Origin of the sequence: Arthrobacter sp. NPDC056886 (genome assembly GCF_042788715.1) — a bacterium.
In the GTDB taxonomy this organism is placed as follows: Bacteria; Actinomycetota; Actinomycetes; order Actinomycetales; family Micrococcaceae; genus Arthrobacter.
In genome coordinates this window covers 573,434-630,535 of the sequence record NZ_JBHUBT010000001.1, presented here as the reverse complement: position 1 = coordinate 630,535, position 57,102 = coordinate 573,434, and the positions used below count along the sequence as shown (strand labels likewise).

The following is a 57,102-nucleotide window of genomic DNA, read 5'->3' as shown; positions in this document are numbered from 1 at the left end:
TGTTGAAAGTTCATCGAAACACTGCTGTTCATCGAAACTGCTGCCCGGCTCCCCGTGACCGGGAGCCGGGCAGCAAGCCCTTGCGCGGAAGCCGTTACGGGGAGACAGCCCGCTCCCCGAACGTTCCGCTCAAGCTTTCAACCAGGCCCGCGACGGAACCGTCTGCGGCCAGGGCCGGATCCACCAGGTCCAGCAGGGCGCGGATCCGCCTGGCGCCCGCCAGCCGGTTGGCTGCGGCCACCTCGGCGGCCAGCGGGTCCTGGAACGCGGCGGAGGCGGCGCTGTAGTCCATCCAGGCGGCAATCATGAGCGCCGCGGCCGCGCCGGACCTCCCCGCGGCGCGCTCGGCCCGCAGTACCGGAACGGCGCGCATCCGCAGCTTCGTGCTGCCGTCCATCGCGATCTGTGCGAGGTGGTGGGCAATCCGGGCGTTGCCGAATCGCTGCAGCAGGGCGGCGCGGTAGGCCGGGATCTGCAGTTCCGCGGCGTTTCCCGCCGGTCCGGACAGGTTCGCTTCCGCCTCGTCCCAGAACTTTTCAACGGCCTGCAGGCACAGCGGATCCGCCAGGGCCTGGGCCACGGTGGTGTGGCCGCGAAGCTGGCCGGCGTACGCCAGCAGGGAGTGCGCGCCGTTCAGGAGCCACAGCTTGCGGTTCTCGTACGGCTCGATTTCAGCCACGAACACGGCGCCGGCGTCTTCCCAGAGCGGCCGTCCGGCGGGAAAGTCCCCGCTGAGCACCCAGTTGGAGAAGGGCTCGGCCACCACGGGCGAATTGTCGCGGTAGCCGCAGGCGGCCTGGACGGCGGCAACGTCCGCGGCAGTGGTCCGCGGAGTGATGCGGTCAACCGAGGTGCTGACAAAGCTGACGTTGGCGTCGATCCATCCGGCCAGCCCGGCGTCCCAGGCCCCGGCCAGGCCTGCCACGGCGTTGTGCGCCACGGTGCCGTTATGGGAGAGGTTGTCGCAGCAGACGACGGCGAGCGGCCCGGCCCCGGCAGCCCGGCGGGCGGCGAGGGCCAGAACCAGCCGGCCCAGCGGCGTCGTCGGGTTTGAGCTGCCGGACGCCAGCAGCTCAAGGTCGGCGGCGACGTCGGGCGCGGTGCGGTCAAGCTGCCCGTCGGCCCGGAGCCGGTAGGCCGCTTCGGTGACGGTCAGGGTGATCACCGCGGTGGCAGGAGCGGCAACCAGCTCCGCCAGCCGCTGCACATCCGCCCCGTCCACGGCTTCGACAATGCTGCTGACCACGGCGAAGGAGTCGCCGTCGTCGGCCCGGTTCACGACTGTGTAGAGCCCGTCCTGTCCGGCCAGCGCCAGCGCGGCGTCAGGGCGGCGGCCGGTAAAGGCCGCGATGCCCCAGTCCGCGGCGTCGGACGCCTGGTGGGTGTACCACGCCTGGTGTGAGCGGTGGAAGGCACCCAGGCCCAGGTGGATGATCCGGACGGGCGCCTTGGCACCGGGGCGCAGGCGGCGGTTCAGTTGCGGAAGATCGACGGCGGATGCCGCCACATCGGTTTCACGTTCGGAGTGCTGGTCGATGCTCACAATTTGAAGACCCTTCGGGGCGAGCCGTCCACGATGTCGACGATCAGTTCATGGGCCCGGTCCTCGCTGACGCGGTGCTCCGCCACCAGGCGGGCCAGGAATGAGGCCTCGATCCGGCGGGAGGCATCGTGGCGCGCGGGGATGGAGCAGAACGCGCGGGTGTCGTCGATGAAGCCGGATGAGCGGGAGAACCCTGCGGTTTCGGTCACGGCCGAGCGGAAGCGCAGCATGGCGTCCGGCGCGTCCAGGAACCACCACGGGGCACCGAGGTAGACGGAGGGGTAGAAGCCTGCCAGCGGCGCGAGTTCGCGGGAGAACACCGTCTCGTCGAGGGTGAAGAGCACCAGGTGGAAGTCCTTGGCGGTGCCGAAGTCCTGCAGCAGCGGGCGGATCGCCTCGGTGTAGTTGACGGCGAACGGGATGTCGTGGCCGGTGTCGGCGCCGTGGGCGTTGAAGGTTGGTTCGTGGTGGTTGCGGTAGGACCCCGGGTGGATGGTCATGACCAGGCCGTCTTCCACGGACATGCGCCCCATTTGGTACATCATGTGGGCTTCGAAGTCGTCGCGGTCCTGCGCCGTGGCCTGGCCGGACCGGGCGCGGTCGAACAGCCTGGCCGCGTCGCCGGCGTCGAGCTTGAGAGTTGCCGGTGTGCGGACGCCGTGGTCGGCCGAGACTGCGCCGTGGTCCACGAAGTAACGACGCCGGTTTTCCAGGGCGGTGACGTAGCCGGCATAGCCGGTGGCGCCGTCGCCCGCTGCCGCGATGAGCCGGTCCACGTTCGCGGACCAGGTGGGGTGCGCGATGTTGAGGTAGGCGTCCGGGCGGAAGGTGGGCAGGACGCGGCCGTGGAACGTGGGGTCCTCGGCGATCGCCTTGTGGCTGGCCAGGCTGTCCAGGGGGTCGTCCGTGGTGGCTAGGACCTCTATGTTGAAGTCCTTGAAAAGCTGGCGGGGCCGGAAGCCGGGCTCCAGCAGCCTGGCCGAGATCGCATCGTAGCTGGCGTCGGCGCTCGCGGCGGTGATCTCCTGCCGCAGGCCGAAGACACTCTCGAACTGGGTGCGGAGCCAGTAGCCGGAGGCCGTCCCTTCGAACAGCGGCCAGGCCTTGCAGAACTCGTGCCAGACCGCGCGGGAGTCCGGTGCCGCGGTGGCGGTGCCGCGCAGCCGCTCCAGCGGGACGCCGCTGGCGTGGATCAGCCGGGTGACGTAGTGGTCCGGGCTGACCAGCAACGCCGCCGGGTCCGGGAAGGGGGTGTTGTGCTCGATGACCGCGGCGTCAACGTGCCCGTGCGGGGAAATGATGGGGAGGTCCTGGACGCGCTGCAGGAGTTCGCGCGCAATGCTGCGCGTTCCGGGATCCGCGGGCAGGAGCCGGTCTGGGTTGGCGGCAATCGACTGTGACATAGATCAATGGTCCGGCTTGCCCGGCGCATTTGTCAACCGGTTGCCATAAATTGCCAAACAGGTTGCGGTTGGCTTCGCCGGCAAGGCTAGCCCGCGGGCAGCAGCCGTCCGCTCGAGCCCCGCAGCACCAGCTCCGTCTCGACGCGCAGGGTGGCAGCAGGCTCCCCCGCGCTGTGCAGGAGATCGCCGTGCAGGAGATCCAGCAGCAGCGTGGCGGCGCCTGCGCCGCACTCCCCCAGCGGCGAGCGCACCGTGGTGAGTGGAGGGGTGGTGAAATCCGCCCCGAAGATGTCGTCGAAGCCCACGATGCTGATCTGGTCCGGAATGACCATGCCGGCGGCCTGGAGTTCCTGCATGAGCCCGATTGCCAGGAGGTCGTTGTAGGTCAGCACTGCCGTGGCACCGCTGGCCCGGACGTCGCGCGCCACCTGGCGGCCGCCGTCGACGGTGGGCTTAGTGGATTCCAGCCGCACGGCTTCGAGCCGGGACCATTCGCAGGCAGCCTGTACGCCTTCCCAGCGGCGCGCGGACATCCAGGACTGCGGCGGACCGGCAACAAAGGCAACCTTGTGGTGCCCGTTGGCGGCCAGGCTGCGGACTGCCTCGCTGATGCCCTTGTTCACGTCGGGAACCACGCACGGCACGCCGTCCACCTCGCGGTTGATCACCACCACGGGCTTGTCCCGGGCGATCGTGCGGATGTCGTCGTCGTCCATGCGGGGGCTGGCCAGGATGAGGCCGTCCACCGTGGCCATCATGCGGCGGGCTGCCGTCAGCTCGGTGACGCCGGACTCGGCGGACTCGGCCAGGACCAGGGTGTAATCCCGTTGCGTGGCCGTGGTTTCCGCCCCCCTGATGATGTCGAAAAATGTGGGGTTGGTGATGTCCGCGACGATCAGGCCGAAGGTGTTGGTGCGGCCGGTAGGCAGCGCACGGGCGAACGGGTTGACCTGGTAGTTCAGCTCGGCGGCGGCGTCCTCGATCAGTTTCTGCGTCTTGGCGCTGACGCGGCCCGGCTTGCTAAGCGCCCGTGAGACGGTGGACGGGTTGACGCCGGCAACCTTGGCAATGTCGTAGATGGTGGCGCTGGACTTTCCGGCCCGGGAATGCTTCTTGACCGGGCCTGTTGTTGCGGCAGCGTCCGGCGTCTTGGGTTCAGTCACCGCCCCATCCTAACGAGGAAACAACCCAACCAGCTCGCAGTTGTGGCTGTTTGAGCGCTCAAAACGGCCGCAACTGCGAGCCAGTTGGGCTGGGGTTGCGGCCCGGGTTAGGAGCGCTCGGGGAACTTGCCTTCGTCCGCGATGCGCTTGTTCAGCTCGGCGAGGAACTCGTCCTCGTCGAAGTCCAGCCCCACCTCCGTGCCCCTCCAGCTGGAGAGGTGGATGGCATTGGCCAGGCGGACCCCCTTGATGCCATCCGATCCCGGGGCCAGCAGCGGTGTACCGTCCAGGATGTTGGCGGCGAAGTTCGCCAGGACGCCGGAGTGCTGCGCGCCCCAGGCAGACTCGAACTCGATGACCTCGGTGGTGTAGTACTCCTCGGGGTTCAGCTCGCCCATGAAGAGCTTGCGGACATCGTCCATGTCCATGCCTTCGCTGAGTTCACGCTCGGGCTTCTTCAGGCGGGTCACGGTGGCGGTCTTGCTGTTTTCCACCACGATCTTGCCCTGGTCGCCCAGGATCTCGAAGCGGTCTGTCCCTACGAGGTCGTGCGTCGCGGTGACGAAGACGCCCGTGGCGCCGTTGCCGTAGTCCACAACCGCAGTGACTTCGTCCTCCACCGCGATGTCGCGGCGGAAGCCGTAAGCAACCTTGGAGTAGACGGACTTCGGCACGCCGCAGATCCACTGCCACAGGTCCAGCTGGTGCGGGGCCTGGTTGACCAGCACGCCGCCGCCCTCGCCGCCCCAAGTGGCGCGCCATTCGCTGGAGTTGTAGTAACCCTGCGGGCGCCACCAGTTGGTGATGATCCAGTTGGTGCGGCGGATGCTGCCGATCTCGCCGTTGTCGACGATCTCTTTCAGCTTCTGGTACAGCGGGTTGTTGCGCTGGTTGAACATGATGGCGAAGGACAGCTCCGGCTTGCCCGCGGCAAAGTCGTTGAGTTCCTTGACCTGCTTGGTGTACACGCCGGCCGGCTTCTCCACGAGGGCGTGGAGGTTGCGTTTGAGGGTCTCGATGCCCATCTCGGGGTGCAGGAAGTGCGGCACGCACGTCACGACGGCGTCGACGTCGCCGCTTTCGAGCATGGCGATGTAGTCGTCGTAGAACGGCGCGTCCGGATACTGGGCAGCGGCAAGTTCCTTCTTGGCGGGGTCGGTGTCGCAGATGGCGCCAATCACCATGTTGGGGACCGCGCCGTCGGCGATGAACTTCGCGTACATGCCGCCCTGCTGGCCCAGACCGATGATGCCGAGGCGTACGTTCTTACTCATGTAGTGATTCTCCCTAGTCATTGCGTGTGGTCTAGAAAAGGTTCGAGTGGCCCATGGCCACGAGGTTGTCGTAGGAGGTCTGCAGCGCGTCCCACACGGTGCGCCCGTACAGTTCGTCCTGCTCAACCAGCAGGTAGCGGGCGCCGGCGGCCTGGGCGGCCGGGATGATGGCCGGGAAGTCCAGGTTGCCTTCGCCCACCTCGGCGAACTGGACTACGTTCTTGAACTCGGCCATGAAGCCCTTGAAGTCCCCGGTTTCCAGCAGCCCGAAGGCGGGCTCGGGGAGCTGGCCGATCCGGTAGTCCTTCAGGTGCACCATGGCCGTGCGGCCGGCGTACTTCTGCAGCGTCCGGACCGGGTCCAGGCCGCCGCGCTGCACCCAGTGGACATCGATTTCCAGGCCCATGGCCGGGGAGTTCGCGGCGATGATGTCCAGCATGTAGGTGCCGTCAAACTTCGCGAACTCGATGTGGTGGTTGTGGTAGTACAGGCCGATCCCGTGCTCGGCCAGGCGCCCGGCGTAGTCGTTGGCCTGCTTGGCAAAGTCCACCATGGCGTCGATCGATTTCATGGCGGGGAACGGCAGCATGCCGATCCGCAGGAGCGTCGTGTCCAGGCGCTTGGCGTCCTCAACGATCTTGTCGAAGTGGTCCTTCAGGGAATCGCCGGGCATGCCCTTGGGGGTTTCCATGGCGACGGAGAGGGCGGCCACGTCCATGCCGAGTTCGGTCTGCGCGCGGTCCAGTTCCGCCACGTTCTCCGCGGTCATGGGGATCTGGGAGACTTCGACGGCGTTGTAGCCGATCGCATTGACCTTCCGGAGCGTCTCGAACGCCCCGAGTTCGGCGAAGCTGTCCTTCAGCATCATCGCCTGCACGCCAATTTTGGCTGTTGTTGCCACGCTTTTCCTCCGTTGCCGCCGGATCCCAGGGGAAGCCGGCCGTTGTGTTCGGTTGCCGTTGTGTTCGGTTTGGGCGGGCGCCCTCAGGCGAGTGCGCCCGCTTGTTCGTGCTGCATCCGCTGCGATTCGAGCAGGCGGTGCCGGTCCGCCCGGCGCTGTTCCTGCCGGTCCGGGTCAGGGACCGGGGAGGCGAGCAGCAGCCGCTGGGTGTAGGGGTGGTCGGGGTCGGTGGTGACGACGCCGGCCGGGCCTTGCTCGACGATCTCCCCGTGATACATCACCGCGACGCGGTGGCTGATGTGCCGGACGACGTCGAGGTCGTGCGAGACGAAGAGGTAGGACACGCCGGTGTCCTTCTGGATCTGCAGGAACAGGTCCAGCACGCGGGCCTGGGTGGAGAGGTCCAGGGCGCTGACCGGCTCATCGCAGACGATCAGTTTGGGCGAGAGGGCCAGGGCGCGGGCAATCGCCACGCGCTGGCGCTGCCCGCCGCTGAATTCGCGCGGCAGCCGGTTGATGGCGTCGGAGGGCAGCCCCACCTGGTCCAGCAGTTCCTTCACGCGCTTTTTGGCCGCAGCGGCATCCAGGCCCTGCACGCCCAGCGGCTCGGCGAGGATGTCGCCGATCTCCAGTGCGGGGTTCAGCGAGGTGTACGGATCCTGGAAGACCACCTGCAGGTCCCGGCTCAGGACCCGCCGGTCCTTGCGGCTGGCGTGGCTGATGTCCTTGCCGTCGAAGCTGATCGTCCCGCCGGTCACCGGTGCCAGCCCCAGGATGGCGCGGCCCAGGGTGGTCTTGCCGGACCCGGACTCCCCCACCAGGCCGAGGGTTTCGCCCCGGCCGATGGTGATGTTGATGTCCGTCAGGGCGCGGAAGGCCTTGGCCCGGAACTTCTTGCTGGGGTACTCCACCACCAGCTGGTCCACTGTGAGCAGCGGCGCGCCTTCGGTGGTGCTCATGCGACTGGCTCCTTCGGCCGGGGGGAAACGAGCATGGACATGGGTTCCTTGCCTTCAAGCATCGATGCCAGAAGTGTCTGTGTGTAGGGTTCCTGCGGATTGCGGAGGATGTCGCGGACGGGTCCTTCCTCCACGAGCCGGCCGTTCTGCATGACGGCCACACGGTCGCAGAGGTCCGCCACCACCCCGAAGTTGTGCGTCACCAGGATGACGCCGATGTTCAGGCGCTGCTGGAGTTCGCGGAGCAGGTCCAGCACGTCCGCCTGCACCGTGACATCCAAGGCCGTAGTGGGCTCGTCGGCGATCACCAGGTCCGGCTCGCAGCTGATGGCTCCGGCGATCAGCACCCGCTGGGCCATGCCGCCGGAGACCTCGTGCGGGTAGGCGTGGAAGGTCCGGTCCGGGCTGACGATTCCGACGTCGGTGAGCAGCTTCAGCGCCCGTTTCGTGGCCTCGGCCTTGGAAATCCCGAGGACGCGGACCATGGGGGTGACCAGTTGGTAGCCGATGGTGAAGGCGGGATCCAGGTTGCTCATGGGCTCCTGCGGAATGTAGGAAATCCGTTTGCCGCGGAGTTTGGACAGTCGCTCCTGGCTGACGCGTTCCTCGCCCGGGGCCACGGTGTAGTTGCCGTCGAACTGGATGGAGCCGCCCACAACGCGGGCGTTCTCCGGCAGCAGCCCAAGGATGGAGAAGGCGGTCTGGGACTTGCCCGAGCCGGACTCGCCCACGATGCCCAGGAACTCGCCGCGGTCCACGTGGAAGGAGACGTCGTCAACAACCTTCTTGATGGAACCGTCCGCTTGGGGATAGCCGACGCCGAGATTGGTCACCTTGACCAGGTGGTGTTCGGTGCCGAGGTCGACGGCGGCCACGGCCTTACGCGACGGTCGCGCGGCGGCGGGCGCCGCCGTCGTCGTCGTTCCTGTAACCGGGGGTGCCTTCTTCTTGCCGTGCTTGATCTTCTCGCCGTCTTCCAGGGCATCGCGGATGGCGTTGCCCAGCAGGACCAGGGCGCCGATGGTGAGCGCCATGGCGAGCGCCGGCCAGAACAGCAGGGTGGGGGTCAGGTAGACGTTCTTGAAGCCCTCCGAGAGCATGACGCCCCAGGTGGCTTTGGTGGGATCGCCCAGGCCGAGGAACTCGAGCCCGGACTGGATGGCGATGGCCACGCCGGCAATGGCCGCGGTCTGGATGATGATGGGGGCACGGACCACGGAGAAGATGTGCCGGGAGATGATGCTGAGGTCCGAGAGCCCGGAGACCCGTGCGGCGTCAACGTACAGCTCGTTGCGCACGGACTGGACGGCCGTGCGGGTCAGCCGGAAGTAGGACGGGCTGATCAGGATGCCGAAGGCGATCATGGACATCCAGACCGAGGGGCCGAAGGCCGCCCGGATGGTCAGCAGCACGATCAGTCCGGGGAGGCTCATGAGGATGCTGACCACCCAGTTGGAGACCGCCTCGAACTTGCCGGCGTAGTAGCCGGCGATCAGGCCCGCCGGCAGCCCGATGGCAATGGCCACGCCGGCGCAGAGCAGGGCCGAAAGCAGGGTCAGCTGCGCGCCGAACAGCAGACGGCTCCAGACATCGCGCCCGGCACTGTCCGTTCCAAGGATGTTGACGGAGTCCGGAGCGGCCAGGGTCTTGGCAATATTGGCGTAGTTCTGGTCAAAGGGGGCCAAGACCGGGGCGAGGATGGCCAGCAGCGAAATCGCCAGCAGGATCGTCATGGCAACCAGGCCCAGGGGGTTCCTGAACAGGCGCCGGATGACGGTGGAGCGGACCACCGTTCCGCTCTGCCCTGTTCCGCTGTGCCCTGTTCCGGTGTGCCCTGTTCCGTTGTGCCCTGTTGGAACAGCGGGGGTGGAGGCGGCGGCTGCCGCGGTTTCTACGGAATCGCTCATGACACACGTACCTTCGGGTTGAGCCAGCCATTGAGAATGTCCACCAGCAGGTTCACCACGATGACGACCACCACGGTGTACATCACCACGCCCATCACCACCGGAAGATCCGACTGGCCCGTTGCGGCGACCGCCAGCGGCCCCATACCGGGGAGCGCGAAGATCTGTTCGATGATCACCACACCGCCAAGCATGCCGATCAGCTGCAGGCTCAGCACGGTCAGGCCGGCCGGAGCGGCGCTGCGGAGCACGTGCTTGAACAGGATCTCGCGCTCGCCGATCCCGCGGCTGCGCAGGGTGCGGACATAGTCCCGCTCCAGTTGTTTGATGACGGCGCTGCGGATCTGCTGCGCGCCTCCGGTGACGCCGTTGATCAACAAGGCAATCACCGGTAGCGACATGGAATAGACCCACGCGTCGGCCCCGGCTTCCGGGGAAATGGTGCTGGTGGCCGGGAAGAGACCGAGCTGGATGGCCAGGATGGTGACCAGGATGACGCCGATCACGAATCCCGGAATGGAGTCGCCGATGATGGCGCCAACCTGGACCACCCTGTCCACCCAGCCACGCTTGACCGCGGCAAGAACACCAATGAGGGCGGCACAAATTGCGATCAGGATCATTGCGGTGAAAACCATGGTCATGGTCACCGGGATCCGGCTGGCCAGGGAATTGGCCACCGGTTCCGAGGTGAACCAGGAAGCGCCAAGGTTTCCGCCGAGGGCATCAGCCACCCAGGCGAGGTAGCGGGTCAGCAGCGGCTGGTCCAGGCCCAGCTCCTGTTCTTTCAGCGCCACCTGTTCAGCGGTGGCCTGGTCGCCCAGGATGTTCCTGGCGATGCTCCCGCTGGAGATATACAGCAGGAAGAAGGTGAGCGCCGAGACAACAAACAGCACCACCAGCCCGCTGCCCAGCCGTTTCGCAATGAACCTGATCATGGTGTCCTACTTGGCCGGTGAGTAGTTGTAAATGGAGGGAACGGCCTGCTGGATCTGCGGCGCCACGTTCACCTTGGCGTTGTGGTAGTACATCTGGTTGACCCGGAACAGCGGCGCGAACCAGGCCTGCTCCACCACATACTTGTTGACCTCCTGGGCCAGCTTGCCGGCGTCGGCGCCGCCAGCGCGGACGGCCTCAATCTTGGCGTCCAGCTCCGGCGTCGCGTTCTTGAACGGGTTGTAGAGCGCCTTGGTGGAGATGATCTGGTTGATGGCAACCGTCGGCTCGCCCTGGAAGAGGGAGAAGTACATGGTGGTGTACTTCTGGGCCGCGACATCGGACGTGAAGGTGTTGGTCAGCGCGGCGCCCACCTTCAAGGTGATGCCCACGTCTGCCAGCTGCTGCTGGACGACCGAAATCTGGGTTTCGAAACCGGGGACGCTCGGGATTTCCAGGGTGACGCCGCTTTCAAAGCCGGCTTCCTTGAGGAGCTGCTTGGCCTTGGCCGGATCGTAGCTGTAGTAGTTCTCCAGCCCTTCGGTCCAGGCCCCGCTGGCCTTTCCGAACGGCTGCGACGTCGGGGTGCCCTGGCCCAGCATGACCTGGTCCAGGATGGTCTTGCGGTCAAAGGCGTAGTTGATGGCCTGGCGGACCTTGACGTTTTGCAGCGCCGGGTTCTTGGCACCGTCGCGGTCCAGGAGGAGCAGTCCCTGCCAGTCGACCTCGTTGGCGGCCAGCTTCATCTTCGCACCCTCGGCCTGCTTGCCGTTCTTGGGATCCAGGATCGTCGCGTCCACCTGGCCGGAGACCAGGGCGTTGGTGCGGGCGGTGAGATCGGTCAGGATCTTGAAGGTGAGCTTGGAATACTTCTGCAGATCCTTGTTCCAGTAGTCCTTGCGGGCCGTGAACACGGTCTGGGAATCCTTGACCGACGCCGCCTTGTCCATCACGTACGGGCCGGAGCCCACCGGTTCGGTCTTGATGGCGTCGGTTCCGAGCGCCTTGGGGCTGCCCATCAGGCCGGCCGCCTGGCTGAGGAAATATTCCAGGGCCGGGTCCGGGACGGTGAGGTTGATGTCGATGGTGTCGGCGTCCACAACGGCCACGTCTTTGACCGCGTTGAGCTGGGCCATCTGGGGGCCGTTGGCCTTCTTGAAGTGGTCCATGTTGGCTTTGGCGGCCTCGGCGTCGAACTTGGCGCCGTCGCTGAACGTGACGTCCGTGCGCAGATCTACCGTCAGCTTGGTGCTGGCTGCGTTGTACTTCCAGGCCGTCGCCAGCATGGGGCTGAGCTTTCCATCCGGCTCGCGCAGGATCAGGGTGTCGTAGACGGCCTGGTACGGCTGGAGGACGTGGCCCACATGGGCCTGGGCCGGATCCCAGGACCGGACGTCCTGGATGGTGCCCAGCGTCAGGGACGTGGCCGCGGTGCCTGCGGCGCCGCCTGCTGAAGCGCCGCCGCCACAGGCGGTGAGCGCGAGGGACGCGCTGAGGATGAGGGCAGCAGCTGCTGCCTGGGGACCGAACTTCATTGTTGGCTCCTTTGGATCGCTTGACGGGTCCGTTGCTTCGGACCATGGCGGCGGCAATGTGGCTTGGGCCACATTGCCGCTTGTGGGTTCAGCGTACGTTGGGTTGCCATATCTGGCAACCGGTTGTCATAACCTTTTTGAATTATTGCGATAAGGGGGCTGCGGCTGGGCCGCACGAGGGCGCGCCGGCAGCCCGCAGGCAGTGATGGAGGGCGCCCCGGGACGCGCCGCTGGGCAGCCGTTTGGTGGGCAGTGGTGCAGGGTGGCAGCCCTTCAGGTGGGCAGCGCAACAAGAGACCCGCACACCAGGTTGCGACCGCTGCGCAGACGCGTCCGGTTAGGACACTTTTTCCTCAGAGCCGGGGTAGGACTGCCGGTAGAGGTCCTTCACGATCCGCAGCGACTTCGCTCCTTCGGCGGCATCAATCCAGAACGGGCCCGGCTGCGCCAGTCCGGCATAGAAATCCGCGATCAGCAGGGCGTGGGAAACACCCCAGTAAGAACGCCCGCCCGAGCCGCTGGCGCGTTCCCGCACTACGCCGCTGCGGCCGTCGTCGTAAGTGACCGTGAGGTCCCCGCGCAGGCTCAGCGTTGCCGTCTCGGTACTGATGTCCAGGGTGACCGGTGCGTTGAGCGTGTTGGCGAGGGTGGCGTAGAAGACGCTGCGCGCGCCGTTGCTGTGGAGCGCGGCGAACTCCGCCGTGTCCTCCACCTCGATGGCTTCTGCCAGCGCATGCGTCGAGGCGCTGCCGGCGAGCTCGACGACGTCGCCTACCAGCCATTGCAGCAGGTCAACGGTGTGGATCGCCTGGTTCATCATCAGGCCGCCGCCGCCCTCACCCCAGCTTCCGCGCCAGGGCCGGCTCAGGTAGTAGTCGGGCTGCCGGTGCCACATGACCGTGGCAGAGGCCCCTAGGACCTTGCCGAGTTCGCCGGAGTCCAGCAGCCGGCGCATTTCCTGCACGGGGGCGTTGTAGCGGTTTTGGAAGCACAGGCCAATTTTCGCCGTGCTGTTAGCAGCAGCGGCCAGCAGCCGTTCGCCCTCGGCCAGGGTGTGCGCCAGAGGCTTCTCCAGCACCACATGGACGCCGCGGCGCAGGCATTCGATGGCGATTGCTGCATGCTCATGATGAGGCGTGGTGATGTGCACGACGTCCGGTGCGGCCGCCTCGAGCATGTCGCGGAAATCCCCGAAGCCGGGGACCCCCTGAGCCTCCTGCGCCGCGGACCTGCGCGCCGGATCCGTGTCACAGACGGCCACCAATTCGGCGTCGTCCATCCCTGCAAGCGCTTCAAAGTGAACAATCGACACGTCGCCGCAGCCGATGATTGCCGCCTTTGGCATCCGGAGCTCCCTAATTCTTAGTGGTGGTGCATTCCTGCTACATGAGGTCGACTAGACAAGTTCGATCTGGTTCTTCGCGGCCAGCGCGGCGAAGGCGCGGGCCGCGGTGCCGAAGGCCACCGGGCCCGAGAAGCCGCCGAGTTCGTGGGCGCTGGCCAGGTGGGGTTCCAGCGAGGCGAAGCCGGCGTACCCGTCCGCCTTGAGGGCTGCGATAGTGGCGTCGAGCTCGCCATCGCCCTCGCCGGAGGGAACCACTTCCCCGCTGGTGGCGAGCGCGTCCTTGACCTGGAAGTACTCCAAATAGGGGCGCAGCATGGCGTAGCCCTCGGTGTAGGGCTTGACGCCCACCTGGACGAAGTTGGCGTTGTCCCACGCGATCCGGAGCGCGGGCGAGTTCACGGACTCCATGATGTCCAGCACGCGCTGCGGCGTATCGCCATAGATGCCTTTTTCATTTTCATGCAGGAGCACGACGCCGGATTCCTCGGCGAGCGCCGCAAGGGCGCCCATGCGGACCAGGACGTCCTCGCGGATGTCGTCCGAACTGCGGCCTTCCGCCCGGTAAAAGGAGAAGATCCGGACGTACTTTGTCTCCAGCCGCTTGGCCACTGAGATGATCTGGCGGAGCCTTGCCATTTCATGCTCCACCGGCAGGCTCACGTCCACCTTGCCGATGGGGCTGGCCACGGCCGAGACTTTGAGGCCCTTCTCATCCAGGATTTCCTTGAGCCGGGCCACCTGTTCGGGCTCCAGCTCGGAGACATTGGTGCCCCAGGCGCTGCGCACCTCGATGTGGCTAGCGCCCAGTGCCAGCAGCACGGCGGCCTGGACTGCCGGGTCCGGATCTATTTCGTCGCCGAAGCCTGAAAGCGACCAGACTGCTGTTGGTGTTTTGCTCACGCGGATCTCCTGGGTTTCGCGGCCGCCGCGGGCAGCTTCCGGCTCCAGCGCGGTGACGCAGTTCACAATCGGTGTAGGACCCAGCTTAGCGAGTATCCGAATCAAATGACAACCGATTGCCAAACGTTGACAATCTGTGGCATTCTTTGCTGACCGGTTCTGTGGCGGCAATCACAGGGCTGCCATCCGACCCGGCCGTCACGGCCCGGCCACCACGTTCAGAGAGGAGCGCCGTGGCGACGACGCAACCAGCAGTGGACCGCCCGGCCACCATCCATGACATCGCCGCGCTCTGCGGTGTGGCGGCCTCCACCGTTTCCCGGGCTCTCTCCACGCCGGACAGGGTCAACATCAGGACGCGGCAGCGGATCGAGGCAGCCGCGGCCCAGCTGCACTACACCCCCAACAGCCAGGCGAAGGCGCTGAGTTCCGGCCGCACGGGCGCAGTGGGAGTCCTGGTTCCGGATATCACCAACCCGTTCTACTTCGACCTCATCAGGGGAACCCAGCTCCAGCTCAAGGCGGCCGGCTACACCCAGCTGCTGGTGGACACCGAAGAGTCCGACGAGGTGGAGGCCAGCACCGTGGAGCAGTTGCGCAAGAGTGCCGACGGCATCATCGTTGCCGCATCCCGGCTCAGCGACGAAAGCCTGCTGGACGCGGCGGCCAAGATGCCCCTGGTCACCATCAACCGTGACGTGCCCGGCGTTCCGGCGGTCCTGATCGACACACCGTCCGCCACCAGCCAGGCGCTGGACCACCTGATCTCGCTGGGACACACCCGCGTGGCCTACGTGGCCGGCCCGCCGACGTCGCAGTCCAGCGAACGGCGGTGGACTGCATTGTCCGCGGCAGCCGAGGAGCGCGGCGTGGAAGTGCGCCGGCTGGGCCCCTTTGCCCCCAAGACGCAGTCCGGCGCGGCCGCCGCGGACGCCGCCGTACATAGTGGAGTCACCGCCTGCATCGCGTTCAACGACCTCATCGCCATCGGCATGCTCCAGCGCCTTCGCGAACGCGGCATCCGCGTCCCGGACGACATGAGCATCGTGGGCTGCGACGACATCTTCGGCGCCGACTTCTGCAACCCGCCCCTGACCACCATGGCCTCCCCGATCGAACAGGCCGGCCGCGTGGCAGTCTCCATGCTCCTGGCCCAGCTGAACCCGCTCGCCGGCGGGGGCACCCGAAGCCGGTCCGTGATGCCCACCCACCTCACGGTCCGCGGCTCCACCGGACCGGCCCGGCAGGAGCGCTAGGCCGCACGTCCACCCGTCTGCCGGGGCCGGACGTCCCCCGGGGCACCGGTTTTCGCGGCGGCTCCTGGGTGGGTCGGGCGTCGCCGGCGGGCCCGACGTCCCCCGCGGCACCGGTTTTCGCTGCGGTTCCTGGCGCGCGCTGCGCATCCTTCCCCGCGCGACGGGTATCCGCGTGGCGACGGTCCAAAAGCGCAGCGCCGATCCGTAGTCGCCGCGCCGGTCCAAAAGCGCATCGCCGGTCCGTAGTCGTAGCGCCATTCCCGCGCGTAAGGCCCTCGTCCACCGGCGGGCCCGGTTTTCGCGGCGGTTCCTGGCGCGCGCTGCGCGACCTTCCCTGCGCGACGGGTATCCGCGCAGCGCCGGCCCGTAGTCGCAGCGCCGGCCGTAGTCGCCGCGCCGGTCTAAAAGCGCAGCGCCGGTCCGTAGTCGTAGCGCCGTTCCGCGCCTAAGGCCCTCGTCCACCGGCCGGCACCTGCCGCAACAGTTGAGCGTTGTTGACAGCGCTGGCTAGGCTGTGAGGCATGCGTGAACTCCAGGCGAAGATCATCGAAGAAATGGGCGTGCAGCCCCGGATCGACCCCGCCGGGGAGGTGCGCAAGCGCGTGACGTTCCTCAAGGAATACCTGACGGCCACCCACACCAAGGGCTTCGTCCTGGGCATCTCGGGCGGCCTGGACTCCTCCCTGGCCGGGCGGCTGGCCCAGCTGGCGGTCGAGGAGCTCGAGGCTGAGGGCGCCGAGGCGAATTTCGTGGCCGTGCGGCTTCCGTACGGTGTCCAGCACGACGAGGACGACGCCCAGGCTGCCCTGGACTTCATACAGGCCAAGACCGAGTGGACGTTCAATATCTCGGCTGCGGTGGACGGTTTCGAGGACGAGTTCCAGAAGACGGTGGGCTCGGAGATCTCCGATTTCCACAAGGGCAATACCAAGGCGCGGACCCGGATGATCGCCCAGTACGCCCTGGCCGGCGAGCACAACTATCTGGTGATCGGCACGGACCACGGTGCCGAATCCGTCACCGGATTCTTCACCAAGTTCGGCGACGGCGGTGCGGATATTCTGCCGCTGTTCGGCCTCAACAAGCGCCAGAACCGCGCGCTGCTGGCCGAACTCGGCGCCCCCGCCCGGATCTGGGAAAAGATCCCGACGGCGGATCTCCTGGACGGCAAGCCCGGCCGCACCGACGAGGACGAGCTCGGCCTGGGATACGACACGATCGATGACTACCTCGAGGGCCGCGATGTGCCGGATGCCGCGGCGGAACGGATCGAGGCGATGTACCTTCGCACCCGCCACAAGCGCACCGTCCCGGTGACGATTTTTGATACGTGGTGGAAGGGCCAGGGCCCCGAGGAGCCCCGGGTCGGTCTCTAAGCCCCGTGAGATGCCGCGCTAGCAAACTACCCGCCGGCATCGTGGCATAGCCGGCGCTCCGTGGGCACTTTGAGCCCCGACCAACCCGCTGAGGAGCCACACTCCGGCGCGTCCGCGTCAATCTGCCCCCGGACGGGGCAGTTTGTGACCCACGACGTCGGGACTTCCGCTGAGCGCTAGCGACAGCTAGCCCTGCAGCAGCATCGAGATTTTGTGGGCCTCATCCATGAGGAGCCGCCCCAGCTGCGGGCGGCGCTCTTCCCGGAAGCGTGGCTCGATGCCGGTCAGGGACAGCGCCCAGGCTGGGCGGCCCCGCTGGTCGAAGACCGCCGCGCCCATCCCCCAACTGCCTTCCAGGACCAACCCCGGGTTGACCGAATAACCGGCCTGCCTCGTCGCTTCCAGGTTCTCCCGGACACGCGCTTGGGTGTGCCCAGCCGCAAAGGCACCGGCGTGGGCTGCCCAGTTTGCGAGCATCTCTTCCTGCTCCTCTGCCGGCAGGAAGGCCATGATGGCGGTGCCGGCGGAGGCCACGCCGAGCGGAAACCGCACGCCCTCATGCAGCACGAAGGAGCGGACCGGGAAGCTGCCTTCCTCCCGGAGCAGGCACACCGTTTCGTTGCCGCGCCGGATGGAGAAGAACGCGCTCTCGCCGGTCTCTTCCGCGAGGCGCCGGAGGCTCGGCCTCGCGATGTCCTCCAGGGGGAATCGCGCCGAGGCCACGGACCCCAGCAGCAGGATCTCAGGGCCCAGGACCCAGTTGCCGCTGCCCGGATCCTGGTCCAGCAACCCTTCGGCCGCCAAGGAGCTGAGCAGACGGTGAACCGTGGGCCGCGTCAGGCCCGAATCGCGCACCAGCTCCACCAGCGGGGAGCCTTCCGGATTCTGGCCCACGATCCGGAGCAGTGCCGCGACCCGGCTCACCACCTGGGCGCCCTGCACGGGAACGGAGTTCATCTTTTTCCTCGCGATTTCTCAGGTATTTCCGCATGAATATCCAAAAGAATATCCACATTGTGGACACTCTTTAGCCTACCGTCCACACTGTAAAAATGCACCAGCCTTGGCCGAAATCCGGCGTTGACAGTGCTCCACGCCACACCATAGGCTCCTTCTTCAGGTGAACAGTCCACAAAGTGGATCATGGCGTCGGGCTTCGAAGCCCGGCCGCCGGTGACTCAAAGGCTCAACGAGGAGATGCAATGTCAAAGGTGAAATCCGGGGCAGCGGCCGCCCTGCAGGACGTACTGCGGGACGGCATGACTCTCGCCGTCGGCGGTTTCGGCCTCAGCGGGATCCCCGCCGACCTGATCGAGGCGGTGCGGGACTCCGGGGTGAAGGACCTGACGGTCGTCTCCAACAACATGGGCGTGGACGGCAAGGGCCTCGGCATACTGATCGAAGGCGGCCAGGTCCGCAAGGTCATCGCCTCCTACGTCGGGGAGAACAAGCTCTTCGCCGAGCAGTACCTCGCCGGCCAGCTCGAGGTGGAGTTCACCCCGCAAGGCACCCTTGCCGAGCGGCTGCGCGCCGGCGGCGCCGGCATCCCGGCCTTCTACACCAAGACCGGCGTGGGCACCCTCGTCGCCGAAGGCAAGCCGCTGGCGGAGTTCGACGGCGAGACCTTCGTCCTGGAACGCGCCATCAAGGCCGACGTCGCACTGGTCCACGCGCACACTGCGGACACCGACGGCAACCTGATCTACCGGTACACCGCCCAGAACTTCAATCCGGTGGTGGCGACGGCCGGAGCCGTGACGGTGGCCGAAGCCGAGGTGATCGTCAAGCCCGGCCAGCTGGACCCGAACCACATCATCACCCCCGGCGTGTTCGTCCAGCGCCTGGTCCAGGCCAGCGACCGGGTCAAGGACATCGAACAGCGCACCGTCCGCCCCCGCGCGGAAGCGGAAGCAGAAGCAGAAGCGGCGCACGCCGCATCCGCCGTCACCGTCTGATCCGGCCTGAGCGCCACCCACCCACACGTTTTCAGGAGAATCACCATGGCTTGGACCCGAGATGAAATGGCCGCAATCGCGGCCGAAGAACTGAACGACGGCGACTACGTCAACCTTGGCATCGGCATCCCCACGCTGGTGGCCAACAACCTGCGCGACGGCGTCCGCGTTGTCCTGCAGAGCGAAAACGGCCTGCTCGGCATGGGCCCGTTCCCCTACGAGGGCGAGGAAGACGCCGACCTCATCAACGCCGGCAAGCAGACCGTCACGGTCCTGCCCGGCGGCAGCATCTTCGACTCCGCGACCTCCTTCGGCATGATCCGCGGCGGCCACGTGAAGGTCGCGATCCTCGGCGCCATGCAGGTCTCCGGCGCCGGCGACCTCGCCAACTGGACCATCCCCGGCAAGATGGTCAAGGGCATGGGCGGCGCCATGGACCTCGTGGCCGGCACCCCGCGCGTCGTGGTCCTGACGGAGCACAATGCCAAGGACGGCACCGCCAAGATCGTCAAGGAATGCACGCTGCCGCTCACCGGGCTCAGCTGCGTGGACCGCATCATCAGCGACCTCGCCGTGTTTGACCTGGAAAAGGTCGACGGCGTCCGGCAGCTGACGCTGACCCGCCTGGCCCCCGGCGTCACCGTGGCGGAGATCCGCGAGAAGACCGAGGCGGAGTTCGACGTCGCCCTGGAGCTCGCAGAAACCGACCAGATCGAGGGAACCCAACAGATCGCAGGGACCGTAGTGGAGGTGGCGGGAGCATGAGCCTGAAGGACCAGTTCGGCAAGGACGTCCTGCTCACCGGCTGGGGCCACAGCCGGTTCGGCAAGCTGACGGACGAGACCCTGGAATCCCTGATCGTGCAGGTCGCCACCGAGGCGATCGGCAACGCCGGGATCGAGGCAGGCCAGATCGATGAAATCTACCTCGGCCAGTTCAACTCCGGGATGATGCCGCTGGCCTTCCCGTCCTCCCTGGCGCTGCAGGTCTCGGACCAGCTGGCCAACGTGCCGTCCACCCGGGTCGAGAATGCGTGCGCCTCCGGCTCGGCCGCGTTCCAGCAGGGCACCAAATCCCTGCTGGCCGGCACCGCGAAGACCGTCCTGGTGATCGGCGCCGAGAAGATGACGCACGCCGGGGCCGACGTCGTGGGCGCGGCCCTGCTCGGCGCGGACTACGACATGGCCGGCAAGGCCTCCACCACAGGGTTCACCGGGCTCTTTGCCGAGGTCGCGAAGCACTACGGGAAGCGCTACGGGGACGGCAAGCTCGGCGACGTCCTGGGCACCATCGCGGCGAAGAACCACCGCAACGGCGTCGACAACCCCTACGCCCAGCTCCGCAAGGACCTCGGCGAGGACTTCTGCCGCACCGTCTCGGACAAGAACCCAATGGTGGCGGATCCGCTGCGCCGCACCGACTGCTCCCCCGTGTCCGACGGCGCCGCCGCCGTCGTCCTCAGCGTTGCACCCACCGGCGGCGCCACCGCCCCGGTGCGGCTAGCCGGTTTCGGCCAGGCGAATGACTTCTTCCCGGCCGAGCGCCGGGACCCGACCGAATTCGCCGCCACGCGGGCCTCCTGGCAGCGCGCGCTGGGGATGGCCGGCGTCGGGCTGGAGGACCTCGACTTCGCGGAAGTCCACGACTGCTTCACCATCGCCGAACTGCTGATGTACGAGGCCATGGGACTCACCGGACGCGGCCAGGGTGCCCGGGCGCTCGAGGAAGGCTGGGTCTTCAAGGACGGCAAGCTGCCGGTCAACGTCTCCGGCGGCCTCAAAGCCAAGGGCCACCCCGTGGGCGCCACCGGCGTCTCCCAGCACGTCATCGCCGCCATGCAGCTCACCGGCACCGCCGGAGCCATGCAGCTGGCCAGCCCGCGCCGTGCCGCGGTGCAGAACATGGGCGGCGTGGGCATCGCGAACTACGTCAGCGTGCTCGAAGCCGTCTAGCCGCGGCGGACACCAAGGCGCCGCCGAATCTCCCCACCTTTGACTTCCTTGGCCGGCGTGTTCCAGGCCGCCGCGCGGCCACCGGCGGCAAAGGTGGGGAAATTCCGCACCGTCACCGCGGCTGGTCCCGCTCCCGGATCAGCTTCGCGATGGCGCCGAAGCCCAGCCGTTCCGCGTTCTCCAGGGCTGTGCGGCCCTGGGGGTCGCGGATGCTGGGGTCTGCCCCGGCGTCCAGGAGTTGGCGCACCACCTCCTGCTGCCTGGGACCCCCGTTATTGAGCAGGATGGCCTCCTGCAACGCGGTCCAGCCGAGCTTGTTGACGTGGTTCACGGGCACGCCCGCAGCGATCAGGATCTTGACGGTGTCCACGTGCCCGTGTTCGCTGGCGGGAATCAGCGCCGTTCCGCCGTAGCGGTTGGTGCTCCGCACGTCACCACCGGCGGCCAAGGTCAGCTGGAGCACCTCGTCGAACCCCTCTGCCCCTGCATAAAGGAACGCCGAGTCCTGGAGGGCGTCCTTGGCGTTGACGCTGCCCCCGGCCCGGATGAGCTCCGCCACAGCGCCAGGATCGTTCGCCTTCGCGGCCCGGATCAGTCTCTGGTCCAGGTCAGCTTGCGCCTCCGGGGACAAGGCGGGACGGGTACTGGCAGCCTGCGTTGCCGCCGCCGTTGGTGGACCTGACGACGGCGGTGCCTCCAACGGGCCAGGATCCCCGGCCGGCCCGCAGGCTGTCAGGATGGCAGCCAGGCAGGCAGCCAGGACCGCTGCGGCGAGGAATGCCACGGATCCCTGCCGCCCGCCGCCATGGTTGCGCCGCTTCATGGACCAGAGCCTACTTCGAGGTCCCAGCACCGATGGCCCCGGCGCCGGCACTTGCGCACGCTTCGTCCAGCATGCCGTCCGGGGCGCCGCCCACGCCGATCCCGGCCACGGAGACCCCGTTGACCTTGAGCGGGACTCCGCCGGCCAGGAACAAGGTGCCGGGGAGGTCCGCGATGCTGGGTCCGTTGCCGTTGATGCGCTTGGCAAGTTCGCTGGTGGGCGTGCCGAAGGCGGCAGCCGTATAGGCCTTCTGCTGCGCCGCTTCAATGGTGTGCTCGGCAGCATTGTCGCCGCGGAGCAAGGCCTGCACGGTCCCGAACCTGTCCACCAGGGCAACCGTGACGAACGGCAGCTTGTCCACCTGGCATTTGGCCAGGGCGGCCTTGACCGCGTCGGCGGAGGCCCCGGCGCTGATCCGGTTCTGGGCAACCACGGTTTCGGGCACCGGCTGGACGTCCGCAACGGGAACAGCGACGGCGGGAACAGCGGCCGGACCCGCCGCCGCAGGAGCAACCACTGACGTGCCGGCGTTGGCCGCGGCCGTCAGCCCACCCGTCAGGAGCAATGCTCCACCGAAAGCGGAAGCGGCGATTTTCTTGGACATCTTCACGGTTGCTCCTTGAAATCAGGTTCTGTTGGAATCAGGTTCTGGGACCGCCCGGTTTAGTCCCCGGGCCTTGACTCCATGCTTCCGCTCAGGTCCTGGCAGGGCATCGGGCGTTAGTCTGCCGCAGCCTCCCCCATCGGGCCGGGCGTATCAGCCAAATGGCTGAGAGACCAGTAACGGCGCGGGTCATAGCATGGTGGGTAGCACTCCTCCAGCGGAACCGGACCCCATGCCCTCCTCTCCACCAGCCCTTCCCACGCCGCCAGTCCCCGCGCCCGGGCCCTCATCCGACCCGCACAACGCCGCTGCCGGAAGCGGCACCCTGGGCCGGATCGACGCCGTCGTCCATCTTGGTTTTGCCGTCCTGCTGGTGGCGTCGGCGGTTCGCTACGTGATGCGGCACAGCCTGGCGGACAACCTGTGGGTGCTGGCCCTGGCCGCAGGGGTGTGTTCGCTGTACGCCGTGATCGCCGTCCGCTCGCAGCGGCGCCGGCCGTGGGCGCTGTGGATGTTCGCCCTGGTGGCGCTTTGGGCGGTGCTGGTGATCGCGGCGCCAAGCTTCGCGTGGTGCTCGTTCGCGTTGTTCTTCCTGTGCCGGACCGCCTTCAGTGGCCCCGTGGCATACCTGGCAGGTGGCGCGACGGCGGCCGCCACCGCCGTCGGGCTGTTCCGGCTCAGCGGCGGCAGCGATATTGCCATGCTCCTGGGCCCACTGGCCGTCGGCGTCATGTTGACGCTGATCTACGACCGCATCGAGCAGGACGCCGCCGAGCAGCGCCGGCTGCACGCCGAGGTGTCGCTGGCCCAGGGCCGGCTGGCGGCCAGCGAGCGCAGGGCGGGCACGGTCGAGGAGCGCGAGCGGGTGTCCCGGGAAATCCATGACACCGTGACGCAGGGCCTGGCAAGCAGCCTGCTCCTGTTGGAAGCCGCGAACAGGTCATGGCCCAGCCCGGCAGCGCGCGAGGATGTCGTGAACGCCAGCGGAATGCTGCGCCGGAACCTGGCGGACACCCGCAGCCTGGTCCACGAGCTCGCCTCCCCCGGGCTGGACACGGCACCGCTGCCGGATGCCCTGCTTCAGGCGGCGTCCCAGTACGTCCCGGGCGTGCGCCTGCTGGTCACGGGCGAGCCGCGCCCTGTCCCCGCGGATGTCCGGCACGCGTTGCTCCGCGTGGTCCAGAGCGCTGCAGCCAACACCAAGCTCCATGCAGCGGCGGCCAGCTCCACGGTGACGCTGGGCTTCCTGCCCGGCGCCGTCACCCTGGATGTTTACGACGACGGCGCCGGCTTCGACCCGCAGTCCTTGGCACCGCCGTCGGACGCCGGAGGCTACGGGCTCCGGGCCATGCGCCAGCGGGTGGAACGGCTGGGCGGCGTATTCTCGGTGGAAAGCACCCCAGGCGTTGGAACCATCGTGGCCGCGCAACTGCCAACTGCGGAGGAACAATGAATCCGATTACCGTGCTGCTGGTGGATGACCATCTGGTGGTCCGCAGCGGGCTCAGGGCGCTGTTGGGAACGCAGCCCGATATCCAGGTCGTGGCCGAGGCGGCCTCAGGCGAGGAGGCGCTGGTCCAGACGGAGCAGCTCTCTCCGGCCGTGGTGGTGATGGACCTCGCCATGGGCCCGGGCATGGACGGCATCGGGGCCATCAAACAGCTGCGCCGCCGCAACAGCCGGCAGGCCGTGCTGGTGTTCACCACCTACGATTCGGACGCTGACATTGTCCGCGCCGTTGACGCCGGCGCAATGGGCTACCTGCTCAAGGATGCCGCGCCGGAGGAGATCTTCGCCGCGATCCGAGGGGCGGTCCAAGGCAAGAGCGTGATGAGCGCTCCGGTGGCGTCGCGGCTCTTCCAGCAGCTCCGGAACCCGGACGAGATCCTGACGCCGCGCGAAGCGGAGCTACTGAGCCTGCTGATCGAAGGCCTCAGCAACCGTGAGCTCGGCCAAAGGCTGTTCATCTCTGAGGCCACCGTGAAGACTCACCTGGCGCACATTTACGCCAAGCTGGGCGTAGAAACCCGTGCCGCCGCGATCGCCACCGCGATCCGCCGCGAGGGCATGCGCTAACCGCTGCCCTCCGCCCGCGTCCCTGGTCCTAGCTCGAAACGACCAACCGCGCCGGGGAGACTAAACTCGGTCCAAGCCCACCCACCACCATGCGAGGAGCCCCCATGCGCGCCACCATCATCCACGGCCCCGGCGACATCCGAGTCGAAGACCGCGACTACCCCACACTCCAGCTGCCCACCGACGTCGTCGTGAAGGTCACCGCCTCCTGCGTCTGCGGCTCGGATCTGTGGCCCTACCGCGGGGTCAAGCCCACCCACAAGCCGTCCGCGATCGGCCACGAGTTCATCGGGACGGTGGAAAGCATCGGCGAGGACATCAAGGACCTGGCCGTGGGCGACCTCGTGATCGCGCCCTTCGTGGTCAGCTGCGGCAAGTGCCCCCAGTGCCTCAACGGCGTCACCGTGGCCTGCGACCACCTCGCCGGCTGGGGCGGCAAGGATGACACCGGCCACGGGATCGACGGCGGCCAGGGCCAGGCTGTCCGCGTGCCGCTCGCCGAGTCCACGCTGGTCAAGGTCCCGGGCGTTACCGATCCCGACGACGCCCTGCGCGCCAGCCTGCTCACGCTCTCCGACGTCATGGCCACCGGCCACCACGCGGCCCTCGCCGCCAAAGCCGGCCCCGGCCGGACGGTGGTCGTGGTCGGCGACGGCGCCGTCGGCCTCTGCGGCGTCCTGGCCGCCAAGCGCCTCGGCGCGGAGCGGATCATCGCCATGTCACGGCACGCCGACCGGCAGGCGATCGCCCGCGAATTCGGGGCCACAGACATCGTGGCCGAGCGGGGGGACGATGGCGTCGCCAAGGTCCGCGAACTGCTCGGCGGCCTCCTGGCCGACTCCGTGCTGGAGTGCGTGGGGACCAAGGAATCCATGGAGCAGGCGCTGCACAGCGTCCGCCCGGGCGGCGCTCTCGGCTTTGTGGGCGTCCCCACCGGCGGGGCCGAAGCCCCGCTGCGCTTCCTGTTTGACACCAACATCTCGATCGGCGGCGGCATGGCCCCGGCCCGGACGTACATCCCGGAACTGCTGGCCGACGTGCTGGACGGAACCATCAATCCGGGCCGGGTCTTCGACTCGGTCATGCCCCTTGAGGAGGCGCCCGAGGCCTACCGGGCCATGGACGAGAGGCGCGCCATCAAGGTCCTGCTGACCCCGTAGCCGAACCCCGGACGGCGGCGGCGCCGGATGGCCGTGCAACTGCTTGCCGCCGCCCTTGCACGGGCAAGGGCGAGGGTCTAGCGTGAAGCGCATCAGCATCCGCCGCCGTCGAGGAGCCGTCATGGCCAGGTTTGTGCAGATCATCGAATTCCAGTCGTCCCGCATCGAGGAGATCGAACAACTCGGCCGCCCGTCAAGGACCGAGGGGTCCACGGCCCCGACCTTCCGCCGCATCCTGGCCACCGCCGACCGCGACCGCCCCGGCACCTACTTCACGATCGTTGAATTCGACTCCTACGAGTCGGCCATGGAGAATTCCAACCGGCCCGAGACCTCCGAATTCGCCGCGAAGATGGCCGCCCTCTGCGATGGTCCGCCGGTCTTCCGCAACCTGGATCTCATGTGGGAGGACACCGGCGAGGCTGACGCCGGCCAGTAGGCCGGCAGCCGTCGTCAGAGGGACCACCATAGGGATTGCACCGGGGCACGGAGCGGGATCGCACCGGGCGCAGGACCGGCAACCGGCCATGGCTTGAAGCCATGGCCTGAATACGCGACTTGGATACGCGGACAGGACGTGGGAGCAGGGAAATGGGTTCTGCAGAGGGCAGGGCGCCGGACAGCTTCGTCGCGGATCGAAGCCTCGTCATAGATCTCAGCGCACTGGCCTCCGCTCCCCTGCAACTCGTGGGCGGCAAGGCCGTGAACCTCGGCAAGCTCACCGCGGCCGGGTTCCCTGTGCCGCGCGGCTTCTGCCTCACCACCGCCGCCTACCGGAAGGCGGCCCCGGCCGAACTGGACGCACTGGCGGCCAGCCTGGACGCCGTGCAGCCCGCATCCTTGAACGACGCCGAACCAGGCAGCGGCGAGTCGGGCCACGGCTTGGACCACCCCGAACCCGACCTGCGCGAACTGGCGCGGCAGGCCCGGGAAATGATCGTGACCGCGCCGATTCCCGCCGATGTCGATGCCGCCCTCCGCGCGGCCTATGCCGCGCTCGGCAGCGGCGCCGCCGTGGCGGTCAGGTCCTCCGCCACCGCCGAGGACCTGCCCTTCGCCAGCTTCGCCGGACAGCAGGATTCCTTCCTCAACATTTCCGGGGCCGATGCCGTGGTCGAGTCGGCCCGGCGCTGCTGGGCCTCACTCTGGACCGAACGGGCCGTAGCCTACCGCGCCGCCAACGCGATCAGGCACCGCGACGCCGGACTCGCCGTCGTCGTCCAGGACGTCGTCGCCGCCGCCACCGCCGGCGTGCTGTTCACCGCCAATCCCGTGACGGGCACCCGGACCGAAACGGTCATCGATGCGAGCGCCGGGCCCGGCCAGGCGGTGGTCTCCGGCAGCGTGAATCCCGATCATTTCGTGGTGGATACGGCCACCGGACGCATCCTGCTCCGCTCGCCGGAAGGGACCGCGGCCAGGCGGCGGCAGAGCCTGGACGACGCCCGGATCCGCGAACTCACGGCGCTGGGCGATACCGTCCAGCGGCTGTTCGGTGCACCCCAGGATATGGAATGGGTGATCGACGCCGCGGGCAAAATCTGGGTCACCCAGTCTCGGCCCATCACTACGCTGTACCCGCTGCCGGACCCGGCCGCCGCCGAACCCCTTGGCGCGGAGTCGGGGCCCGCCGCTGAACCCCGCGTGTACCTGTGCGGCACCTTGCTCCAGGGCCTGACCCGGCCATTGACCCCCATGGGGCTTTCCGTGCTGGGCTCAATGCGGAACCGCAACGGGCCCTGGGCGTACGTCAACCCGGGCCTGCGCATGTACGTGGATGTGACGGCCATGGTGCGCAATCGGTACGGCCGCCGCTACTTGCTGCGGATGCTCCCGCTGGCGGACGGGAGGTCCGGCGCGGTTTTCCCGGCGCTCCTGGCCGATCCGCGGTTCAGTGTGCGCCAACGGCCGCCCCGGCGGACACGTCCCGGCGCAGCCATCAGGCGGGTGCGGCGGAAACCGGGGCCGAGCAGCCCCTCAGCGCGCGGCCCCGCAGCGCGCAGTCCCAACACTCTGGCCGGCCTGGGCCTGACGGTCCGGCTGGTGCCGTCCCTGTTGCGGGCCGCGGTGCGGCCGGCCGCCGAACTGCGGCGCGCCTTCGATTACGGAACGCGCCTCGAAGCCGAGCTTGTGCTGGCCGAGCCGGCCACCGCCTTCGGCCGGCTCGATCACGCCCAGCGCATCCTGGACCGCACCGTGGACGGGCTGATCCTGGCGACGCTGCCCGGACCGTCCGTTGGTTACCTCATGCTGGCCGTGGCCCGCAGGCTGTTGCGCGGCATCGCGGAACCGAGGGAACTCGAGGCAGTGTTGCGGGGGCTGCCCAACAACGTCACCACCGAGATGGACCTTGAGCTCTGGCATCTGGCCGTCACGATCCGCGCGAATGATGCGTCCCGTGAAGTGTTCCTGGCCCACGGCCCGAAGGAACTGGCCGCCCTGTACGCCGCCGGGTCCCTGCCCGCAGTGGCGCAGACGGGCCTGCGTGTGTTCCTGGACCGCTACGGCCACCGCGCCGTGGCGGAGATAGACCTTGGCATGCCGCGGTGGTCGGAGAAGCCGGACCATATCCTCGGCATGATCTCGAACTACCTTCACGTGGAGGACCCGGAGCAGGCCCCCGACCGGCAGTTCGCCGGGGCTGAGGAACACGCCGAGGCGCGGATCCGCAGCCTGGTGGAACGGACCGGGGCCAGGAGCCGGCTCCGCGCCCGGCTGGTGGAGTTTTGCCTGCGCCGGACCCGGCAGCTCTCGGGACTGCGCGAACTGCCCAAGTTTTACGTCGTCCTGGCCCTCGCGGAGATGCACCGGCAGTTGAACGCGATCAGCACAGAACTGGTACGGACCGGCGCCATCACCGCGGCGGCCGATGTGTATTTCCTGGAATTCGATGAGGTTCGCGTGGGTTTGCGCGGTGCCGACCTTAAGGGCATCGTCGCGGCCCGCCGCCGGCTCTACGACGTCGAACTTCGCCGACGCCGGATCCCCCGGCTGCTGCTCTCCGACGGCACGGACGTGGAAGCCGCCGTGATGGCCAAGTCCCCTGCCTCCGGCGCCCTCGCCGGGACGCCGGCCTCGGCCGGTACCGCCACCGGAACGGTCCGGGTCATCCTGGATCCGGTGGGCGCCCACCTCGAGCCCGGGGAAATCCTCGTGGCACCTTCGACCGACCCCGGCTGGACTCCTCTCTTCCTGACCGCAGGCGCCCTCGTGATGGAGATGGGCGGGGTGATCTCGCACGGCGCGGTGGTGGCCCGCGAATACGGCATCCCGGCCGTGGTGGGCGTGCCGGATGCGACCACCCGGCTGCGGACGGGCCAGAGGGTGACCGTGGACGGATCCGCCGGAACGGTGCGGCAGGTGGATACCCCGCTCTCCCCCGCGAAGGAGGCTGGAAGCCTGGCCAGCTGAGCCGACGAAAGGGCTATGTTAGGTCTATGGTGTCTGTCGGCCGCAGCGCGCACGGCACCCCGTTTCCGGAGCCCGAGGGCTTCGGTTCGGGGCTGGTGGACGATGCCGCCCGCCGGGACGCCGCGCTGCCCGACTTCGACTGGGCAGTCCTTCCCGAAGGTGTGCTGCGCGGTGACTTCGCGGCGCCCAGCGGCAACTTGGCGACCATCTCCACCGGAGATCCCGGGAAGCCCCGCGTCGTGCTTCTCCCGGGCGCAACCGGCTCCAAGGAAGACTTCATCCTCATGCTGCCCGAGCTCGCCGCGGCCGGCTATTTCGTCCTCAGCTGCGATATCGCCGGGCAGTATGAATCCGCCCAGGCCGGGCCCGAAAACCTCGTTCCGCCCCGGCGCCGCTACGACTACGAGCTCTTCCGCGACGACCTCCTCGCCATGCTGGACGCCGAGGACGGCGCGGTGCACGTCGTGGGGTACTCCTTCGCGGCGATCGTCGTCCAACTGGCCTTCGCCCAACGGCCAGAGAAGTTCCGCAGCCTGACGTTGATCAGCTGCCCGCCCGAGCCGGGGCAGAGTTTCCGCGGCCTGCGCCTGGCCGGCTGGTTCAGCCGCTGGGTCAACAACAGGGTGGGCACCGCATTGATGATCTGGGGTATCCGCAGGAATGTTGCCCGGGTGGCGCCCGAACGGCTGAGGTTCGTCAGGAGCCGGTTCGCGTTCACGCGCCGCTCCTCGGTCGTTGACATCATCGGCCTCATGAAGCACACTCCGGATCTGCGGCGGGTCCTGGCCGCCGCGACACTGCCGAAGCTTGTCGCCGTCGGCGAAAAAGACCTCTGGCCGCTGGTGCTGCACCGTCATTTCGCGCAGTCGATCCATGCACGGATTGCTGTCTACCGCGGCGGCCACAGCCCGTCCGAAACCTCGCCGTACCAGATAAGCCGGGACCTGATTGCGCTCTTCGACGCCTCCGTCTCGGCATGACTGAAGCAACCGGCAGAGACGAAGACCTCCAAGAGACCCTTGCACCGCGGCCCGTGGCACCGTACGTTGGGGACAGCGGACGAATGTCTCCGCAGCCGTTGGCCCCAGGGCCGCCGGAGATCAGCAGCATTTCAGAAGGATAAAGGCATGGCTACAGGCACAGTTAAATGGTTCAACGCCGAAAAGGGTTTTGGCTTCATTGCCCCGGATGACGGGTCGGCCGACGTTTTCGCCCACTACTCGGCAATCGCCAGCAGCGGCTACCGCTCGCTGGACGAGAACCAGAAGGTCGAATTCGACGTCACGCAGGGCCCGAAGGGCCCGCAGGCTGAGAACATCCGCCCGCTCTAAGGACTCTGGATTTGCCCCGGCCGCCCGGCCGGACACTTCCCCGAAGACCACAACGCCCCTCCGGAGGGATTCCTCCGGAGGGGCGTTTGTGTTTGTCGGGCCGGCTCACGGGCCCCGGCGTCAGCCGACGTGGACCCACGGGCGCCGCGTGACGTCCGGTTCGGCCTCGCGCAGCACTTCACGCGTCACCGGGGCGATCTCGCCTTCGCCGAAGGCCAGGAACCGCAGGAGGTTGGTGAACGGGTTTCCCTCGGTCCAGCGGAAGTAGATGTGCGGCATCAGCCCGGTGACATCGCGGATGTGGAGCAGCACGGAGGCGATCGTGTTCGGCACAACAGGCCCGTGGACCTCCAGGATCTGGTACCCGTGCCGGATGACCCCGCGGACCTCAAGCGCGGTCTCGAAGTCCGACGAGTCGTCCACCACGACTTCGAGGAACAGCGCCTGGGAGTCCACCGGGAGGTGGCTGACCTCGATGGCGGACGTGAGCTTGTCCTGGTACGCCTCGGCGCTCAGCCGCAGCGGCTCGTGGGCAATGATCGCGATGGGGCCGGTTTCGTTGGCGGCGAGGAATTCCAGGGCCGGGGTGTCCATCCGCACGTGCGTGGCGTGAAGCTCGAAGGAGCGCCGGAGGCGCGAGAGCAGCGAGATCAGGATGATCCCGAGGATGAACAGCGCCGCGATCCGGATGCCCTCGGGCCGCTCGAAGATGTTGGCCACCGTGGTGTAGATGAACACGACGGCGATGACGCCGAACCCGACGGTGCGCTTGCGTTGCCGCCGTCTGCGCGCGGAGAAGGTCACGGCAACCGCCGCCGACGTCATCAGGACCAGGACGCCGGTGGCGTACGCACCGCCCTGGGCGTCGACGTCGGCGTCGAAGAGCCAGGTGATCAGGAACCCGACGAGCGTGAACACCAGGACCAGCGGCCGCACGGCGTGAGCCCAGGACGGGGCCATACCGTACCGGGGCAGATAGCGCGGCACGAGGTTCAGCAGCCCGGCCATGGCGGAGGCGCCGGCAAACCACAGGATGGCGATAGTGCTCAGGTCATAGACGGTGCCGAAGCCGTTCCCCAGGTATTCATGGGCCAAGAACGCCAGGGCGCGGCCGTTGGCCGGTCCGCCGGGCTCGAATTCCTGCGCCGGGATCAGCACCACCGTGGTGAAGCTGGTGGTGATGAGGAAAGCGCTCATGATGACGGCGGCCGTGGTCAGCAGGCGGCGTGCGCCCTTGATCCGGCCCTCGGGGTTGTCCTCGGTGTCTGTGGCGTGGCCGCGGATCTGCGGCATGACGGCGACGCCGGTCTCGAAGCCCGAGAGGCCCAGGGCCAGCTTCGGGAAGACCAGCAGCGCGATTCCCACCACCATCAGCGGGTTGCCGTGAGCGGTGGTCAGCGCCAGCCACCAGTTGTCCACGGCCACGGGGTGGGCGAAGACCTCGAAGATCGTTGTGATGACGACAATGACGTTCAGCCCAAGGTAGAGCCCCACGAGGACGACGGCGACGCCGATCGCCTCCTTGAAGCCGCGCAGGAACACGGCGGCGAGCAGGGCCAGCAGGAACAGCGTGACCGCCACGTTCTGGCCCTGCATCCAGGCGGGAGCGAAGGGGTTCTCGATGGCGTGGGCTGTTGCGTCGGCGGCGGAGAGCGTCATGGTGATCATGAAGTCGGTGGCGGCGAAGCCGAGCAGCACCAGGACGAGCAGCTTCCCGCCCCAGCGCGGCAACAGCCGCTCCAGCATGGCGATGGACCCTTCACCGCGCGGACTTTCGCCGGCCACCCGGCGGTATACCGGCAGCGCGCCCAACAGGGTCACGGCGACCAGGACCAGGGTGGCCAGCGGCGAGATCACGCCTGCGGCGAGCGCGGCGATGGCGGGCTGGTAGCCCAGCGTGGAGAAGTAGTCCACGCCGGTCAGGCACATGACCTGCCACCACGTGTGTTTTTTCAGGTGGCTGTCGCTCACGGCCCCGGGCCCCTGATGGATTCCCTTGGCATCTTGGAGGCCGAACAGCAGCCAGTTCCTGAAGTGCTCCCCTGCGCCGGGCCGGGGCGCCGAAGGGTCTGCCGGAGGCCGGCTGAGGGTGGTCATGATGTCCTTTCCACGCGGCGCACCGCACCGCTTCCATCCGGGACAGTACCAGCGCCCGCCGCCGCCGCACCCGTCCGGCGGGCAATCCTGATGCTTCCTTAACGCGGCTTCCAAACATGGCCCTCGGGTGCCTGTGCGGGTTGCCGTCGCGTCGCCGGCATCGCCTCCAAGTGACAGAATGGCGGCATGGCACGTGGAACGCTGCGGATCTTCCTGGGGGCCGCGCCCGGAGTGGGCAAGACCTACGAAATGCTTCAGGAAGCCCACCGCCTCGGCGAGCGCGGCGAGGACGTTGCCGTGGCGCTCGCGACGGACCACGGCCGCGCAGAGACACGGGCGCTCATGGCAGGCCTCGAGTTCATCCCGGCCCGCCGCCTGAGGTCCAGGGGTGCCGAGTACGAGGAAATGGATCTGGACGCGGTCCTGGCACGGGCCCCCGAGACCGCGGTGGTGGACGAATACGCCCACTCCAACGTCCCGGGCAGCCGCAACCAGAAGCGCTGGCAGGACGTCGACGAACTCCTCAGCGCCGGGATCAATATCCTGTCCACGGTCAACATCCAGGATCTGGCATCCCTCGGCGACGTCGTCAGCGCCGTCACCGCCGTCCGGCAGGAGGAGACGGTGCCGGATGACATCGTGCGCCGTGCTGACCAGATCGATCTGGTCGATATTCCGCCTGATCTGCTGCGCCAGCGCTTGAGCGAGGGCAAGATCTATCCCGCGGAGAGGATCGATGCGGCCCTGTCCAACTATTTCCGGCTGGGCAACCTCGGCGCGCTGCGCGAACTCACCCTGCTGTGGCTGGCCGACCGGGTGGACGAAGGGCTGGCGAAGTACCGGGCCGAGAACGGTATCCAGGACAGCTGGCCTGCCCGCGAACGCATCGTCGTGGGCCTGACCGGGGGCCCCGAGGGTGAGGCGCTCATCCGGCGTGGGGCCCGCATCCTGACCCGCGTCAGCGGCGGCGACCTCCTGGCCGTCCACGTCCGGGCCGCCGGTCGAGTCGCCTCGGAATCACCGCAGGCCCTCGAACAGCAGCGGCGGCTGGTCCAGGACCTGGGCGGCAGCTACCACATCGTGACCGGAGAAGACCCGGCGGCCGCCCTGCTGGACTTTGCCCGCAGCGTCAACGCGACCCAAATCGTAGTCGGCATCTCGCGGCACAAGAACCTCGCGGGCCTGCTGGGCGGTCTTCTGGGCGGCGGGGTCGGAACCCGGGTGGTCCGGGACTCCGGGGACATCGATGTCCATATGGTCCCGCACCCGCTCGGGGCGAGGGGCACCGGGTGGCCGCGCCCGGGCGACCTTGGCCGGGCCCGGGTTGCGGTGGGCCTGATCCTGGCGGTGCTCCTGCCTGCGCTCCTGCAACTGCTGCTGGTCTTCGTGAATCCGGAGCACAGCGTTGCCACGGCCATGCTCGTCCAGCTCAGCGGCTCCGTGGCCGTCGCCCTGGTGGGCGGGCTGTGGCCAGCGGTCCTGGCGGCCCTGTGGAGCAGCCTGCTGGTGAACTACTTCTCCACACCACCGACCGGCCACCTGATCATCAGCGATCCGCAGAACTTCCTGGCCCTCTTCGTTTTCCTGGGGGTGTCGTCGGCCGTAGCTGTGGTGGTGGACCTGTCCGCCCGCCGTTCGAAGGAGGCCGCCCGGGCCAGGGCCGAGGCCACCACCCTTAGTGACCTCACCCGCGGGGCGGCCGGCTCCGAGGACACGGTCCAGTCGCTGCTTGAGCAGGCCAGGACCGTCTTCAAGGTCCGCGGGACGGCCCTCCTCAGCCAGGTCCGCGGGGCGGAACTCTTCGACGACGGAACGTGGCGGCTCCTGGCGTCCGCCGGCGAGGTCCCGGCCGACACAGTTCAGCAGCGCACAGGCCAGCAGCGCACAGGCCAGCAGGCCATGGCAGCGGGCGAAAGCCTCGACCGCGAAAATATCGAGGAGATCGACTCCACCACCCGGCTGGTCCTCTACGGACGCATCCTGCCGGCCAGTGACCGGCGGCTCGTCGCTGCGTTCGGCGTGCACCTGGCTGCCCAGCTGGAACGCCAGCAACTGGTGGCCAGCCGGCGCGAAATGATGCACCTGGCCGAGAGCAACACCATGCGCACCTCCATCCTCCGCGCGGTCTCGCACGATCTCCGGACGCCACTGGCCGGGATCAAACTCGCCGTCGGGGGCCTCCGCCAGACCGGTGTCCCGTATACCCCGCAGGAAGAGCAGGAGCTGCTGGCCACCATCGAGGAATGCTCCGACCGGCTCGATGTGCTGGTTGGTAACCTGCTGGACATGTCCCGCCTCACCTCCGACTCGGTCAGTCCCCGGCTCCATCCCCTGCGCTGGTATGAGGTCATCCCCGGCGCACTTCACGGCGTCCCGCCGGGCCGGGTGCGCGTGGAGCTTCCGGCCAACATGCCCGAGATTGAGGCCGACCAGGGCATGCTGGAGCGCGTTGTTGCGAACATCGTCGAAAACGCGGTCAAATACGCCCCGGATTCAGACATTGTGGTGGCGGGCGCCGCTGGCGGGCTCAGTCCGGCCGCGCTCGCAGGGCAACCCGCGGGCGAGCTGCGCATCATCGACCACGGCCGCGGCATCCCGGCGGAACGGGTCCTGGACATGTTCCGCCCGTTCCAGCGCCTCGACGACGCCAGCCAGGCCGCCGGCATCGGGCTGGGCCTGGCCGTGGCGAAGGGATTCACCGAGGCAATGGGCGGGCGGCTCACGGCGGAGCCAACGCCGGGCGGCGGACTCACCATGGTGATCACCCTCCCGCTCTCCACCGGAGAGCCCTTCGACACCCTCCCGGGCGGGGCCCCGCTCCAACCGCACTCCGCCCAGCTCCCGCCGCAATCGAAGCCTTCCGGGCGCCGCCACCTGACCGCGCCGTCGCCGTCGACCTCCAGGCAGGACGCCGGGCAGGACGCGCTGTGAGCGCGGTTCTGGTAGTCGACGACGATCCGCACCTGTTGCGGGCTCTGCGCATCACCCTGCAGGCACACGGCTATGAGGTCTCCACAGCGGCGGACGGAAGAACGGCGCTGCTGCAGGCCCGGCAGGGGCCGCCGTCGGTGGTGATCCTGGACCTCGGGCTGCCGGATCTGGACGGCACGGCGGTGATCCGGGAACTGCGCGGCTGGAGCAGTGTGCCGGTCCTGGTGCTGTCCGCCCGCCACGGCTCCGAGGACAAAGTCCAGGCACTCGATGCCGGCGCGGACGACTACATCACCAAACCATTCGGCCTGGACGAGCTCCTTGCCCGGCTCCGCGCCCTGCTGCGCCGCAGCATCGAACCGGACCACGAGGCAGTGGTCAGCACGGAAAACTTCACCGTGGACCTGGGCAAGCGGAGGGTCATCCGCGATGGCCAGGACGTAAGGCTGACCCCCACAGAGTGGAACATGCTTCAGGTGCTGGTCCGCAACCCGGAAAAGCTCGTCACGCAGCAGCAGTTGCTCTCCGAGGTCTGGGGTCCGGCATACGCCAAGGAGACCAACTACCTCCGGGTCTACATGGCCCAGCTGCGGCGCAAACTGGAGCCGGACACCGCCAACCCCCGCCACCTGCTCACCGAAGCAGGCATCGGCTACCGCTTCATGCCCTGACAGTTTCTTCCTGATGGTTTTCCGATGCCGCGGCGCGCCATGGATACTGGGGAAATGACTAATCGCAGCCCGCTCAACAGGGACGACGCTGGTCCGTCGCCACTGCCTGAGATCCCAGCACAGCTGCGGGCCGTCCTCAACGGGATCCCGGCACTCGTGGGCTATTGGGACACGGGGCTGCGGAACCGTCTGGCCAACGATGCCTACTGCGAGTGGTTCGGTTTCGGGCCCCGGCAGCTGCACGGCATGCATGTCCGGGACGTGCTCGGCGAGGCCGTCTACGAGGCCAACAAGCCGCACATCGAGGGGGCGCTCGCCGGAGAGCTCCAGCAGTTTGACCGGACGCTGGTGGACGCCGCGGGCGAGTCCCGCTTCACCGAGGTAACCTACACCCCCGATAAGCGCGACGGCGTGATGCAGGGCTTCTTCGTCGTTGTCACGGACATCACCGAGCGAGTGCTGGCCGACCGGCGCCGGCAACGGGACATGGACCGGTACCGGACCCTGGCGCGAAGCGTCCCCGGCGTCTTCGTGCTCCTCTTCGACGCCGAGCTGCGCTATCTGATCGCCGAAGGCCAGGAGCTGGAGACCTTCGGCTACCGCAGGGAAGAGCTCGAAGGGCAGCGCATCCAGGACGTGCTCAAGAGCGATCTGGCCACAGAGCTGGAGCCGCGCTACCGTGCGGCCCTCGCCGGCCGCGAGGTCTCCTGGAGCCGGCAGATCGGGCACCGTACCTACCGGCTGAACGCCCGACCGGTCCATTCCGACGATGAAGCCGCTGCCGGCATGGTGGTGGCGGTTGACATTACCGAGCGCCTGCAGCAACAGCAGGTTTGGCAGGCCCTGCACGAAATAGCGACCGAAGTCGCCCGCAACGCGGCCCCCGCAGACATTTCAGAACGGGTCGCCGCGATTGTCCGCGATCTGTTCAACGTGGATTCCGCCGCCGTCGTCCGTTTCACGGGTGCGTCCTCGGCGGAAATCGTCGCCATGGCGCCGACCCTCCCGCCGACGCTGAGCCGCCGGCAGATCTTCACCCCGACGGACGAGTCCGCCACCGTCCGGGTGGCCGTGACCGGCAAGCCGGCCCTCGTTCTCTACCGGCCGGAGGGCGGACAGGCAGCAGAGCAGATGAGCGCCGGCGGCTTCCAGTCCGCCGCGGCGGCGCCGATCCGGGTCAGCGGCGGCCTGTGGGGTGCCCTCGGCCTGAGCTCGAAATCGCGCACCGGGGTCACGGAAGCGATGATGGAGCGGCTGGCCCAGTTCGCGGAGCTCGTCGAGATCGCCATCGGCAACACGGAGGCACGGACCGACCTGGAGCAGCAGGCCACCACCGATGCCCTGAGCGGCTTGCCCAACCGGCGGGCCCTGGAACGGCACCTCGCCGAGCACGTTGCGCAGGCCGGGAGCCGCGGAACGCAGTTGAGCGCCGTGGTCCTGGATATCGACCACTTCAAAAGGGTCAACGACACCCACGGTCATTTGATGGGCGACGCCGTCCTGGCGGAGGTCGCGGCGAGGCTGCGGAAGGTCGCCCGCGCCAAGGAGGTCATGGCCCGATTCGGCGGCGAGGAGTTCGTGTGGCTGCTCCCGGAGACCGACGGCGCCGAGGCCCTGCGCGCGGCCGAACGGGCCCGCGTGGCCATCGCGTCCGAACCGTTCGGGGAAGTCGGTTTCCTGACGATCTCGGCCGGAGTCTGCGAGCAGAGCGACGCCGCCGCCGGCTCCCTCCTGGACTGCGCGGACCGGGCCCTGTACGAGGCCAAGAACGGCGGCCGCAACCGCACGTCCCGGTACGGCCACCCCAGCCAGGCGGTTCATTCTGACCAGGCGGGCCAGGCGCTGGACGGCACTGACACGCGCGGAGCCTAGATCACGCGCGGAGCTAGACGAAGGCGGACTTCCCCGTCACGGCCCGGGCCACGATCAGCGAATTGATTTCGTAGCTGCCCTCGTAGGTATAGAGGATTTCGGCGTCGCCGAAGAGCTTGCCCATCTCAAAGTCGCTGCTGATGCCGTTGCCGCCCATGAGCGACCGGCCCATCGCCACCGAGGCACGCGCCAGCCGCGTGGTGGTGGCTTTGGCCATGGCGGCCTGGACCATCTCGAGCTTGCCATCTTCCTGGATTCGCGCCAATTGGGCCATCAGGGCCAGGGAGGCCGTCGCGTTGCCCAAGATCTCGGCGAGCTGCTGCTGGATGAGCTGAAAGCGGGCCAGTTCCTTGCCGAACTGGCGGCGCTGCAGCGAATAGGCGCGTGCGACGTCGAACGCGGCCAGCTGGATGCCGGCGCCCTGCCAGCCCACCCAAGCCCGTGAATCGCGCAGAAGCTCGTTGGCCTTGGAGAAGTCAGTGGCGCCGGGCAGCAGGTTGGCCGCCGGAATGCGGACCTCGTCAAGGACAATGTCGGCGTTCTGCATGATGCGCAGGCCGATCTTGTTGGCGATCTTCGTGGCGGTGTAGCCGGCACGGTCCGTCTCCACGATGAAGCCCTTGATGTGCTGGTCAGCGACGTCCCGGGCCCAAACCAGGGCGAAGTCCGCGATAGTGCCGGCGCCGATCCATCGCTTGGCACCGTTGAGGACCCACTCGCCGCCGTCCAGCCGCGCAGTGGTTTCCAGGCCACCGGCGATGTCCGAGCCGTGGTCCGGTTCCGTCAGGGCGAACGCTCCGAGCTGGGTGAACGCGGTGAGGCCGGGGAGCCAGCGCGCCTTCTGTTCCTCCGAGCCCAGCTCATCGATCATGCCGACGATCAGCTCATTGTGGATGCCCACGAGCGCCGAAAGGGAAACGTCGGCGCGGGCCACCTCGACGTACATGAGCCCCTTGAAGAGCTTGGATGTGCCGTCCGTTTGCAACCCGCCCAGGCCGTATTTGCCGAGTTCCGCGAGCAGGCCGAAGGGAAACTCCTCGCGGTTCCAGTAGTCGATCGACGCGGCCCGGATCCGGGACTGCAGGAATTCCCGGCCCTCCTGGTAGCGGAGCTGTTCGTCCGGCGGCAGCAGGTCCACGATGTACATCAGGTCGGCGTCGGGAAAGGGCGGCTGCGCCGTGTTTGCTTCCCCTGGCGCTGGTTGTCCGCTGGCACGTCCTTGTGGCTGCACGGGCATGTATCCCTTCGTCATGCGCCGCCTGCAGAGCAGCGCCGCTCTTCCAAACCCTTGGATGTCCTAGTATATTGCACAGTGACGGGGATCACTAGGCAGGCGCTGGGCCGGCCGGCGGATCCCAGGCAACGGCGCTGTGCCACGGACCGCCCGGAACGGCAGCGCCAGAGAACTTCGAAAGGTGCACCATGACCGTGACTGAGGAATTCCGGGCCGCGCGGGACCGGCTGCTGGCCCTGCGCGGGGACTACGACGGCGCCCGCAGCGAATTCCAGTGGCCGCGCTTCGAGGAATTCAACTTCGCTCTGGACTGGTTCGACCAGCTCGCGGCAGACCCGGCCAAGGCGGACAAGCCGGCGCTGGTGATCGTCGAACAGGACGGCTCCGCGACCCGGCGTAGCTTCGCAGACCTCTCCCGGCGCTCGTCCCAGGTGGCCAACTGGCTGCGCGGACAGGGTGTGCGGCGCGGGGACCGGATGATCATCATGCTCGGTAACCAGGTGGAGCTCTGGGAACTCATGCTGGCCGGCATCAAGCTGGGCATCGTCATGATCCCCACCACCACCCTCATGGGATCCGCCGACCTCCAGGACCGGGTGGAGCGCGGCGGCGCGTCCTGGGCCGCCGTCGGCAGTGCCAACATCGCCAAGTTCGCCGACGTCGCCGGTGACTACACGCTGATCGAAATCGGCGGGAATCCCACCAATCCCGCCGCCCCAGGCCAGGACAATGCCCGGCAGTATGCGGAGGCGGCCGCGGCCGGCGCGGACTTCACCCCGGACGCCCCCACCCGGGGAGACGAGACCCTCCTGCTCTACTTCACCTCCGGCACCACGTCCAAGGCCAAACTCGTGGAACACACGCACACCTCCTACCCGGTGGGACACCTGTCTACGATGTTCTGGATCGGGATGGAACCGGGCGACGTGCACCTCAACGTCGCCTCGCCCGGCTGGGCCAAGCACGCCTGGTCCAATGTGTTCACACCCTGGATCGCCGAGGCCTGCGTGTTTATCTACAACTACGACCGCTTCGACGCCAAGGCGCTCATGGACCAGATGGACCGCGAATCCGTGACCAGCTTCTGCGCCCCGCCTACGGTCTGGCGGATGCTGATCCAGGCCGATCTCACCCTGTTGAAGAACCCGCCCACGAAGGTGGTGTCCGCGGGCGAACCGCTCAACGCAGAGGTGATCGACCAGGTCCACCGCGCCTGGGGCCAGACCATCCGGGACGGCTTCGGCCAGACCGAATCCACCGTGCAGATCGCGAACACCCCGGGCCAGCCGATCAAGATCGGCGCCATGGGCAAGCCGCTGCCCGGCTACGACGTCGTGCTCGTGGACCCCGCCACCGGCGAGGAGGCCGACGACGGCGAGCTCTGCCTGCGCCTCGACCCCCGCCCCGTGGGGCTCATGAAGGCGTACCACGGCGACCCGGAGAAGACGGCGGAGGCTTTCCGCGACGGCTATTACCACACGGGGGACATGGCGAGCCGGGACGAGCGCGGCATCATCACGTACGTGGGCCGCGGCGACGACGTCTTCAAGTCCTCCGACTACCGGCTGTCCCCGTTCGAACTGGAGAGCGTGCTGATTGAGCATCCGGCGGTGGCGGAGGCCGCCGTCGTCCCCTCCCCCGACCCGCTCAAGCTGTCGGTACCGAAGGCCTTTGTGGTCCTGGCTGCCGGGCACCAGCCTGGCCCGGAGCTGGCCGAGGACATCCTGCGGTACTGCCGGGAGCACCTGGCCCCGTTCAAGCGGATCCGCCGGCTGGAGTTTGCCGAGCTTCCCAAGACGATCTCCGGCAAGATCCGGCGGGTGGAGCTGCGGCACAGCGAGGAGCTGCGCCACGGCGGCGGCCCTGTGCCCGAAGGCTTCGGCATCGAGTACTCCGACTCCGATTTCCCCGGGCTCAAGGGTCAGGGCTGAGCATGGGGACACCGCTGCCGCGAGATCCGATCGCTGACGCCCGGCTGAACTGGGAGCGCCACGGCTGGTCCGACGTCGCCGCCCCGATGGCCGCGATCACCGCCATCATGCGGACCCAGCAGATTCTGCTGGGCCGGATTGAGGCCGTCCTCAAGCCGTTCGGACTCACGTTTGCCCGGTACGAGCTGCTGGCGTTGCTCAGCTTCGCCCGCAGCGGGGCGCTGCCGATGAACAAGGCGAGCGCGCTGCTGCAGGTCCATCCCACCTCGGTCACCAACGCGGTGGACCGGCTTCAGAACGCCGGGCTGGTGATCCGTTCACCGCATCCCACAGACGGCCGCACCACCTTGATCGAGCTCACCCCCGACGGGCGCGCCCTGGCCAAACGGGCGACGGCGGTGCTGAACTCGGAGGTCTTCGGCCAGTCGGGCTTCGGGGACCAGGACGTGGACCAGCTGATCCGGATCCTGGGCACGTTCCGCCGGAACGCCGGGGATTTCAGCTGAGCGGGGAAGGCGGGCCCGGCGGGCCCGGCGGCGTGGCCGCGAGAGGGTCCACCTTGACTGGCCGGGCCTCCTGCGCCGTCGCATCCCCACGTTCCGGCACGGGTTCGGCCGTGTGAAGCACACGCCACGCGGTTACGCCGGCGAGCACGGCCGCAATGGCGGCGCCCACGACGAGCCAAGGTTTCCCTGGCCAGCGTCCATGGGCTTTACCAGATGCCGGCGCTTCCACCTCGGGAAGGATCCGCGCAATGCGCTCATGGACCCGCGGGGTCACCGCTTCCACTCCCCCGGCCAGTTCGTCGGCAATGGCCCGCAACGTGGCTTGGAGTCGGGGCGACGCTACGTCGATGCCGGCATCAACTTGCCCCAGCGCACGGCGGAGGGCGGCTTCGACACCGGGTGTCGCCCATTCCCTGCCCTTTGCCAGACGGGCGATAAGGTTTTCTTCGAGATGACGGGCTTGAGCCGCCCGGTCAGTTTTTTCGGACACACGCACAGCAGCCTCCAGAGGTTGATAAGTGTGAGGCACAGCCTAGGGTTTGATCCCGGTGAAGAACAGCCTTGATTTTCAACTGCGGGTTCTCCTCGGGATTCCAAGCTTTATGCAAGGACGTTCAGGCAGGATACGGGTCCGAGGATATTCCCGATTGAACATGGGGTGGTTGTGATGGATGCAAACCCGAGGCGGAGCCCCTCCGTCCTGTTTTGGGTTGTTACCGTTGTCATTCTCGGAGCCCTGGTGGCCCTGGGCTCGTATGTGGTGAGCATCTTAGCTCCCCTGTTCTTCCCTGTCTGAGACCAATCGTTGTCATTCTCTCAACAGCCAGGGACCACGGGGTAGTGCCACCTCCAGTACGCCCGCCGGCGGTGCCCCGGCCATTCAAATGAAAACATGTTTTGCCCAGAAACCGTCCGGAGTATCGTGGTTCGGAGCCGGACAGTGCCGTCTGGCCAGGCAGCAATTAGTGCTCACAGAGCGTCGATTGGCGATCGCCTAGGAGGGGCCATGACTTCGCCCAGCGTGCCCATACCGCAGCCTCCCACGAGGCCGGTGGTCGGCAACTTGCCGGACATCGACTCCAGCAAGGGAATCCTGGGAATAGCCGAGGTGGCCGAGCGGTACGGCCCCATTGTCCGCATCCAGGTCTTCAACCGCAGCATCATCGCCATCTCTTCCCAGCAGCTCGTCAACGAAGTCTGCGACGAGTCCCGTTTCGGCAAGGTGCTGGGCGTTTCCCTTCGGCAGGTGCGGGAATTCATTGGCGACGGATTGTTCACCGCAAGAACAGATGAACTGAACTGGCAGAAGGCGCACCGGATCCTGATGCCGGCGTTCGGGCCGGCGGCGCTGACGCGGATGTTCAGCGGCATGGACGACATCGCCGAGCAGCTGCTCCTGAAGTGGGAGCGGCTCGGCCCGACGGCCCGGATCGATGTCCCGGACAACACCACCCGGCTGACCCTGGACACCATTGCCCTGTGCTCGTTCAGTTACCGGTTCAACAGCCTCTACCGGGAAGAGATGCATCCCTTCGTCGGGGCCATGGTGCGCGGCCTGGTCGAATCCGGGGATCGAGCACGCAGGCTCCCGGTCCAGAACAAGATCATGCTGCGCAGACGCCACCAGCTCGAGGAAGACCATGCCCTGATGTTCGAGGTCGCCGACCAGATGATCAGCGACCGTCGGCGCAACCCCAGCCCGGCTGGCAGCGAGGACATCCTGGACACCATGCTCAATGCCGCTGACCCGGTGACCGGCGAGCGATTGAGCGAGGAAAACGTCCGCTACCAGATGGTCACCTTCCTGGTGGCCGGGCATGAGACCACCAGCGGACTGCTGTCCTTTGCGCTCTATGAGCTGCTGCGCCATCCGGCTGTCCTGGCCAAGGCCCGCGCCCAGGTGGACGAGGTCCTCGGCACCGAGAGTGCCCGATTCGAGCACCTGCCCCGGCTGGGGTACTTGGACCAGATCCTCAAGGAGACGCTCCGGCTGTGGCCCACCGCCCCGGCGTTCAACGTCGCCCCGCACGAGGACACGACCCTTGGCGGCCGTTACGAGGTCCCGGCAGGCCAGCCCATCATGGTCCTCATTCCGCGGCTGCACCGGGACACGGCGGCCTGGGGGGAGGACGCCGCGATCTTCGATCCGGACCGGTTCTCACCTGCCCGGGCCGCGGAAATCCCCGCCAACGCCTGGAAACCCTTCGGCAACGGACAGCGCTCCTGCATCGGCCGGGGATTTGCCCTGCAGGAGGCCATGCTTTTCCTGGCCAAGCTCCTGCAGCGCTTCGAGGTCACGGCGGCGGACCCAGGCTATGAACTGCAGATCAAGCACACGCTGACCATGAAGCCTGAGGGGCTCTTCATCCACGTGCGCAGGCGGGACGTCACCATCGCGGCCGGCCCGCAGGCCGCCGTCGAACACGCCCGGCAGGCCGAAGCGGCAGCGGCGGCCGCCGCGCCCAACGGCGTCCCGATCCGTGTGCTCTACGGTTCCAACGCAGGCACGTCCAAGGACTTCGCCCAGCGCATCGCCAACGACGCCGGCCGGCGCGGCTACAGCCCCACCATCGGTCCGCTCGATGAGGCGGCCGGCGGACTGCCATCGGAGGGGCTCGTGGCAATCGTGACGTCCTCCTACGAGGGGCAGCCGCCGGACAACGCCCGGAAATTCGTGGCCTGGACCGAAGGCCTGCAGCCGGGCAGCCTCGCCGGGGTCCGGTTTACGGTCTTCGGCAACGGCAACAAGGACTGGGCGCGAACGTACCAGGAGGTGCCCAAGGCCATCGACGCCCGGCTGGAGGCTGCGGGCGCCACGCGGATCTATGCCCGGGGCGAAGCCAACGCCCGCGGCGACTTTTTCGGCGATTTTGAAGAATGGTACGCCGGACTTTGGCCCGCCGTGGACACCGCCCTCGGGCAGAGGACCACCCCGCCCACCGCGCAGCCCCAGCTTGAACTCCAGTTCGTCGGCAACGTCCGGGATCCGCTGCTGCGCCAGAACGGGCTGGCACTCGGTACCGTCGTGGCGAACCGGGAACTGGTCGATCTGGCCAAGCCCGGCGCCAGGTCCAAGCGGCATGTCGAGATCGCCCTGCCCGAGGGGATGAGCTACCGGACCGGGGATTATCTGGCCGTGCTGCCGCTGAATCCCAGCGCACTGGTGCAGCGCGCCCTGGCCCATTTCAACCTTGATTACGACTCGCATGTTGAGCTGAGCATGGAGCGGGGGGACACTTTCCTGCCCACGGGTGTTCCCGTGGCAGTCGGTGAACTGCTGAGCAGCTACGTGGAACTCGCGGTCCCGGCCACCCGCATCCAGCTCGAGGACCTGGCTGATGTCGCGGCGGATCCCGGACACCGCGCCGAACTTGAGGCCCTGGCCCAGGACCGCGGGCGCTACGCGGCCGAGATCCTGGACAAGCGGGTCTCCCTCCTGGACCTGCTGGAGACATATCCGTCATGCCAGCTGTCGTTCACCTCGTTCCTGCAACTGCTGACACAGCTGACCCCCCGGCGGTACTCCATTTCCTCGTCCCCGCTCTGGAGCCCCGACCATGCGACCCTGACCTTCACCGTCATCGAGGCCCCGGCGTGGTCGGGCCGCGGCGTTTTCGAAGGCGCCTCGTCCACGTACCTCGCCCAGGCCAGGCCCGGGTCCAGGGTCGCGGTCACTGTCCGGCCCTCGAACGCGGCATTCCACCCGCCGTCGTCCCTTAGCGTCCCGCTCATCATGGTCTGCGCAGGGACCGGGCTGGCACCCTTCCGCGGCTTCGTCCAGGACCGGGCGCTGCGGGCCGAAGCCGAGGATACGACGCCGGCGCCTGCCCTGCTGTTCTTCGGCTGCCGGGCCCCGGACACCGATTTCCTCTACAGCGCCGAACTCGCGTCGTGGGCGGAGCAGGCCAACCTCGATCTGCGGCCGGTCTTTTCCACCGCTCCCGAAGACGGCCTGAAATATGTCCAGGATCGGCTTTGGGCCGACCGGGCCGACGTCGTCGAGCTGGTCCGGCAGGGCGCCACGGTGTACGTCTGCGGCGACGGCAAGCACATGGCGCCCCAGGTCCGCGAGACGTGCGCCCTCATTTACCAGGAAGCAACCGGCGCCTCCAAGGAGGAGGCCGAGGCATGGATGGATGAGGTGGAACGCACACACGGCAGGTACGTGGCCGACATCTTCACGTAAGGCCGGCTTCGCCATGCTGGCGCCGTTTGCGCCGCCGCGACGTGTCCGGTCCCGCCTAGCGGTGGTTGAACTCCGGCTGCCGCTTCTCGGTGAAGGCAGCCATGCCTTCCTTCTGGTCCTCGGTGGCGAAGAGGGAGTGGAACACGCGCCGTTCAAACAGCACGCCCTGGGCAAGCCCGGTCTCAAACGCCGCGTTCACCGCTTCCTTGGCCACCATCGCCACCGGCTTGGATTTGGAGGCGATCACCTCGGCGGCCTTCAGCGCCTCCTCGACCACGTCCGCGGCCGGGACCACGCGGGAGACCAGGCCAGCACGTTCGGCCTCCTCGGCGTCCATGAAGCGCCCGGTCAGGATCATGTCCATCGCCTTGGACTTGCCCACGGCGCGGGTGAGGCGCTGTGAGCCGCCCATGCCCGGGAGCACACCGAGGTTGATCTCGGGCTGGCCGAACTTAGCGTTGTCCCCCGCGATGATGAAATCGCACATCATCGCCAGCTCGCAGCCGCCGCCCAGCGCGAAGCCGGACACGGCTGCCACCACGGGGATGCGGAGCCTGGTGAAGTCCTCCCAGCCGCGGAACCAGTCCGCCGCGTACATGTCCATGTAGCCCTTGGACTGCATTTCCTTGATGTCCGCGCCGGCGGCGAAGGCCTTCGCGGAACCGGTCACCACCACGGCACCGATCTCCGGGTCCGCATCCATCCCGGTCACGGCCTTCACCAACTCCTCCATCGTGGCCTTGTTCAGGGCGTTGAGGGCTTCGGGCCGGTTGAGCGTCACAAGGCCCACGCGGCCGCGGCGCTCCACCAGGATGTTCGCGTACTGTTCCGTCATGAGTGGTCCCCTTAGGTGGTGCGTCTGGTCTGTGTTTGGCGGACTAGTGCCCGGACGTGCCGGATTCTGATGTTCCGGCTTCCGATTTGTCACGGATGTCGGTGATGATGCCGGAGAAGTCCCGGCCGGCACCGCCTTCCGCGGCAAAGGTATCGTAAATTTCGGATGCGAGGGGGCCGAGGCGGGCCGCGACGCCGGTGCTCTGGAGCGCGTTGAGGGCCAGCTTGAGGTCCTTGGCCATGAGCGCCCCCGCGAAGCCGGGCTGGTAGTCCCGGTTGGCGGGACTGGTCGGGACGGGCCCGGGCACGGGGCAATTGGTGGTCAGCGCCCAGCATTGTCCCGAGGCGGCAGAGGCGACGTCGAACAGTGCCTGATGGGTCAGTCCGAGCTTTTCGCCCAGCACAAAGGCCTCGCTGACGGCGATCATCGAGACGCCCAGGATCATGTTGTTGCAGATCTTGGCCGCCTGGCCCGCGCCGTGGGCGCCGGTGTGGACCACCCGCTTGCCCATGACTTCCAGCAGCGGCTTGACGGCCTCGAAGTCCTCCGGGAGGGCGCCGACCATGAAGGTGAGCGTCCCGGCCTCGGCCCCCACCACGCCTCCGGACACGGGGGCGTCGACAGCACGGTGACCGGCCGCCACCGCGAGTTCCGAGGCCTCGCGGGCCTCGTCCACGTTGATCGTGGAACAGTCCAGGAACATGGTGCCCGGGACGGCCAGTTCAAGCAGGCCTGGCTCACCGCCTGTGCCGCGGTAGGCATCGAGGAGGTGTTTGCCGCTGGGCAGCATGGTCAGCACGACGGCGGCGCCCGCCGCCGCTTCGGCTGCCGTCCCGGCGGTTGGAATCCCGTGCTCCCGGGCGGCGTCCAGGGCCGCCGGCACGACGTCGAAGCCGGTCACCCGGTAGCCGGCCTTGACCAGATTGACGGCCATCGGGCCGCCCATGTGCCCCAGACCAAGGAAGGCGATGGGGCCGGTTCCGGGCGCTCCTGCTTCAGACATGGTTCTTCTCCTTGTTCTTCTCCGTGTTCTTCTGCTTCGGAGAAAGCTTCAGTTCGCGCCCGCCAAGCGGGGCGAAGTAGGCCGCGACGTCCTCTCGCGTGACTTCCGCGAGGGTGGCGGGCTTCCAGCGGGGATTGCGGTCCTTGTCCACCACCTGGGCGCGGATCCCTTCGCGGAAGTCCGGTCCGGCCAGGAAGCGCAGGCCCACGCGGTACTCCTGCTCGAGCGCCTGCTCCAGGCTCAGTCCGCGGACGCGGCGTAGGGACTCCAGGGCCACTTTCACCGCCGTCGGCGACTTGGCCTCGATGGTGTCCGCTGCGCCGGCGGCCTCCCCGCCCACCGTGCGCAGCCGGAGCAGGATCTCCTCGGCGTCGTCGCTGGAGTAGCAGGCGTCGATCCATTCCTGCTGTGCGGCGAGGACTGACGGCGGAGCCGGTTCGGCGAAGCGGGCGACGGCGGCGTCCGCTGCCTCGGTCTCGAGCGCCGCCGCCAGTTCAGGCAGGCTGGCGGAGGGCACGAAGTGGTCGGCGAGGCCCAGGAACAGCGCGTCCGCGCCGCTCAGGTGGGCGCCGGTCAGGGCCGCGTGGGTGCCGGTCTCCCCCGGCGAGCCGGAGAGCAGCAGGGTGCCGCCGACGTCGGGCACGAACCCGATGGTCGTTTCGGGCATGCCCGTGCGGGTGCGTTCGGTGACGATCCGCACGGAGCCGTGGGCCGAGATCCCTACGCCGCCGCCCAGGACCAGCCCGTCCATGAACGCGACGTACGGCTTGGGGTATTCAGAGATGAGCAGGTTCAGCCGGTACTCGTCCGCCCAGAAGTCCGCGGTGGTGTCCCCGCCGTCGAGCATGTCCCGGTAGATGGCCACGATGTCGCCGCCGGCGCAGAGGCCCCGGTCGCCGGCGCCGCGGACCAACACCGTAGCGACGGCGTCGTCATCGGCCCAGAGCCTGAGCTGTTCGAGCATCGCGGCGGCCATCCCGGCCGTCAGGGCGTTGACGGCCGTGGGCCGGTTGAGGGTCACGACGCCGAGGCTGCCGCGCCGTTCAAACAGGACTTCCGCTGCTTCCCCGGGCAAGCGTTCGCCGGCCGCTGCTCCGCTGTCCGCTTCCCGCGAAACTTCCGCCCCCATCAGCTGCCTTCCGGCATGACGAAGCTGCTGCCGGAACGGATGCCGGAAGGCCAGCGGCTGGTGACCGTCTTGGTCTTCGTGTAGAAGCGGAAGGCGTCGGCCCCGTGCTGGTTGAGGTCGCCGAATCCGGAGGCCTTCCAGCCGCCGAAGGTGTAGTACGCGATGGGCACGGGGATGGGGACGTTGATCCCCACCATGCCCACCTGGACCCGGCTGGCAAAGTCGCGGGCGGCGTCGCCGTCGCGGGTGAAGATGGCCACGCCGTTGCCGAACTCGTGTTCGCTGCAGAGCCGAAGGGCCTCGTCATAGTCCTCGGCGCGGAGCACGCTCAGGACCGGGCCGAAAATCTCCTCTTTGTAGATCTTCATGTCCTTCGTGACGTTGTCGAACAGCGTGGGACCGACCCAGAAACCGCCGTCGTAGCCTTCCACCGTCAGCCCGCGGCCGTCGGTCACGAGGCTGGCGCCTTCTTCGACGCCGGAGGCGATGTAGCCTTCGATCCGCTCCTTCGCGGAGGCCGCCACCACCGGGCCGAAGTCGGAATCCTTGGCAAGGCTGTGGCCCACCTTGAGCCCGGCGATCCGCGCCTGCAGCTTCTCCACGAGCACATCCGCGGTCTTCCGGCCGACCGGAACGGCCACCGAGATCGCCATGCAGCGCTCACCCGCGGAGCCGAAGCCCGCCCCGATGAGGGCGTCCGCGGCCATGTCGAGGTCCGCGTCCGGCATGATCACCATGTGGTTCTTGGCGCCGCCGAAGCACTGGGCGCGCTTGCCGTTGGCTGCGGCCGTGGCGTAGATGTACTGGGCAATGGGAGTGGAGCCGACGAACCCGATGGCCTGGACCCGGGGATCCTCCAGCAGCGCATCCACGGCCTCCTTGTCCCCGTTGACCACGTTGAAGACGCCGTCGGGGAGGCCCGCCTCGGTGAAGAGCTCGGCCAGGCGCAGCGGCACGGAGGGGTCCCGTTCGGACGGCTTGAGGATGAAGGCGTTGCCTGCGGCGAGCGCCGGCCCGGACTTCCACAGCGGGATCATGGCCGGGAAGTTGAACGGTGTGATGCCGGCAACGACGCCGAGCGGCTGCCGCATCGAGTGCACGTCGACGCCGGTGCCGGCGTTGTCCGAGAACTCGCCCTTGAGCAGATGCGGGGCGCCCGCGGAAAACTCGACCACTTCGATGCCGCGCTGGATGTCACCCTTGGCATCGAGGAAGGTCTTGCCGTGCTCGGAGGAGAGCAGGGTGGCGAGCTCGTCCAGGTGCTCGTTGACCAGGTCCACGAACTTGAGCAGGATCCGGCCGCGGCGCTGCGGATTCATCGCAGCCCATTCCACCTGCCCCTTTTCCGCGCTGGCAATCACATTGTGCACTTCCTCTGCGCTGGCCAGCGGCAACCGGGCCTGGACCTCGCCGGTGCAGGGATCAAACACATCGCTGAACCGGCCGGAGGTGCCGTCCACCCGCTGCCCGTCAATGTAATGGGATAGTTCTCGAACCATGACCGAATGCTCCTTGCATGTGACCTAGATCATCTCTGCAGCCGAATATACTCGGACTTCCTACTAATTTCCAGAGGACGGTAGCCACCGGCTGCTTCGTGCGGGGGCCAAGTTCGGTAAGTTAGGGACTGTGAAGATAGCTACCTGGAATGTGAACTCGCTCCGCGCCCGCGCCGACCGCGTGGAGGCCTGGCTCCAGCGCACGGACTGTGACGTCCTGGCCATCCAGGAAACCAAATGCAAGGACGAGAACTTCCCTTGGGAGCTCTTCGAGAGCATGGGCTACGAGGTGGCACACTTCGGCCTGAGCCAGTGGAACGGCGTCGCGATCGCCTCCCGCGTGGGAATCGACAACGTCGAGCGCACCTTCCTGGACCAGCCGGTATTCGGCAAGAGCGGCAAGGACGCCGTGCAGGAGGCCCGCGCCATCGGCGCCACCTGCGGCGGCATCCGGGTCTGGAGCCTCTACGTACCCAACGGCCGCGCCCTCGACGACGAGCACATGCCCTACAAGCTCAACTGGCTGGACATCCTGAAAACCCACGCCGGCACCTGGGTCAAGGACGACCCCCAGGCGCAGATCGCGCTGATGGGCGATTTCAATATCGCACCGCAGGACGACGACGTCTGGGACATCGATTTCTTCCGCGCCAACGCCATGACACACGTCAGCGAGCCCGAGCGGGCTGCCTTCCACGCCTTTGAGGCGGCCGGGTTCCAGGATGTGGTCCGCCCGCACACCCCGGGACCTGGCGTCTACACCTATTGGGACTACACGCAGCTCCGCTTCCCGAAAAAAGAGGGAATGCGGATCGACTTCATTCTGGCCTCCCCGGCCCTGGCGGCACGGGTCACCGGTGCGATGATCGACCGCGAGGAGCGCAAGGGCAAGGGCGCCTCGGACCACGCCCCGGTGCTTGCGGAACTGGCGGACTGATGGCTGCCGCCCAGGAAGCGTCGTGATCCCATGACGGGGAACATTTACCACGGACAGGCCGGGCTGCCGTTCTCTTCCGCGCTCCGGATCTACGAGCCCCTCGAGGCGTTCCCCGAGAAGCAGCAGGAAACCCTGCGGGCCGCCGGCGTCGGCCAGGCGTCCCGCGCTGCCGTGGAGAACGCCGAGCTCCTGGCGTCCCTGGGCCGCATCACCCGGTCCGACGGGGACCCGTTTCCCACCGGCCGGACGGACCTCGTGCGCGTTGTCCCGGCCCCGGCACGGCGGGCATCCTCCGGCTCAGCGCTCGACGCCGCCGCGTCCGGCACCGGGGCCGCCGCACCGCAGGCCGAGCGGCTGCTGTACTGCCCCAGCCAGATGGTCCTCCGCGCCGGGCTGGCCGCCAATGCCCTGATGGAAGGCATTCACGGGCCCTTGGCCCAGCTCCTGATCCCGGAAGAGCAGCGGGACAAGCACCAGGAACGCATTGATGAGGTGCGCGCCCACGATGGCCTGAGCCGGGTCCACACCCGGGCGTCCACGTGGGGCATTCCCTTCAGCTGGTTCTGCCTCTTCCAGGAATCGGATCCCACCGACGTCGTCGAATCCGAGGGGCACATTGTGACGGTCCGCATCCGTGCGGGCATCGGCAAGGCACTGGAGCGCGTGAGCTACGCAGTGGCGCACCTGGCCCTCGCCGCACCCGATCTCGACATGCTCGAGGACCTGACCCAGCTCACAGAATGGCTTGAGCTGTTCCACCCGGATTCGGCAGTGGAACTCGATTACGGCGGCGTGGCAGACAAGGTCTACCCGGACGATTCGCCACTGGACGTGCGCCTCGGCATCGAGTGCCTGGCGGAGGGCGACATGACCGGCGCCGCCGCGGCCTACCGCCGGCTGGCCTCGCGCTGGGTGCCGATCCGCCAACTGGCCCGGGCTTCCTGAGCCAGGCCGGACCGCAACCCAGGAGTCCATGCGGGACGGCCACTACGGCCGAACGCCGCTAGCGGAGCCGAGCGGATGCCCGTACCGGCGGCGCCGTCGTCGTCCGCACAATCAGCCGGTGCGGTGCCACGGCGGACTGCACGGCCCCGGCAATTCCGTCGAGCTCGTCCAGCAGCATCTTGGTGCCGAGTTCGGCTTGCAGGTCTGGCCGCTGCCCGACCGTGGTGAGCCCCATGGCTTCGGCGAAGTCGTGATCGTCGATGCCGATGACCGACAAATCCTCCGGGACGCACACACCGGCCTTGTTGGCCTCGAAGATGACGCCCATGGCCATCTCGTCCGAGGCGCAGAAGATTGCTGTGGGCTTGGGCCCGTCGGCGGCCCAGAGCCGCCGGAACGCCTCCTGGCCGCTGCGAACGGTGAAGTCCCCCCACACGTCCCATTCGGCCCGGGCGGGCAGCCGCGCCTCGCGCATGATGTCGTGGAAGGCCTGGATCCGGACCCTGGGGACGTCGAAGTTGAGGTCGGTTTCGTCATCGCCATGCAGGAGCGCGATGTCGGTGTGGCCCAGCCCGATCAGGTGGCGGACCGCGGTGGCGGCCGCGGCGTAGTCGTCAATGCCAATGTAGGGGCATTCCTCGACATGGCCGCCCACCACCACCAGAGGTATATCGATCTTCTGGAGATGCTCGATTTCCTCATGGGTAAGCGCCATGCAGAGGACCAGCAGGGCGTCTATCTGCTTATAGACCATGGTCTTGCTGAAAAGCCGCTCACGGTTGCTGCCGTGGCCGCCGAGGTTGAAGAGGGAAAGGTTGTACTGGCGGGAGTGCAGTTCCCGGTCCGCCCCCTCGATGGCCTTGGAGAAGAACCAGCGGCTGACGAACGGGGCCAGCACGCCGATGGTTTTGGTCCGGCCCGTCGCCAGGCCGGACGCCGAGGACGAGGCGACGTAGCCCAAGGATTCGGCAATACCGAGGATCTTCTCCCGCGTCGCCGGGGAAACGCGGGGCAGTCCGCGGACGGCCCGGGATACGGTGGCCGTGGATACGCCGGCAGCGGCGGCAACATCCTCAATGCTGACGCCGGAGTGGCCGCCGCGCTGCGCCCTTTCTGTCCGTGCCACCTTTTGTCCCCTTGTTGACGGTCCGCGGAAGCCTGTCGGCTGCCCGCAGACGTGCTGCGCCCGCCTCCCCCGCGGCGGATGAATAGTCCTGGCCTCTGGCTGCCTAGCGGCGCCGGCTGGCCGTCCGTCCGGGCAAACGCCGGCGCAGCCGGATCATCCCGTAGAGGGCCAGCAGCATGGCCAGCAGTCCCAGTGCCCAGAAGAGGGCCGGCTGGGCGGTCACCTCCATCCAGACGGTGACCACCAGCAGCACGACTGTCCAGAAGCCGAGGAACCCGATGATGATGTCGAAGTCCTCGCCGGAGCGCACCTTTCGGCGCGTTGCCGGCACGTGGCCCAGATTCTGATCGTCAGTCATGACGGATCCCTCACTCGATGCCATCCTCACTTGACCGCGCCGGCGGTAAGGCCCGCGACGATCTTACGCTGGAATACCAGCACCAGGATGACCAAGGGAATGGTCACGATGGTGCCCGCCGCCATGATCGCGGTGTACGGGATCTGGTTGGGCTGCGCACCGGCGAAGCTGGCAATGGCCACGGTGACGGGCTGCGTTGCGTCGGACGAGAGCTGGCTGGCGATCAGGAATTCATTCCACGAGGAAATGAACGCCAGGATGGCCGTCGTGAAGATGGCCGGTGCGGCCAGCGGCATGATGACCTTCCGGAAGGCCTGTCCCTGCGTACAGCCGTCCACCCGCGCCGATTCCTCGAGTTCCCACGGCATCTCCCGGAAGAAGGAGGTCATGGTGTAGACCGTCAGCGGCAGCACGAACGAGATGTTCGGGATGATCAGGGCCTGGTAGGTGCCCATCCAGCCGATGTTCGTGAAGAGTTGGAACAGCGGAGTGATGAGGGCGACGCCCGGGAACATGGAAGCCCCCAGGATGAAGCCCAGGACGAGGTACTTGAACTTGAAGTTCAAGCGGGCCAGGGCATAGGCGGCAAACACGCCGATCACCAGCGAAACAATGGTGACGACGGCGCCGATGAACAAGCTGTTGAGCAGTGCCTGGCCGAAGTGGTTGCCGAATGACGTGTCGAACGCCGTCTTGAAGTTGTCGAGCGTCACGTGGGTCGGCAGGATCGAGGTGTCGTAGGTGAAGCCGACGTCGCGGAACGCCGTCACCACCATCCAGTAAGCCGGCGCCAGGCACCAGAAGAGGATCACGACCGCACTGATGTAGGTGCGGCTCTGGGCCCACTTCTCGCGGTTCTGCGCGACCTTCCGCCCCCGGTCCTGCTCTGCGCGTAGTTCGGTCGCGGCGGTCATTTCTTCCCCTTACCTGCGCCGGTCTGCTGCTCCACCACGTTCGCTCCGAGGAAGCGTACGAAGATGAAAGCCACCAGAAAGATGATGATGAACGTGATGGTGGACAACGCCGCCGCCGCGTTGAAGCCCTGCCTGATCTGGTTGATCACCAGGATGGAGAGCGTTGTGGTGTTGTTCGCTCCGCCCGTCAGGATGTACGGGAGGTCGAACATGCGCAGTGCGTCCAGGGTGCGGAACAGAATGGCCACCATGAGCGCCGGCTTCACCAGCGGCAGGGTGATCATCCGGAACCGCTGCCAGGCTGAGGCGCCGTCGACCTTGGCTGCCTCGTACACTTCCGCGGGAATCATCTGCAGGCCGGCAAGAATCAACAGCGCCATGAACGGCGTGGTCTTCCAGACGTCCGCGATGATCACGGCCCATCTGGCCGGCCATTCGCTGCCGGTCCACAGGACGGTGGTGTTGAAGAGTTTGTTGCCGATGCCTTCGAAGGCGAAGATGAACAGCCACAGCTTGGCCGTAACGGCGGTGGGGATGGCCCACGGCACCAGGACAGCTGCGCGGACCAGGCTGCGGCCCTTGAAGGCACGTGCCATGATGACGGCCATCCAGAAGCCGAGCACCGTCTCCAGTGTCACGGTGACGATGGTGAAGAAGAACGTGGTGCCGGTGGCGGACCAGAACTGCGCCCCGAGTGTGCCGGGAGGGCAGTCCACGGTTCCGCCGCCCGGAGCCGGGCATTGCTGGAAGATCCAGTTGTAGTAGTTCGAGAGGCCGGCCGGGCCACCCTCAGTGAAGAGACCCGTGGCGGGGTCCAGACCGGCATCCTTCTGGAATGACATCACAATGGCGGTGATGATCGGGTAAACGATCACCACTGACAATGCGAGGATAGTCGGCGCCAGCAGCCATGCTGCCCAGCGCCCCTGCGTCGCGATGCGGTTGTCCTCCCCGACACCCTTGGGTGCGTGGTGGATCGGTGCCCCGCCCGACGCCGGTGCCTTGACCGACGTCGGGCCTACTTCAGTTGCCATGATGGACCTACTGTCCCGCGCTAGCGGACTCGATGGACTTCTGCATGTCAGACAGTGCCGCGTCTACGGTCTTCTCGCCCTTGATGGCCGAGTACGCGTTTTCCTGGATGGCCTTGGTGACGGCCGGGTAGAACGGCGTAACCGGGCGCGGCACAGCGTTCTCGATCGAGGTCTTCAGGACCGGCAGGTACGGCAGCTTGGCGACGAGTTCCTTGTCTTCGTAGAGCGTGCCGATCACCGGAGCGAGCGAACCCTGGGTGGCGAAGAACTTCTGGGTCTCGGGCGTGGTGAGGAACTTCAGGAAGTCCAGGGCCGTGGCCTTGTTCTTCGAGTAGACGCTGACCGCGGCGCTGTGGCCGCCGAGGGACGAGGCGCCCGGACCGTCCGTGCCCGGGAGGGCCGTCATGCCCAGAACGTCCTTGACCTTCGAGGAACCTTCAGTGGTGGCCAGGTTGTAGACGTAAGGCCAGTTGCGCAGGAACAGCAGCTTGCCGTCCTGGAACGCCTGGCGGCTTTCCTCTTCCTGGAAGGTGATGGCTTCCTTCGGGATCTCGCCGGCCGCGTAGGCCTTGGTCAGGTTTTCGAGGCCTGCCTTCGCCTCAGGGGTGTTCAGGCTGGGCTTGCCGTCCTGGTCCAGCACGGATCCGCCGGCCGAGTTGATCGCCTCGGAGGCGTTGACCGTCAGTCCCTCGTATTTCTTGAACTGGCCGGAGTAGCAGCCGATGTTGTTGGTCTTGGCGATGGAGCACATGCTCATCATCTCGGCCCAGGTCTTCGGGGGCGTGGGGACCAGGTCCTTGCGGTAGTACAGGATGCCGCCGTCGGAAGATTCCGGCGCCGCGTACAGCGTGCCCTTGTAGGAGGCGGCCTCGACGGTCGGCTTCAGCATGGCGGAGGTGTCCAGCGCCATCTTGTCCTTGAGCGGCTGCAGCCAGCCCTTCGCAGCGAATTCCGCGGTCCAGACGACGTCGACGCTCGCAACGTCGTAGCCGGGGTCCTTGGCCTGGAAGTGCTGGACGAGGTCGTCGTGCTGCTGGTCGGCCTGGTCGGTCTGCTCCTTGAAGGTGACCTTCTCGTTCGGGTGGGCCGCGTTCCACTTGTCGATCAGCGGGCGGACCACGTTGCTGTTGTCCTTGCCCTGAACGTAAGTGATGGGGCCGCGCCCGTCCAGGCCCTGCGAGGCGGCGTCGCTGCCGCTGGTAGTGCCGCCACCTCCGCCGCCACACGCCGAAAGGGTGATAGCCAAAATGCCTGCCGTGGCGACGGGAAGTAGGAAATTGCGGGTTTTCATACTGGAGTGCTCCTCGCTGAGTACCGGTGAAAAAAGGCCGTACTGATGGTGTGCCGACCATCACAGTAATCAACAGACCCTGTTGATGCAAGCGTTTACATCAACCTTTATGCAAAGGAGATTCCGCGGCCGCGGCGATGAGCCGCATCAGCGGACCCGCTCGGCCCGGCCAAACCGCGACCGCGTCCCGGATCCGATGTGGATCAGGACCGGCGTGCGCTTGCCGATCACCGCGTCGAGCGCCTCTACCAGGGAGGAGACCTCGGCGGCCAGCGCGTGCGGGGCGACGCCCTGGCGGGGTTCCACCCGAATCCTGAGGGACGGCTCCCCCTTGATCTCGTAGGCGGCTACCATGACGCCGGCGAGATCGGGCCGATCCGCGAGGGCAGCACGGAGCATCTGCTCCGCCACCCCGTGGCCGATTCCGACATTGCCGGGCGCGCCGCCCGGGTCCTCCTCGGCCACGAGCAGGCTGGTCCGGCCCTTGCCCTGCTGGGCAATCCAGGCCACCATCAGGCCAAGCACCACCACCAGGACAAAGCAGATGACAAGCCACAGCCAGCTACCCTGGCGGCTGGGGAACTGCGTCCGTTCGAACAAATCGAGCCAGAAGTTTAGGACGCCGCCCGCCCACTCATGCCACCACACGCCGACGGCGGGGACGGTCGCCAGCAGCACCAAGAGGATGCCAATGGCCAGAAGCGTGATGCCAAGGATGCCGATCAGGATGCGGTTCAAGACCCGGGGAGTGTTGTTCATGCCCCCACCACCCCTGCCGTGGACACCTGGATCC

At 67.5% G+C, this 57,102-nt stretch carries 48 protein-coding genes (1 of these 48 running past the window's edge); 20 read left to right on the top strand and 28 right to left on the bottom strand.

Annotation, left to right across the window (positions count from 1 at the left end; all coding sequences use genetic code 11):
* Positions 1-94: 94 nt before the first annotated feature.
* The 11 genes from ACFRJ8_RS03020 to ACFRJ8_RS02970 form a co-directional block, all read right to left on the bottom strand.
* The gene (locus ACFRJ8_RS03020; RefSeq protein WP_377984645.1) at positions 95-1,543 is read right to left on the bottom strand and encodes a mannitol dehydrogenase family protein; all 1,449 of its coding nucleotides are present in this window, start codon (positions 1,541-1,543) and stop codon (positions 95-97) included.
* Positions 1,540-2,946 carry a glucuronate isomerase gene (gene uxaC / locus ACFRJ8_RS03015; RefSeq protein WP_377984644.1) on the bottom strand — a complete coding sequence of 469 codons (1,407 nt, stop codon included), beginning with the start codon at positions 2,944-2,946 and terminating at the stop codon, positions 1,540-1,542. The genes ACFRJ8_RS03020 and uxaC overlap by 4 nt, the downstream gene beginning before the upstream one ends.
* 86 nt (positions 2,947-3,032) lie before the next feature.
* The gene (locus tag ACFRJ8_RS03010) at positions 3,033-4,109 is read right to left on the bottom strand and encodes a LacI family DNA-binding transcriptional regulator (RefSeq protein ID WP_377984643.1); all 1,077 of its coding nucleotides are present in this window, start codon (positions 4,107-4,109) and stop codon (positions 3,033-3,035) included.
* A gap of 107 nt (positions 4,110-4,216) precedes the next feature.
* Complete coding sequence (locus ACFRJ8_RS03005; protein WP_377984642.1) at positions 4,217-5,383, bottom strand: Gfo/Idh/MocA family protein; 1,167 nt, start codon at positions 5,381-5,383, stop codon at positions 4,217-4,219.
* A gap of 31 nt (positions 5,384-5,414) precedes the next feature.
* A complete protein-coding gene (locus ACFRJ8_RS03000; RefSeq protein WP_377984641.1) occupies positions 5,415-6,284 on the bottom strand; it encodes a sugar phosphate isomerase/epimerase family protein in 870 nt (289 codons plus the stop codon).
* An 83-nt stretch (positions 6,285-6,367) separates the two neighbouring features.
* Entirely contained in the window at positions 6,368-7,243 is an 876-nt protein-coding gene (locus ACFRJ8_RS02995) for an ATP-binding cassette domain-containing protein (protein WP_377984640.1), read from the bottom strand.
* Positions 7,240-9,150 (bottom strand): dipeptide/oligopeptide/nickel ABC transporter permease/ATP-binding protein, encoded by a 1,911-nt coding sequence (locus tag ACFRJ8_RS02990; RefSeq protein ID WP_377984639.1) that lies wholly within the window; start codon positions 9,148-9,150, stop codon positions 7,240-7,242. The genes ACFRJ8_RS02995 and ACFRJ8_RS02990 overlap by 4 nt, the downstream gene beginning before the upstream one ends.
* Entirely contained in the window at positions 9,147-10,088 is a 942-nt protein-coding gene (locus ACFRJ8_RS02985; protein WP_377984638.1) for an ABC transporter permease, read from the bottom strand. Before ACFRJ8_RS02985 ends, ACFRJ8_RS02990 begins: the two co-directional genes overlap by 4 nt.
* Before the next feature lie 6 nt (positions 10,089-10,094).
* A complete protein-coding gene (locus tag ACFRJ8_RS02980) occupies positions 10,095-11,621 on the bottom strand; it encodes an ABC transporter substrate-binding protein (protein WP_377984637.1) in 1,527 nt (508 codons plus the stop codon).
* 337 nt (positions 11,622-11,958) lie between these two features.
* Entirely contained in the window at positions 11,959-12,966 is a 1,008-nt protein-coding gene (locus ACFRJ8_RS02975; protein ID WP_377984636.1) for a Gfo/Idh/MocA family protein, read from the bottom strand.
* 51 nt (positions 12,967-13,017) lie between these two features.
* Positions 13,018-13,866 carry a sugar phosphate isomerase/epimerase family protein gene (locus tag ACFRJ8_RS02970; RefSeq protein WP_377984635.1) on the bottom strand — a complete coding sequence of 283 codons (849 nt, stop codon included), beginning with the start codon at positions 13,864-13,866 and terminating at the stop codon, positions 13,018-13,020.
* A gap of 233 nt (positions 13,867-14,099) precedes the next feature.
* Between ACFRJ8_RS02970 and ACFRJ8_RS02965 the strand changes: the two genes are divergently transcribed.
* Positions 14,100-15,122: a LacI family DNA-binding transcriptional regulator gene (locus tag ACFRJ8_RS02965; protein WP_377984634.1), complete on the top strand. Its 1,023-nt coding sequence runs from the start codon at positions 14,100-14,102 to the stop codon at positions 15,120-15,122.
* A gap of 521 nt (positions 15,123-15,643) precedes the next feature.
* Complete coding sequence (gene nadE / locus ACFRJ8_RS02960) at positions 15,644-16,498, top strand: ammonia-dependent NAD(+) synthetase (protein WP_377984633.1); 855 nt, start codon at positions 15,644-15,646, stop codon at positions 16,496-16,498.
* Between the two features lie 186 nt (positions 16,499-16,684).
* Here nadE and ACFRJ8_RS02955 read toward each other — a convergent pair whose 3' ends face one another.
* Positions 16,685-17,455, bottom strand: a complete 771-nt coding sequence (locus tag ACFRJ8_RS02955) for an IclR family transcriptional regulator (RefSeq protein ID WP_377984632.1) — start codon at positions 17,453-17,455, stop codon at positions 16,685-16,687.
* 245 nt (positions 17,456-17,700) lie between these two features.
* Between ACFRJ8_RS02955 and ACFRJ8_RS02950 the strand changes: the two genes are divergently transcribed.
* Genes ACFRJ8_RS02950 through ACFRJ8_RS02940 form a run of 3 tightly spaced genes read left to right on the top strand, consistent with a single transcriptional unit; the run spans position 17,701 to position 20,405 of the window.
* On the top strand, positions 17,701-18,453 hold the full coding sequence (locus tag ACFRJ8_RS02950; RefSeq protein ID WP_377984631.1) for a CoA transferase subunit A: 753 nt from the start codon (positions 17,701-17,703) through the stop codon (positions 18,451-18,453).
* A 45-nt stretch (positions 18,454-18,498) separates the two neighbouring features.
* Positions 18,499-19,218 carry a CoA transferase subunit B gene (locus ACFRJ8_RS02945; RefSeq protein ID WP_377984630.1) on the top strand — a complete coding sequence of 240 codons (720 nt, stop codon included), beginning with the start codon at positions 18,499-18,501 and terminating at the stop codon, positions 19,216-19,218.
* On the top strand, positions 19,215-20,405 hold the full coding sequence (locus tag ACFRJ8_RS02940; RefSeq protein WP_377984629.1) for an acetyl-CoA acetyltransferase: 1,191 nt from the start codon (positions 19,215-19,217) through the stop codon (positions 20,403-20,405). Before ACFRJ8_RS02945 ends, ACFRJ8_RS02940 begins: the two co-directional genes overlap by 4 nt.
* Positions 20,406-20,517: 112 nt before the next feature.
* On the opposite strand, the gene ACFRJ8_RS02935 is transcribed toward ACFRJ8_RS02940, so the two are convergent.
* Both ACFRJ8_RS02935 and ACFRJ8_RS02930 read right to left on the bottom strand, forming a co-directional pair.
* Entirely contained in the window at positions 20,518-21,228 is a 711-nt protein-coding gene (locus ACFRJ8_RS02935; protein ID WP_377984628.1) for an ankyrin repeat domain-containing protein, read from the bottom strand.
* A 10-nt stretch (positions 21,229-21,238) separates the two neighbouring features.
* Entirely contained in the window at positions 21,239-21,832 is a 594-nt protein-coding gene (locus tag ACFRJ8_RS02930; protein WP_377984692.1) for a heme-binding protein, read from the bottom strand.
* A gap of 232 nt (positions 21,833-22,064) precedes the next feature.
* Here ACFRJ8_RS02930 and ACFRJ8_RS02925 point away from each other — a divergent pair, with 232 nt between their 5' ends.
* The 7 genes from ACFRJ8_RS02925 (at position 22,065) to ACFRJ8_RS02895 (ending at position 29,810) form a co-directional block, all read left to right on the top strand.
* Positions 22,065-23,285 carry a sensor histidine kinase gene (locus ACFRJ8_RS02925; RefSeq protein ID WP_377984627.1) on the top strand — a complete coding sequence of 407 codons (1,221 nt, stop codon included), beginning with the start codon at positions 22,065-22,067 and terminating at the stop codon, positions 23,283-23,285.
* A complete protein-coding gene (locus ACFRJ8_RS02920; RefSeq protein ID WP_377984626.1) occupies positions 23,282-23,908 on the top strand; it encodes a response regulator in 627 nt (208 codons plus the stop codon). The genes ACFRJ8_RS02925 and ACFRJ8_RS02920 overlap by 4 nt, the downstream gene beginning before the upstream one ends.
* 104 nt (positions 23,909-24,012) lie before the next feature.
* Complete coding sequence (locus ACFRJ8_RS02915; protein ID WP_377984625.1) at positions 24,013-25,068, top strand: zinc-dependent alcohol dehydrogenase family protein; 1,056 nt, start codon at positions 24,013-24,015, stop codon at positions 25,066-25,068.
* A gap of 82 nt (positions 25,069-25,150) precedes the next feature.
* On the top strand, positions 25,151-25,507 hold the full coding sequence (locus ACFRJ8_RS02910) for a hypothetical protein (protein ID WP_377984624.1): 357 nt from the start codon (positions 25,151-25,153) through the stop codon (positions 25,505-25,507).
* 152 nt (positions 25,508-25,659) lie between these two features.
* Complete coding sequence (locus ACFRJ8_RS02905; RefSeq protein ID WP_377984623.1) at positions 25,660-28,479, top strand: PEP/pyruvate-binding domain-containing protein; 2,820 nt, start codon at positions 25,660-25,662, stop codon at positions 28,477-28,479.
* A 26-nt stretch (positions 28,480-28,505) separates the two neighbouring features.
* A complete protein-coding gene (locus ACFRJ8_RS02900; RefSeq protein ID WP_377984622.1) occupies positions 28,506-29,459 on the top strand; it encodes an alpha/beta fold hydrolase in 954 nt (317 codons plus the stop codon).
* A 147-nt stretch (positions 29,460-29,606) separates the two neighbouring features.
* Positions 29,607-29,810, top strand: a complete 204-nt coding sequence (locus ACFRJ8_RS02895) for a cold-shock protein (protein ID WP_013599688.1) — start codon at positions 29,607-29,609, stop codon at positions 29,808-29,810.
* A gap of 120 nt (positions 29,811-29,930) precedes the next feature.
* Here ACFRJ8_RS02895 and ACFRJ8_RS02890 read toward each other — a convergent pair whose 3' ends face one another.
* Entirely contained in the window at positions 29,931-31,907 is a 1,977-nt protein-coding gene (locus ACFRJ8_RS02890) for an amino acid transporter (protein ID WP_377984621.1), read from the bottom strand.
* 186 nt (positions 31,908-32,093) lie between these two features.
* Here ACFRJ8_RS02890 and ACFRJ8_RS02885 point away from each other — a divergent pair, with 186 nt between their 5' ends.
* Genes ACFRJ8_RS02885 through ACFRJ8_RS02875 form a run of 3 tightly spaced genes read left to right on the top strand, consistent with a single transcriptional unit; the run spans position 32,094 to position 37,381 of the window.
* Positions 32,094-34,838, top strand: a complete 2,745-nt coding sequence (locus tag ACFRJ8_RS02885; RefSeq protein WP_377984620.1) for a DUF4118 domain-containing protein — start codon at positions 32,094-32,096, stop codon at positions 34,836-34,838.
* Positions 34,835-35,509, top strand: coding sequence for a response regulator (locus ACFRJ8_RS02880; RefSeq protein ID WP_377984619.1), 675 nt, complete (start codon positions 34,835-34,837; stop codon positions 35,507-35,509). Before ACFRJ8_RS02885 ends, ACFRJ8_RS02880 begins: the two co-directional genes overlap by 4 nt.
* 54 nt (positions 35,510-35,563) lie before the next feature.
* A complete protein-coding gene (locus ACFRJ8_RS02875) occupies positions 35,564-37,381 on the top strand; it encodes a diguanylate cyclase (protein WP_377984618.1) in 1,818 nt (605 codons plus the stop codon).
* Between the two features lie 13 nt (positions 37,382-37,394).
* On the opposite strand, the gene ACFRJ8_RS02870 is transcribed toward ACFRJ8_RS02875, so the two are convergent.
* The gene (locus tag ACFRJ8_RS02870) at positions 37,395-38,528 is read right to left on the bottom strand and encodes an acyl-CoA dehydrogenase family protein (protein WP_377984691.1); all 1,134 of its coding nucleotides are present in this window, start codon (positions 38,526-38,528) and stop codon (positions 37,395-37,397) included.
* 275 nt (positions 38,529-38,803) lie between these two features.
* On the opposite strand from ACFRJ8_RS02870, the gene ACFRJ8_RS02865 reads away from it, so the two are divergent.
* Positions 38,804-40,546, top strand: a complete 1,743-nt coding sequence (locus tag ACFRJ8_RS02865) for an AMP-binding protein (RefSeq protein WP_377984617.1) — start codon at positions 38,804-38,806, stop codon at positions 40,544-40,546.
* A gap of 2 nt (positions 40,547-40,548) precedes the next feature.
* Positions 40,549-41,052 (top strand): MarR family winged helix-turn-helix transcriptional regulator, encoded by a 504-nt coding sequence (locus ACFRJ8_RS02860; protein ID WP_377984616.1) that lies wholly within the window; start codon positions 40,549-40,551, stop codon positions 41,050-41,052.
* Here the strand turns inward: ACFRJ8_RS02860 and ACFRJ8_RS02855 are convergent.
* Positions 41,045-41,542, bottom strand: a complete 498-nt coding sequence (locus ACFRJ8_RS02855) for a hypothetical protein (RefSeq protein WP_377984615.1) — start codon at positions 41,540-41,542, stop codon at positions 41,045-41,047. The two genes, ACFRJ8_RS02860 and ACFRJ8_RS02855, sit on opposite strands and share 8 nt — an antisense overlap.
* Positions 41,543-42,058: 516 nt before the next feature.
* On the opposite strand from ACFRJ8_RS02855, the gene ACFRJ8_RS02850 reads away from it, so the two are divergent.
* Positions 42,059-45,238 (top strand): bifunctional cytochrome P450/NADPH--P450 reductase, encoded by a 3,180-nt coding sequence (locus ACFRJ8_RS02850; RefSeq protein WP_377984614.1) that lies wholly within the window; start codon positions 42,059-42,061, stop codon positions 45,236-45,238.
* 55 nt (positions 45,239-45,293) lie between these two features.
* Here the strand turns inward: ACFRJ8_RS02850 and ACFRJ8_RS02845 are convergent, their stop codons facing one another.
* The 4 genes from ACFRJ8_RS02845 to ACFRJ8_RS02830 are packed head-to-tail and all read right to left on the bottom strand — an operon-like array spanning position 45,294 to position 49,704.
* Positions 45,294-46,073 carry an enoyl-CoA hydratase gene (locus ACFRJ8_RS02845; RefSeq protein WP_377984613.1) on the bottom strand — a complete coding sequence of 260 codons (780 nt, stop codon included), beginning with the start codon at positions 46,071-46,073 and terminating at the stop codon, positions 45,294-45,296.
* Between the two features lie 43 nt (positions 46,074-46,116).
* Positions 46,117-47,076, bottom strand: a complete 960-nt coding sequence (mmsB, locus tag ACFRJ8_RS02840) for a 3-hydroxyisobutyrate dehydrogenase (RefSeq protein WP_377984612.1) — start codon at positions 47,074-47,076, stop codon at positions 46,117-46,119.
* Entirely contained in the window at positions 47,069-48,205 is a 1,137-nt protein-coding gene (locus ACFRJ8_RS02835; protein WP_377984611.1) for an enoyl-CoA hydratase/isomerase family protein, read from the bottom strand. The genes mmsB and ACFRJ8_RS02835 overlap by 8 nt, the downstream gene beginning before the upstream one ends.
* The gene (locus tag ACFRJ8_RS02830) at positions 48,205-49,704 is read right to left on the bottom strand and encodes a CoA-acylating methylmalonate-semialdehyde dehydrogenase (RefSeq protein WP_377984610.1); all 1,500 of its coding nucleotides are present in this window, start codon (positions 49,702-49,704) and stop codon (positions 48,205-48,207) included. The genes ACFRJ8_RS02835 and ACFRJ8_RS02830 overlap by 1 nt, the downstream gene beginning before the upstream one ends.
* Positions 49,705-49,834: 130 nt before the next feature.
* Here ACFRJ8_RS02830 and ACFRJ8_RS02825 point away from each other — a divergent pair, with 130 nt between their 5' ends.
* Entirely contained in the window at positions 49,835-50,641 is an 807-nt protein-coding gene (locus tag ACFRJ8_RS02825) for an exodeoxyribonuclease III (RefSeq protein WP_377984609.1), read from the top strand.
* Positions 50,642-50,671: 30 nt separating this feature from the next.
* On the top strand, positions 50,672-51,586 hold the full coding sequence (locus ACFRJ8_RS02820) for a hypothetical protein (RefSeq protein ID WP_377984608.1): 915 nt from the start codon (positions 50,672-50,674) through the stop codon (positions 51,584-51,586).
* A 58-nt stretch (positions 51,587-51,644) separates the two neighbouring features.
* On the opposite strand, the gene ACFRJ8_RS02815 is transcribed toward ACFRJ8_RS02820, so the two are convergent.
* The 7 genes from ACFRJ8_RS02815 to ACFRJ8_RS02785 all read right to left on the bottom strand — a co-directional run.
* Positions 51,645-52,712 (bottom strand): LacI family DNA-binding transcriptional regulator, encoded by a 1,068-nt coding sequence (locus ACFRJ8_RS02815; protein WP_377984607.1) that lies wholly within the window; start codon positions 52,710-52,712, stop codon positions 51,645-51,647.
* Positions 52,713-52,815: 103 nt separating this feature from the next.
* Positions 52,816-53,070: a hypothetical protein gene (locus tag ACFRJ8_RS02810; protein ID WP_277525471.1), complete on the bottom strand. Its 255-nt coding sequence runs from the start codon at positions 53,068-53,070 to the stop codon at positions 52,816-52,818.
* Between the two features lie 26 nt (positions 53,071-53,096).
* Complete coding sequence (locus ACFRJ8_RS02805; protein ID WP_377984606.1) at positions 53,097-53,984, bottom strand: carbohydrate ABC transporter permease; 888 nt, start codon at positions 53,982-53,984, stop codon at positions 53,097-53,099.
* On the bottom strand, positions 53,981-55,018 hold the full coding sequence (locus ACFRJ8_RS02800) for a carbohydrate ABC transporter permease (RefSeq protein WP_377984605.1): 1,038 nt from the start codon (positions 55,016-55,018) through the stop codon (positions 53,981-53,983). Before ACFRJ8_RS02800 ends, ACFRJ8_RS02805 begins: the two co-directional genes overlap by 4 nt.
* A gap of 7 nt (positions 55,019-55,025) precedes the next feature.
* Positions 55,026-56,309: an ABC transporter substrate-binding protein gene (locus tag ACFRJ8_RS02795; RefSeq protein ID WP_377984604.1), complete on the bottom strand. Its 1,284-nt coding sequence runs from the start codon at positions 56,307-56,309 to the stop codon at positions 55,026-55,028.
* A gap of 147 nt (positions 56,310-56,456) precedes the next feature.
* Positions 56,457-57,068, bottom strand: a complete 612-nt coding sequence (locus tag ACFRJ8_RS02790; protein WP_377984603.1) for a hypothetical protein — start codon at positions 57,066-57,068, stop codon at positions 56,457-56,459.
* A protein-coding gene (locus ACFRJ8_RS02785; protein WP_377984602.1) for a hypothetical protein crosses the window boundary here: on the bottom strand, positions 57,065-57,102 show its 3' portion. The gene runs 622 nt beyond the window's last position; only the last 38 of its 660 coding nucleotides appear in the window; its start codon lies off the right edge, out of view — the gene reads right to left on this strand; it ends in the stop codon at positions 57,065-57,067. Before ACFRJ8_RS02785 ends, ACFRJ8_RS02790 begins: the two co-directional genes overlap by 4 nt.

Coding starts and splice junctions, on each gene's coding strand:
- uxaC (WP_377984644.1), bottom strand. CDS start 2,946: ATGTCACAGTCGATTGCCGCCAACCCAGACCGGCTCCTGCCCGCGGAT.
- ACFRJ8_RS03005 (WP_377984642.1), bottom strand. CDS start 5,383: ATGAGTAAGAACGTACGCCTCGGCATCATCGGTCTGGGCCAGCAGGGC.
- ACFRJ8_RS02995 (WP_377984640.1), bottom strand. CDS start 7,243: ATGAGCACCACCGAAGGCGCGCCGCTGCTCACAGTGGACCAGCTGGTG.
- ACFRJ8_RS02990 (WP_377984639.1), bottom strand. CDS start 9,150: ATGAGCGATTCCGTAGAAACCGCGGCAGCCGCCGCCTCCACCCCCGCT.
- ACFRJ8_RS02985 (WP_377984638.1), bottom strand. CDS start 10,088: ATGATCAGGTTCATTGCGAAACGGCTGGGCAGCGGGCTGGTGGTGCTG.
- ACFRJ8_RS02980 (WP_377984637.1), bottom strand. CDS start 11,621: ATGAAGTTCGGTCCCCAGGCAGCAGCTGCTGCCCTCATCCTCAGCGCG.
- ACFRJ8_RS02975 (WP_377984636.1), bottom strand. CDS start 12,966: ATGCCAAAGGCGGCAATCATCGGCTGCGGCGACGTGTCGATTGTTCAC.
- nadE (WP_377984633.1), top strand. CDS start 15,644: ATGCGTGAACTCCAGGCGAAGATCATCGAAGAAATGGGCGTGCAGCCC.
- ACFRJ8_RS02955 (WP_377984632.1), bottom strand. CDS start 17,455: ATGAACTCCGTTCCCGTGCAGGGCGCCCAGGTGGTGAGCCGGGTCGCG.
- ACFRJ8_RS02950 (WP_377984631.1), top strand. CDS start 17,701: ATGTCAAAGGTGAAATCCGGGGCAGCGGCCGCCCTGCAGGACGTACTG.
- ACFRJ8_RS02945 (WP_377984630.1), top strand. CDS start 18,499: ATGGCTTGGACCCGAGATGAAATGGCCGCAATCGCGGCCGAAGAACTG.
- ACFRJ8_RS02940 (WP_377984629.1), top strand. CDS start 19,215: ATGAGCCTGAAGGACCAGTTCGGCAAGGACGTCCTGCTCACCGGCTGG.
- ACFRJ8_RS02935 (WP_377984628.1), bottom strand. CDS start 21,228: ATGAAGCGGCGCAACCATGGCGGCGGGCGGCAGGGATCCGTGGCATTC.
- ACFRJ8_RS02930 (WP_377984692.1), bottom strand. CDS start 21,832: ATGTCCAAGAAAATCGCCGCTTCCGCTTTCGGTGGAGCATTGCTCCTG.
- ACFRJ8_RS02925 (WP_377984627.1), top strand. CDS start 22,065: ATGCCCTCCTCTCCACCAGCCCTTCCCACGCCGCCAGTCCCCGCGCCC.
- ACFRJ8_RS02920 (WP_377984626.1), top strand. CDS start 23,282: ATGAATCCGATTACCGTGCTGCTGGTGGATGACCATCTGGTGGTCCGC.
- ACFRJ8_RS02915 (WP_377984625.1), top strand. CDS start 24,013: ATGCGCGCCACCATCATCCACGGCCCCGGCGACATCCGAGTCGAAGAC.
- ACFRJ8_RS02905 (WP_377984623.1), top strand. CDS start 25,660: ATGGGTTCTGCAGAGGGCAGGGCGCCGGACAGCTTCGTCGCGGATCGA.
- ACFRJ8_RS02900 (WP_377984622.1), top strand. CDS start 28,506: ATGGTGTCTGTCGGCCGCAGCGCGCACGGCACCCCGTTTCCGGAGCCC.
- ACFRJ8_RS02895 (WP_013599688.1), top strand. CDS start 29,607: ATGGCTACAGGCACAGTTAAATGGTTCAACGCCGAAAAGGGTTTTGGC.
- ACFRJ8_RS02890 (WP_377984621.1), bottom strand. CDS start 31,907: ATGACCACCCTCAGCCGGCCTCCGGCAGACCCTTCGGCGCCCCGGCCC.
- ACFRJ8_RS02885 (WP_377984620.1), top strand. CDS start 32,094: ATGGCACGTGGAACGCTGCGGATCTTCCTGGGGGCCGCGCCCGGAGTG.
- ACFRJ8_RS02875 (WP_377984618.1), top strand. CDS start 35,564: ATGACTAATCGCAGCCCGCTCAACAGGGACGACGCTGGTCCGTCGCCA.
- ACFRJ8_RS02870 (WP_377984691.1), bottom strand. CDS start 38,528: ATGTACATCGTGGACCTGCTGCCGCCGGACGAACAGCTCCGCTACCAG.
- ACFRJ8_RS02865 (WP_377984617.1), top strand. CDS start 38,804: ATGACCGTGACTGAGGAATTCCGGGCCGCGCGGGACCGGCTGCTGGCC.
- ACFRJ8_RS02860 (WP_377984616.1), top strand. CDS start 40,549: ATGGGGACACCGCTGCCGCGAGATCCGATCGCTGACGCCCGGCTGAAC.
- ACFRJ8_RS02850 (WP_377984614.1), top strand. CDS start 42,059: ATGACTTCGCCCAGCGTGCCCATACCGCAGCCTCCCACGAGGCCGGTG.
- ACFRJ8_RS02845 (WP_377984613.1), bottom strand. CDS start 46,073: ATGACGGAACAGTACGCGAACATCCTGGTGGAGCGCCGCGGCCGCGTG.
- mmsB (WP_377984612.1), bottom strand. CDS start 47,076: ATGTCTGAAGCAGGAGCGCCCGGAACCGGCCCCATCGCCTTCCTTGGT.
- ACFRJ8_RS02835 (WP_377984611.1), bottom strand. CDS start 48,205: ATGGGGGCGGAAGTTTCGCGGGAAGCGGACAGCGGAGCAGCGGCCGGC.
- ACFRJ8_RS02830 (WP_377984610.1), bottom strand. CDS start 49,704: ATGGTTCGAGAACTATCCCATTACATTGACGGGCAGCGGGTGGACGGC.
- ACFRJ8_RS02820 (WP_377984608.1), top strand. CDS start 50,672: ATGACGGGGAACATTTACCACGGACAGGCCGGGCTGCCGTTCTCTTCC.
- ACFRJ8_RS02810 (WP_277525471.1), bottom strand. CDS start 53,070: ATGACTGACGATCAGAATCTGGGCCACGTGCCGGCAACGCGCCGAAAG.
- ACFRJ8_RS02805 (WP_377984606.1), bottom strand. CDS start 53,984: ATGACCGCCGCGACCGAACTACGCGCAGAGCAGGACCGGGGGCGGAAG.
- ACFRJ8_RS02800 (WP_377984605.1), bottom strand. CDS start 55,018: ATGGCAACTGAAGTAGGCCCGACGTCGGTCAAGGCACCGGCGTCGGGC.
- ACFRJ8_RS02795 (WP_377984604.1), bottom strand. CDS start 56,309: ATGAAAACCCGCAATTTCCTACTTCCCGTCGCCACGGCAGGCATTTTG.
- ACFRJ8_RS02790 (WP_377984603.1), bottom strand. CDS start 57,068: ATGAACAACACTCCCCGGGTCTTGAACCGCATCCTGATCGGCATCCTT.